Source organism: Erysipelatoclostridium sp. An15, from assembly GCF_002160675.1.
GTDB classification, from domain to species: Bacteria; Bacillota_I; Bacilli_A; order Erysipelotrichales; family Coprobacillaceae; genus Thomasclavelia; species Thomasclavelia merdavium.
In genome coordinates this window covers 1-57,671 of the sequence record NZ_NFLA01000012.1, presented here as the reverse complement: position 1 = coordinate 57,671, position 57,671 = coordinate 1, and the positions used below count along the sequence as shown (strand labels likewise).

The 57,671-nt window shown below is 30.0% G+C and carries 38 protein-coding genes (1 of these 38 running past the window's edge); 30 read left to right on the top strand and 8 right to left on the bottom strand.

Going from position 1 to position 57,671, the window contains the following annotated elements; all coding sequences use genetic code 11:
• The 12 genes from dapD to recO all read left to right on the top strand — a co-directional run.
• On the top strand, window positions 1-622 hold the 3' portion of the coding sequence (gene dapD, locus B5E92_RS05835) for a 2,3,4,5-tetrahydropyridine-2,6-dicarboxylate N-acetyltransferase (RefSeq protein ID WP_087300117.1). Its footprint begins 83 nt before the window's first position; 622 of the gene's 705 nt are visible here — the last part of the coding sequence; its start codon lies beyond the left edge, outside the window; its stop codon occupies window positions 620-622.
• 9 nt (window positions 623-631) lie between these two features.
• Complete coding sequence (locus tag B5E92_RS05830; RefSeq protein WP_087300115.1) at window positions 632-1,762, top strand: M20 family metallopeptidase; 1,131 nt, start codon at window positions 632-634, stop codon at window positions 1,760-1,762.
• Window positions 1,763-1,764: 2 nt separating this feature from the next.
• The gene (locus tag B5E92_RS05825) at window positions 1,765-2,952 is read left to right on the top strand and encodes an aspartate aminotransferase family protein (protein ID WP_087300113.1); all 1,188 of its coding nucleotides are present in this window, start codon (window positions 1,765-1,767) and stop codon (window positions 2,950-2,952) included.
• 196 nt (window positions 2,953-3,148) lie between these two features.
• Window positions 3,149-4,330, top strand: a complete 1,182-nt coding sequence (locus B5E92_RS05820) for a BTAD domain-containing putative transcriptional regulator (protein ID WP_087300111.1) — start codon at window positions 3,149-3,151, stop codon at window positions 4,328-4,330.
• Window positions 4,331-4,343: 13 nt separating this feature from the next.
• A complete protein-coding gene (locus B5E92_RS05815) occupies window positions 4,344-16,748 on the top strand; it encodes a SpaA isopeptide-forming pilin-related protein (RefSeq protein WP_087300109.1) in 12,405 nt (4,134 codons plus the stop codon).
• Between the two features lie 128 nt (window positions 16,749-16,876).
• Window positions 16,877-18,760 carry a hypothetical protein gene (locus B5E92_RS05810; RefSeq protein WP_087300107.1) on the top strand — a complete coding sequence of 628 codons (1,884 nt, stop codon included), beginning with the start codon at window positions 16,877-16,879 and terminating at the stop codon, window positions 18,758-18,760.
• A 149-nt stretch (window positions 18,761-18,909) separates the two neighbouring features.
• The gene (locus tag B5E92_RS05805; protein ID WP_158095197.1) at window positions 18,910-20,079 is read left to right on the top strand and encodes a BTAD domain-containing putative transcriptional regulator; all 1,170 of its coding nucleotides are present in this window, start codon (window positions 18,910-18,912) and stop codon (window positions 20,077-20,079) included.
• Window positions 20,080-20,136: 57 nt separating this feature from the next.
• On the top strand, window positions 20,137-22,176 hold the full coding sequence (locus B5E92_RS05800) for a cysteine peptidase family C39 domain-containing protein (protein ID WP_087300103.1): 2,040 nt from the start codon (window positions 20,137-20,139) through the stop codon (window positions 22,174-22,176).
• Window positions 22,177-22,234: 58 nt separating this feature from the next.
• Window positions 22,235-22,708 (top strand): rRNA maturation RNase YbeY, encoded by a 474-nt coding sequence (gene ybeY, locus B5E92_RS05795; protein WP_087300101.1) that lies wholly within the window; start codon window positions 22,235-22,237, stop codon window positions 22,706-22,708.
• On the top strand, window positions 22,698-23,114 hold the full coding sequence (gene cdd, locus B5E92_RS05790; RefSeq protein ID WP_087300099.1) for a cytidine deaminase: 417 nt from the start codon (window positions 22,698-22,700) through the stop codon (window positions 23,112-23,114). Before ybeY ends, cdd begins: the two co-directional genes overlap by 11 nt.
• Window positions 23,093-23,983 (top strand): GTPase Era, encoded by an 891-nt coding sequence (gene era, locus B5E92_RS05785; RefSeq protein ID WP_087300097.1) that lies wholly within the window; start codon window positions 23,093-23,095, stop codon window positions 23,981-23,983. The genes cdd and era overlap by 22 nt, the downstream gene beginning before the upstream one ends.
• Window positions 23,973-24,719 (top strand): DNA repair protein RecO, encoded by a 747-nt coding sequence (recO, locus tag B5E92_RS05780; RefSeq protein WP_087300095.1) that lies wholly within the window; start codon window positions 23,973-23,975, stop codon window positions 24,717-24,719. Before era ends, recO begins: the two co-directional genes overlap by 11 nt.
• A 55-nt stretch (window positions 24,720-24,774) precedes the next feature.
• Here the strand turns inward: recO and B5E92_RS05775 are convergent, their stop codons facing one another.
• Both B5E92_RS05775 and B5E92_RS05770 read right to left on the bottom strand, forming a co-directional pair.
• On the bottom strand, window positions 24,775-25,335 hold the full coding sequence (locus B5E92_RS05775) for a flavin reductase family protein (RefSeq protein ID WP_087300092.1): 561 nt from the start codon (window positions 25,333-25,335) through the stop codon (window positions 24,775-24,777).
• 107 nt (window positions 25,336-25,442) lie between these two features.
• Window positions 25,443-26,384: a magnesium transporter CorA family protein gene (locus B5E92_RS05770; protein WP_087300090.1), complete on the bottom strand. Its 942-nt coding sequence runs from the start codon at window positions 26,382-26,384 to the stop codon at window positions 25,443-25,445.
• 298 nt (window positions 26,385-26,682) lie between these two features.
• On the opposite strand from B5E92_RS05770, the gene B5E92_RS05765 reads away from it, so the two are divergent.
• The 3 genes from B5E92_RS05765 (at window position 26,683) to B5E92_RS05755 (ending at window position 30,377) form a co-directional block, all read left to right on the top strand.
• Entirely contained in the window at window positions 26,683-28,557 is a 1,875-nt protein-coding gene (locus tag B5E92_RS05765; protein ID WP_087300088.1) for a fructose-specific PTS transporter subunit EIIC, read from the top strand.
• Window positions 28,557-29,327 carry a Cof-type HAD-IIB family hydrolase gene (locus B5E92_RS05760; RefSeq protein WP_087300086.1) on the top strand — a complete coding sequence of 257 codons (771 nt, stop codon included), beginning with the start codon at window positions 28,557-28,559 and terminating at the stop codon, window positions 29,325-29,327. Before B5E92_RS05765 ends, B5E92_RS05760 begins: the two co-directional genes overlap by 1 nt.
• A gap of 261 nt (window positions 29,328-29,588) precedes the next feature.
• On the top strand, window positions 29,589-30,377 hold the full coding sequence (locus B5E92_RS05755) for a histidinol-phosphatase HisJ family protein (protein WP_087300085.1): 789 nt from the start codon (window positions 29,589-29,591) through the stop codon (window positions 30,375-30,377).
• A 30-nt stretch (window positions 30,378-30,407) separates the two neighbouring features.
• Here the strand turns inward: B5E92_RS05755 and B5E92_RS05750 are convergent, their stop codons facing one another.
• Window positions 30,408-30,896 carry a LysR family transcriptional regulator substrate-binding protein gene (locus tag B5E92_RS05750; protein WP_239406412.1) on the bottom strand — a complete coding sequence of 163 codons (489 nt, stop codon included), beginning with the start codon at window positions 30,894-30,896 and terminating at the stop codon, window positions 30,408-30,410.
• A 22-nt stretch (window positions 30,897-30,918) separates the two neighbouring features.
• Between B5E92_RS05750 and B5E92_RS05745 the strand changes: the two genes are divergently transcribed.
• Both B5E92_RS05745 and B5E92_RS05740 read left to right on the top strand, forming a co-directional pair.
• Window positions 30,919-31,848: a UbiD family decarboxylase gene (locus B5E92_RS05745; RefSeq protein WP_087300081.1), complete on the top strand. Its 930-nt coding sequence runs from the start codon at window positions 30,919-30,921 to the stop codon at window positions 31,846-31,848.
• Window positions 31,849-31,920: 72 nt separating this feature from the next.
• Window positions 31,921-32,418 (top strand): UbiX family flavin prenyltransferase, encoded by a 498-nt coding sequence (locus tag B5E92_RS05740; RefSeq protein WP_158095196.1) that lies wholly within the window; start codon window positions 31,921-31,923, stop codon window positions 32,416-32,418.
• Between the two features lie 22 nt (window positions 32,419-32,440).
• On the opposite strand, the gene B5E92_RS05735 is transcribed toward B5E92_RS05740, so the two are convergent.
• Window positions 32,441-34,126 (bottom strand): VanW family protein, encoded by a 1,686-nt coding sequence (locus B5E92_RS05735; RefSeq protein WP_239406411.1) that lies wholly within the window; start codon window positions 34,124-34,126, stop codon window positions 32,441-32,443.
• 202 nt (window positions 34,127-34,328) lie between these two features.
• Here B5E92_RS05735 and serC point away from each other — a divergent pair, with 202 nt between their 5' ends.
• The 7 genes from serC (at window position 34,329) to B5E92_RS05700 (ending at window position 50,268) form a co-directional block, all read left to right on the top strand.
• Window positions 34,329-35,414: a 3-phosphoserine/phosphohydroxythreonine transaminase gene (gene serC, locus B5E92_RS05730; protein ID WP_087300077.1), complete on the top strand. Its 1,086-nt coding sequence runs from the start codon at window positions 34,329-34,331 to the stop codon at window positions 35,412-35,414.
• A 12-nt stretch (window positions 35,415-35,426) separates the two neighbouring features.
• The gene (locus B5E92_RS05725; RefSeq protein WP_087300075.1) at window positions 35,427-36,590 is read left to right on the top strand and encodes a phosphoglycerate dehydrogenase; all 1,164 of its coding nucleotides are present in this window, start codon (window positions 35,427-35,429) and stop codon (window positions 36,588-36,590) included.
• Window positions 36,591-36,888: 298 nt separating this feature from the next.
• Window positions 36,889-38,856 (top strand): family 16 glycosylhydrolase, encoded by a 1,968-nt coding sequence (locus B5E92_RS05720; RefSeq protein ID WP_087300139.1) that lies wholly within the window; start codon window positions 36,889-36,891, stop codon window positions 38,854-38,856.
• 27 nt (window positions 38,857-38,883) lie between these two features.
• Window positions 38,884-43,542 carry an alpha-L-fucosidase gene (locus B5E92_RS05715; protein WP_087300073.1) on the top strand — a complete coding sequence of 1,553 codons (4,659 nt, stop codon included), beginning with the start codon at window positions 38,884-38,886 and terminating at the stop codon, window positions 43,540-43,542.
• A gap of 267 nt (window positions 43,543-43,809) precedes the next feature.
• The gene (locus tag B5E92_RS05710) at window positions 43,810-44,652 is read left to right on the top strand and encodes an AraC family transcriptional regulator (protein WP_204245242.1); all 843 of its coding nucleotides are present in this window, start codon (window positions 43,810-43,812) and stop codon (window positions 44,650-44,652) included.
• 94 nt (window positions 44,653-44,746) lie between these two features.
• On the top strand, window positions 44,747-48,649 hold the full coding sequence (locus tag B5E92_RS15800) for a prolyl oligopeptidase family serine peptidase (protein ID WP_087300071.1): 3,903 nt from the start codon (window positions 44,747-44,749) through the stop codon (window positions 48,647-48,649).
• A 203-nt stretch (window positions 48,650-48,852) separates the two neighbouring features.
• Window positions 48,853-50,268, top strand: coding sequence for a polysaccharide deacetylase (locus tag B5E92_RS05700; protein ID WP_239406410.1), 1,416 nt, complete (start codon window positions 48,853-48,855; stop codon window positions 50,266-50,268).
• 71 nt (window positions 50,269-50,339) lie between these two features.
• Here the strand turns inward: B5E92_RS05700 and B5E92_RS05695 are convergent, their stop codons facing one another.
• Both B5E92_RS05695 and B5E92_RS05690 read right to left on the bottom strand, forming a co-directional pair.
• Entirely contained in the window at window positions 50,340-51,119 is a 780-nt protein-coding gene (locus tag B5E92_RS05695) for a polysaccharide deacetylase family protein (protein ID WP_087300069.1), read from the bottom strand.
• 111 nt (window positions 51,120-51,230) lie between these two features.
• The gene (locus B5E92_RS05690) at window positions 51,231-51,533 is read right to left on the bottom strand and encodes a hypothetical protein (protein ID WP_204215261.1); all 303 of its coding nucleotides are present in this window, start codon (window positions 51,531-51,533) and stop codon (window positions 51,231-51,233) included.
• Window positions 51,534-51,676: 143 nt separating this feature from the next.
• Here B5E92_RS05690 and B5E92_RS05685 point away from each other — a divergent pair, with 143 nt between their 5' ends.
• The gene (locus B5E92_RS05685; RefSeq protein WP_239406409.1) at window positions 51,677-52,159 is read left to right on the top strand and encodes an NUDIX domain-containing protein; all 483 of its coding nucleotides are present in this window, start codon (window positions 51,677-51,679) and stop codon (window positions 52,157-52,159) included.
• 9 nt (window positions 52,160-52,168) lie between these two features.
• Here the strand turns inward: B5E92_RS05685 and B5E92_RS05680 are convergent, their stop codons facing one another.
• Window positions 52,169-52,693 carry a biotin transporter BioY gene (locus B5E92_RS05680; protein ID WP_087300067.1) on the bottom strand — a complete coding sequence of 175 codons (525 nt, stop codon included), beginning with the start codon at window positions 52,691-52,693 and terminating at the stop codon, window positions 52,169-52,171.
• A 103-nt stretch (window positions 52,694-52,796) separates the two neighbouring features.
• Here B5E92_RS05680 and B5E92_RS05675 point away from each other — a divergent pair, with 103 nt between their 5' ends.
• The 4 genes from B5E92_RS05675 (at window position 52,797) to B5E92_RS05660 (ending at window position 56,132) form a co-directional block, all read left to right on the top strand.
• The gene (locus B5E92_RS05675; protein WP_158095195.1) at window positions 52,797-53,594 is read left to right on the top strand and encodes a MurR/RpiR family transcriptional regulator; all 798 of its coding nucleotides are present in this window, start codon (window positions 52,797-52,799) and stop codon (window positions 53,592-53,594) included.
• Window positions 53,595-53,706: 112 nt separating this feature from the next.
• Window positions 53,707-54,117, top strand: a complete 411-nt coding sequence (locus B5E92_RS05670) for a heme-binding protein (protein WP_158095194.1) — start codon at window positions 53,707-53,709, stop codon at window positions 54,115-54,117.
• A gap of 10 nt (window positions 54,118-54,127) precedes the next feature.
• The gene (locus B5E92_RS05665) at window positions 54,128-55,108 is read left to right on the top strand and encodes a Gfo/Idh/MocA family protein (RefSeq protein WP_087300061.1); all 981 of its coding nucleotides are present in this window, start codon (window positions 54,128-54,130) and stop codon (window positions 55,106-55,108) included.
• Window positions 55,098-56,132: a Gfo/Idh/MocA family oxidoreductase gene (locus tag B5E92_RS05660; RefSeq protein ID WP_087300133.1), complete on the top strand. Its 1,035-nt coding sequence runs from the start codon at window positions 55,098-55,100 to the stop codon at window positions 56,130-56,132. The genes B5E92_RS05665 and B5E92_RS05660 overlap by 11 nt, the downstream gene beginning before the upstream one ends.
• A 20-nt stretch (window positions 56,133-56,152) precedes the next feature.
• Here B5E92_RS05660 and B5E92_RS05655 read toward each other — a convergent pair whose 3' ends face one another.
• The gene (locus B5E92_RS05655) at window positions 56,153-57,436 is read right to left on the bottom strand and encodes a patatin-like phospholipase family protein (protein WP_087300059.1); all 1,284 of its coding nucleotides are present in this window, start codon (window positions 57,434-57,436) and stop codon (window positions 56,153-56,155) included.
• A 125-nt stretch (window positions 57,437-57,561) separates the two neighbouring features.
• Here B5E92_RS05655 and B5E92_RS15975 point away from each other — a divergent pair.
• Window positions 57,562-57,671 (top strand): Rid family hydrolase (locus B5E92_RS15975; protein ID WP_343215442.1); only part of this gene is annotated, 110 nt, incomplete at its 3' end.

Below are 57,671 nucleotides of genomic sequence, written 5' to 3'. Positions count from 1 at the left end.
AGATTTACCAGCTACAACTGAATTTAAAATTTTTGGAACACCAGAAAGCAGAGTTTGCATTGGTGATTTAGATGCAATTAAAAAATATATTGAGGAAAATAAAGCTAATATTACTGATTCTTATTTAGAACAAGATCGTCGTAATAGTGCTATTCCTTTATTAGATATGACTAATATTAATGCCCGAATTGAACCAGGATGTTTCATTCGTGAACATGTAACTATTGGTGACAATGCCGTAATTATGATGGGTGCAGTTATTAATATCGGAGCTAAAATTGGTGAAGGAACAATGATTGATATGGGTGCTGTTTTAGGTGGTCGTGTTGAAGTTGGAAAACGCTGCCACGTTGGTGCTGGAACAGTTTTAGCCGGTGTTATTGAACCACCTAGTGCTACACCAGTTATTTTAGAAGATGATGTTTTAATTGGGGCTAATGCTGTTGTTTTAGAAGGAGTTCGTATTGGTAAAGGTGCTGTTGTTGGTGCCGGATCAATTGTTACTGAAGATGTTCCAGCTGGAGCAGTAGTTGTTGGTAATCCAGCTCGAATTGTTAAAGAACAAAAAGATGAAAAAACAGAAAGCAAAACTCAATTAATGGATGATTTAAGAAAAATTTAGGTGATAACAGTGGATCTTTTAAAACAGATTACTAAATGGCGCCGTGATTTACATCAAATTCCTGAATTAGGTTTAGAGGAATTTAAGACGTCACAATATGTAAAAAAAGAATTAGAAAAAATGGGTTACCAGCCAATTTCAGTGTTAGAAACAGGAATTCTAGTTTATCTTGATTGCCATCAAGATAAAACAATTGCTTTTCGTAGCGATATGGATGCTTTAAAAATTACAGAACAGACTAATTGTGAGTTTGCATCTAAGCATCAAGGATATATGCATGCTTGTGGTCATGATGGTCATATGGCAGCATTATTAGGGTTTGCTAAAAAATTATCGCAAGTACCGGCTGATTTTGCTTATAATATCTTATTGATTTTTCAACCAGCAGAAGAAGCACCAGGTGGGGCTAATTTAATCTGCCAGGCTGGAATATTGAAACAGTATAATGTCAAAGCTATCTTTGGTTTACACTTAATGCCAACTATTGAAGCTGGTAAAATTGCTTGTCGTCCTGGTCCTTTAATGGCTCAAAACGGTGAGCTTGATGTAACCGTTACTGGAAAAAGCGCTCATGCTGGATTATATCACTTAGGTGTTGATTCGATTTTGATTGCTAGTCAATTAATTTGTCAGTATCAAAATATTTTAACCCGAGTAATAGCTCCAGTTGAAAGCTGTGTTATTAATATCGGTGAAATAAAGGGTGGTACTGTTAGAAATATTGTTGCTGATCAAACGGTATTTAAAGGTACAGTTAGAACATATAGTGAAACAGTCTTTAAAAAAATTACAGATACAATGCAGGCAATCAACCATGGGATGGAAGAAGCTTATGGCTGCAAAATTGATTTTAGTTGTCCGCCAATGTATCCACCAGTTCTAAATGATTATGATTTATATGCTCAGTTTGTTAAATTGACTGGTGATAATTATGAAGAGTTAAAAGAACCATTAATGTTAGCTGAAGATTTTGCTTTTTATCAACGGGAGATACCAGGTATATTTTTCTATGTTGGAACTAAAACAGAACGCTATAATAGTGGTTTGCATACAGAAACTTTTAATTTTGATGAAGAAGTTCTTTTACAGGCAGTTGAGTTATATTATCAAATTGCCTGCAAGATAAAATTGGGGGAATAAAAATGAATTATTATGATAGAGCAAATAATGCTTTTATGAATGCTTATGGTCGTTATGATGTTACTTTCGATCATGGTCAAGGGGTATATTTATATGACACTAATGGAAAAGAATATTTAGATTTTTATTCTGGAATTGGTGTTAATTCATTAGGACATAATCATCCTGTCTATTGTGAAGCTTTAACAAAACAAGTACATCGTTTAATGCATATTTCTAATTATTTTAATAGTGTTGAAACAATTGAAGCTGCTGAAGCTGTTGTTAAAGCAACAAAATTAAATCAGGTATTCTTTACAAATAGTGGGACTGAAGCAACTGAAGGAGCTTTAAAATTAGCGAGAAAGTATTACTATGAAAAACATGGTAAAGCGGATAGTGAAATTATTAGTTTAAAACATTCATTCCATGGTCGTTCTACTGGTTCAGTAACATTAACAGGTAATCCAAATTATCAAACTGCATTTGGACCATTGATTGCTGGGGTTAAATATGGTGAAATTAATGATTTAGAATCAGTAAAAAAATTAATTACGCCAAGAACTGCTGCTATCATTGTTGAACCGGTTCAAGGTGAAGGTGGTGTTTATGTTTGTACTAAAGAATTCTTAACTGGAATCAGAGAATTATGTGATGAACATGACATTGTTATGATCTTAGATGAAGTTCAATGTGGTATGGGTAGAACGGGAACGATCATGACTTATTTCCAATATGATTTATTACCAGATATTGTTTGTTTAGCTAAAGGAATTGGAGCAGGTTTTCCAATGGGAGCTTTTGTAGCTAACAAAAAAGTTGGTTCTGCAATGAAACCAGGTGATCATGGTTCTACATATGGTGGTAATCCAATGGCTGGACAAGCATGTCGTACTGTTTTTAAAATTATTGAAGAAGAAAAACTATTAGATCATGTTCAAGAAATTAGTAAATATCTACATGAACAATTAGACAAATTAGTTGCTAAGTATGATTTTATTAAAGAAAAACGTGGTTTAGGTTTAATGATCGGTTTAGAATTTGATCATCCAGTAAAACCTTATATTCAAAAAATGCTTGATAAAGGGTTGATCATGGTTACTGCAGGAACTAATGTAATTAGAATGCTGCCACCATTTATTATCAATAAAGATGATGTTGATAAAATGATCAATATTTTAACTGAAACAATTGATGAAATTAACGCTTAATGGGCATCCTGAAAAGGATGCTTTTTTGTTTGTTCAATACTTTAAAAGATATATAAAAAAAATGAATATTGATGCCTTTAGTTATAAAGTGGTTATTTTTAATTGATTTAATGGGCATAATAAAAAAAACGCCCAGGCAATTAAATTATCCACTTTATTTTTTATTATATAATTAATTATAACTGGAGGGAACATCATGGTTAGTAAGGATATTTTGCAGGTGAAAACTTTGGGAAAATTATCAATTACTGATGGACGTGTGGCTTTTCCACAAGAAAAAAGACGGAGCATTCAGGTGGAACTGTTAATCATTTACCTGATATTAAACCGTAATTATACAATAAATAATCAGCAGTTAATTGATTTTTTATGGCCTGAGGGTAATTCTGATAAACCGGAGGGGGCTTTACGAAACCTGGTCTATCGAGCTAGAAAAGAATTTAAAAAACTGTTTAATGGTATGGATGTAATTAAATCTAAGGGACATAGCTATTTTTGGAATCAAGATGTTTGTTGTATCGTAGATTATGAAGATGTTATCTTAATTTCTAATCAGATTATTAAAGAGAGTGATGTGTTTCATAAATATAATTTATGCATAGAGATGCTTAATCGTTATCAAGGAGAATTTTTACCAGATTTTAATTATAATGACTGGATCATTCAAAGTAATAATTCATTAGAAAGAAATTGTTTAGAAAGTTTGTTAGCGACTTTAAAGCAGCTGACAGAAAATAATATCTACGAAGAAATAATCAGGATTTGTGATCATCCTAATTGTCAAAAAATAATGGATACAAGAATATACGAATATAAGTTATATGCTTATTACAAAACTAAAAAGATTGATCAGGCAATTCAGTTTTATCGACAAACCGTTGACTATTACTATAGTAAGTTTGGTGTTGAAGTATCTACTAAATTTAAAGAAATATATAAGATGATCATTGATTCATCTTCAGTTTCTCAAGTAAATGTCGATCAGCTAGAAAAAACTTTAGTTGTTGATAATAGTAGTGAACAAACATTTTATTGCGATTTTGATATTTTTAAAAATATTTATCAAATAAATGTTCGTTTTGCAAGAAGAACAATGAAAGCTAGAGTACTAGCGTTGTTAACGATTGTTGATCAAAGTAATAGCTTAAGTGAAAAAGAATTAATTCAAGAAGCTGATATTTTAAAAAAAGTAATTGCCAATAATTTACGTAAAAATGATGTCTTTTCTAAATTTAATATGACCCAATATTCGCTTATTTTAGCAGTTCCTAATGTTGAAGGAGCCCAGGTGGCAATTGATCGAATTATTAATCGCTTTAATGAAAAGAAAAAACATCATGAGATTTTTTTAAATTGTGAATTGAAAAAAATAAGGTAGGGAGGAGTTTATGATGGATAAATTTAAAAGATTGTTTAATAAAGCTAAATGGCTAAAAAAAGCCGGCATTTTAACTTTAGTATTGACAATGCTACTTACATTGTTCAACAATGGTGTCTTAATTAAAGCAGATGATAATGTAAATGCCAATATTAATTTTACATCACAGATTGTTGAACAAATAAATGGTTCCTATGTTTCAATCAGTGATGTTCAATCTGGAAAATCATTTTTTTTAGCGATTGGTTATACAATTTCAGCTAGTGGAGAAACTTCAAGATACACTAATTGTACGTTATCGATAACGTTACCATCCTATGTATCTTTTAGTGGTCAAACAAGCGATATTCAAGGAACTGCTTTTGATGAAATAAATTATAATATTAATTTTGAAGGAACGCCTTATGAAGAGCGAACCTTAACGATTACAGCTGATGAACTAGTTCCTGGACAGACTGGAACATTATATCTGCAAATGAGTTTTGATAATTTAAAAACTCCTGATGGTAGTGTAGCTAATTTCACCGGAATGACATTAACAGGTTCAGTTGTAGCTGGCGATTCTAGTCCTAATTTTAATGAAATATTAGTACCTGAAGCAACAGTTATCGCTACTGCTAGTCAGGATTGGACTGTAAGTAAAGATGTCGCTAAACAAAACAATAATGATTATTCGATTGAAACAATCAATGGTAAAAAATACTATAGTGTTGATTATCGGATAACTGCAGCACCAGGAAAGAATATTAGCGATATTGGTAATAATTATGGCCGTTTAAATTGTACTTTCGTCGATGAACAAGGAAATAAAGCTGACGGTTTTATGCTGGTAGATACACTACCAGTGGCTCCAGTAGCTAATGGGGGAGCTTATAATATTGAAGTATATGCCGGTACAACAAAATCATCTGAAAATATGCTTCAAGAAGGTGAAGATTATGAATTAGTATTAAATGGTGATGGTTCTGTTAAAGCCATTAGGATCAAATATGTAAGTACGTATAGTGATATTAAAAATGACTATACAACTGCTTATGTCCCTGATGATGCTCATGTTTTAACAACTTATACAATTAATGCTAATTATGATTATAATGCTTATCGAGTATTACCAGTTGACGAAGATAAAATACCTTATCTATTGGATAATAAAGCAGAAATTAAATATTTGCCAGTAGGTGAAAGTACTTATAAAACAACTAATGATAATGCTTCAGTTAATGTTGGCTGGATTGATGAAAATGCCCCAGTTACAAATTTAACGATTACTAAGTATTTGACAGTTAAAGGTGGTACTAGTCTTGGTTTAGATGAAAAATTTGTTTTTGACCAGGATAAACAGGATCTATATTATCGTTATAGTGATTCTAAAATTGAATTTGGTTTATATAGCGATCAAGAATGTACTATTCCGGCTGTTGATTTTAATGGAAATACTGTTGGTAATAGTGTTGCTTTAAATAAAGATGGTCAGGTTATTTTTGAAAATATGACCGAAGGAATTTATTATTTAAAAGAAACTACTGGTGATTTACCAATTACTAGTAAAGAAGTATCTAAAATAGAAATAAAAAATGAAAATAATCAGGCTGTTGTTTATTTTGAAGGTGAAAAAGTAAATGATGGTAAAATTGAAGTCAATAATGAAAATAGTGATAACGGCTATGGTTATGTAGCTTTCAATAAAGTTGGAACAAGTGCTACAAGTAGTACTTCAGGACCATTAGAAGGGGTAAAATTTAAATTAACTAATAAAAATGATACAAATAAAGTTTATGAAACTTATTCTAATGAAGATGGGTTAGTATTATTTGAAGGAATTCCAGCTGGTGAATATTTAGTAGAAGAAGATTTTACAAGTGGTGAATATGATCAGCCAGCAACAATAAAGTGGGATGTTAGTGTTAAAGCAAATCAGGTTAATTATCCTGATGGTATGACTAGAGATGATCAAGGAATGCCATATGTTGTAAATAGTTCTTCTAAAGGAAAGTTAATTATTTACAAAGTTGATCAAAATGATAATTCTAAAAAATTATCAGGTGCTATCTTTAATGTTTATGGACCATTTGCAAGTGAAAAAGAAGCTAATGAAGCCATAAGTAATAATAGTCTAGGTCAAAGTTTTTCATTAGAGGGTAATAGTGAATCTAATGCTTTAGAAAAAGGTTATTATGTTTATAAAGAAGTCAGTGCTCCTGAAGGTTATAAACTAGATAATAATTTTTATACAGTTCAAGTTAAAACCCAGACTTTGAATAAAGTAACAATGGAAAATGAACAATTAGGAAAACTAAGACTTCTAAAAAAAGGTGCACTAGTAAATGAAAACGTAAATCTAGAAATTAATTTAGCTGGGGCAAAATTTCATATTTATACTAATAAAAATACAAGTGATGATTCTCTTGTAAAAGATGAAAATGGCAATCCAGTTGTTATTGAATCAATCGAAACAATTAATAGTGAATACAATTCAAATGAAATCAGTTTACCAGCTGGAACATATTATTTAAAAGAATTTGCGGTTCCTGATGGTTATCAATTAAAACAAGAAGTGACTGAAGTTGAAGTATTAGCTGGTAAAACAACAACTCAAAAAATTATCAATCAAACTGATCGGTTTGGATATTTACAAGTACAAAAAGTAGATTCTAAAACTAATCAGCCTATTAGTGGGGTTTCTTTTGATTTATACAATAGTAATAATGAATTAATTGAAACAATTACAACTAATGCTTTAGGTGTTGGTCAAAGTAGTTTTCTAGTAGCAGGAAGCTATTATTTAGTTGAAAAAGATGGTTCAAGTTTAAAAGATTATGTCGTTAAAACTGAACACATTGATTTTACTTTACAAAATAATCAGGTAACTGATCTCATAGTTGCTAATGATCACTATGTTAATTATCAATTACAAAAAGTTTCATCATTAAATGAACAAACAAAATTAAATGGGGCTATATTTACTTTATATGATAGTGATGGAACAACAGTCTTGAAAGAAAATATTACTAGTGATGAAAATGGATATATCACGTTTGTACAATTACAACCAGGTAAAACATATTATTATCAAGAAACTAAAGCACCTGATGGTTATACTTTAAATAGTGAAAAAGTTAAATTTGTTGCACCTGATGTTAATCGAACTGATGATAATTATAGTTTTGATGGTGGTAAGATAACGAATGTCCCTCAAGGACAATTTACAATTACTAAAACACAATTTGAACTTGATAGTTCTTCACCGACACCGGCAAGTAGAAATTTTGCATATTTTCCAGTTTTAACTACTGATGTTGAAGCAGATAGTAACGTAGCAAAAGCAAATGGGACTTATAATACATTAACAACTAATGAAACAACTGGAATGGCTACTTCAAAAAAACTTGATGCTGGAAAATACTGGGTAGTAGAATTAGATATCGGTTTACAGTGGGAAGTTGAAGGTGGTAATAATAAACAAATCACCGTTGAAGCTGGTAGACTTGCAACAAGTGTTGGAAATAATACTAATATTGATTTTGTCAATAAATTAACTATGGGTAAAGTGGCCATTAAGAAAGTAAGCTCTATCGATAAAAATATAGCTGTTAAAGCAACATTTAATGTGTATAAAAAAGTATTAGATAATAATCATGATTATCAAAATGATCAAGTTATTACAACTCTTACATCAAGTAGTGATGGTAAAGAAGTAGTAAGTGAATATTTACAACCAGGAGATTATGTATTAGTCGAAACTAGCGTAACTGGTGATTATGTTTTAGATAGTACTTATCATGACTTTACAATTACAGCTGGTAAAACTAATCGCGATTTTGTAAATGATCCACTAACCAATGTTCCTCAAAGTACTATTGGTATTAAAAAGATTGCAACATGGAAAGACAGTGCTAATGGTGATATTATTGAACCGTTAGCTGGAATTAAGTTTAATATTTATAAAGCAATTGAAGTAAATAAAGACTTTGAAGGAGCCATAAAACAAGGTGATAAATATTATTATAAAGATGGTTTACCAGTTACAAGTATCGTTAGTGGTGAAGATGTTGTTTATTCTTCTAAATTAGAGCCGGGTTATTACTATGTTGAAGAAGAATTAACGGACTCACAAAAACAGGATTATCAAACAGATGTACCACAGGTTGTCCATTTACAAGCTGGTAAAACTGAAAAATTGACATTTAATAATACACCATTAAAAGGTAAGATCAAAGTTACTAAAGTTAGTAATGTTGATAATAAAACTAGATTAAATGGGGCAGATTTTGACATCTATTATGTTGTTGATGAAGGTACGCCAGGAGCAACTTTAGTAAAAGCATTTGATGGCAAAGATTATCGGGACTGTTATGTAGTTGATAGTGGTTTATCTTCAAACATTGTTTCTGGAAGTGCTATTGTTTATGATGAAAAAGGTAATGGCAGTCAAGAAGAAGGAATTGGTTTTTCACAATTTATTGAAGATGGAAAAGAAGTTGTCCTACAAGAAATAAAAGCACCACAATACTATGGCATGGTTCATGAATGGTATTATGTTGGAAAAATTGAAAAACAAAAAATTAGTGATATTACAATTACTAATTATCCATTAACATATCCTGTAGGGGATAAATATGATGGTGCTGATAAACGAATTGATGGGGCAGTAATTGGATTATTTAGCAGCAATAAAGGCGCAGTTAAATTTAACCAATTATCTACTGATGACCAGAATCAAGTCATTAATGATAAAAATGAGTGGACCAAATATGATTTATTACAAACAGCTATAAGTACTAAAGAAAGAGGTTTCCAATTTATCGATATTGATGCCACTCAAACATATTATGTCTTAGAGTTAAAAGCACCGGAAAACTATAATCGTGATGATACTATTTATAAAGCAACAGTTGAATTAAGTGGGGATGCTTATATTTTAAAAGATGAAAATGGTCAAAAATTAAGTATTCGTAATTATCATTTTCAACAAATCTGGGTCAAAAAAGTATTAGACTTTGCAGGTGAAAAAACAAATTTAGATGGTATTAACTTTAATGTTTATCCCGCAAATATAGTTGATAAAGATACCGATGGAGCAATAGAAGTTTATGATAAAACTGATGATGTCTATAGATATGTAACATTAGGTAATAAAGTAGATACTTATACAACTGGAACTATCTCTCAAGGTAAAGATAACGGTACTTTTATTACAACAACTTTACCAGCAGGATTATATGTTATTGAAGAAGTTACTGATGATTTACCAGAGGGAATTACTGCTCCAAAAGTTATTAGATATGCTGTTCATTTAGAGACAGATAAAAATAATAAGGATTTATATAGTGATAATGTTAATTCTACAAATAACATTGTTAATACGACTACTTATGGAAAATTAGCTTTAAATAAAGTAGCTAGTGATAATAGTAATGATTACATTAAAGCGACATTTAATATTTACCAAAAAGATCAGGATAATGATTATAGCGATAATCAGGTAGTTACAACCATTACAACAACAGGAACTAAAGATCCAATCTTATCAGATTTTTTAAAACCTGGTGATTATGTTTTAGTAGAAACAAGTGTTGAAGATGGTTATGTATTAAATAGTGAACCAATTGAATTTAAAATTGATTCTAATAAAGTAACTGGATTAATTAAAAGTTATGATAGCATTGACGATGCTAAAAAAGATCCGTTAATTGTTAAAAATGTTCCTAAAGGAAATATTAATGGATTAGTTAAAAAAGGAACTTATTTAAAAGATGGTCAAAAGGTTGTTGAAACTTTAAAAGATGTTAATTTTGAAGTATATCATTATCAAATTGAAAACGGAACTTTAAAATTAGATAATCCAATAGCTACAGCTAAATCTAATAGTAATGGTGAATTAGTCTTTTATCAAAATGGTACTAATGTTTCTAATAAAAAATGGTTAGAAGCTGGAACTTATGTATTGAAAGAGACAACTGTTGGTTTAGATAATGAAAATAATGGTTTTGTATCTAATAGTTATTTAGGTAAGTTTGAAATTGAAGCTGGTAAAACAACTAATGATGTTATTGAAATTGATCAAAATGGAAAGGAAACTGGTAGTAAAACAGCAATAATTTCTAATGATTCAGTTTATGGTCAAATTTTAATTACTAAAGTGGATCATTATGTTCGAGATCAAAAATTAGCTGGTGTTTCTTTTGATGTTTTTGATAGCAGTGGTAAAAAAGTAGATACGATAACTACTAATAAAGATGGTAATGCTTTAACAAAACTATTACCAGAAGGAAAGTACACAGTTAAAGAAGTAAATAGTCTTTATGGATATTTTATAAATGATACTGAATATATTTATGAAGTTAAAGGCTTAAAGGTTACATCAAAGGATAGTAATGGCAGTGAAGTTATTACCAATACTATGGCTCAAAGTATTCAAGTAGATAAAGTTGATAGTGTTACTGGTAAGAAAATTACTAATTTAAATGGGGCTGTCTTTAGTCTTTGGGATAGTGTGGTCAATGGTAATAAATTAGCACAAATAACTTGTGATAGTAATAGTCAGGAAATTATTTTTACTGGATTGTTACCAAATACTAAATATTATCTTCAAGAAGATAATGCTCCTGATGGTTATATTGTTACTAATAGTAACAGAATTGAAATAACGACAACTAATAATGGTGAAAAAGGTAATCCAGTTAAAGTGGTTTATGAATTAGAAAATGAGCCATTAGGAAGTTTAAAAATTGAAAAAGTATCAAAATGGACGATTTATGATAGTAATAATACTCAAAATTATCCATTAGCTAATGCAGAGTTTACATTGTATCAAGATGTAAATAATGATAGTGCAATTGATGGTAATGATATTTTAATTGGTGTAAAAACTAGTGATGAAAAAGGAATAGTAACATTTGAAGGATTAAAAGCTGGTAAGTATTTGTTCTATGAAAGCAAGGTACCAGATGATTTTAAAGGTGATAGTAAAGTCTATGAAGTTACTATTGAAAAAGGAAAAGAAAATAGTGTTTATACTGGTAAACAGGCAATTGTAAATACTGCTAATAAAGGAAGATTTAGTTTTACTAAGACTGCTCCTGATAAAACTCCACTTGTAGGGGCAACCTTCCAATTACAAAAAGAAGAAAATGGTTCTTATAATAATTATTTACCAGAATTTACAGTAACTAATGTAAATGGTGAATTTTTATCAGATATATTAGATCCTGGTAATTATCGATTGGTAGAAACTAAAGCACCACAGAACTTTGAAATAATGACACCTATTGATTTTGTAATTGAAGCTGGCGAAGTTACATTTGTAACTAGTGCAGGTAAAGATAGTGTTGTAAATCAGGCTTTGGGAACAATTAGTGTTACAAAATATGATGATCATAGTTTATATATTGGTGATGAAAATGCTGTTTTAGCTGGAGTCGAATTTGGTTTATACAGTGTAGATGGTAAGTTGATTGCAAGCAAATTAACAGATAGCAATGGAAAAATTACTTGGCAGGATGTAGCTGCTGGTGATTATTATGTTCAGGAAATAACACCTTTACCTGGTTATAAGCTTGATACAACTAAATATAATGTAACTGTTAAAGCTAACCAAAGTGAAGTTATTGATTATTTAGTAGAAGGTACTGATGGTAAAAAAGGAACTATTATTAATACTTCAACAATGGGAAGATTAGTCATTAAAAAAGTTGATGATGATACTAATAAAGGTCTTGAAGGGGCTGTATTTAAGATTAGTAAAGTTAATGATGGTACTTTTGTGCCAATTGAATTAACTACTAATAAACAAGGTATAGCTGTAAGTGACTTATTACCAGCTAGTAAAGATGGTAGTGAGTATTTGATTACTGAAATTAAAGCTCCTGATGGTTACAGTCTTGATGAAAAATATCATCAAATTGAAAAGACTGTTAAAGTATATCCAATTCAAGATGAAGAATTAATCAATTCTAAAGATAATACAGAAAATATTAATCTGGTAACTTTTAAAAATTATGCTAAGACAAATATTATGGATATTAATCCTAAAATTGAAAAATACATCATTGATAATCAACAATTAATAAGTGATAAAAGTGTAGATACCCCTTTACTAGATAGCAGTGATCAAGAAAGCTTTGCGATAAGAAATTTTGCTCAAGGTGAAAATGATGTACCTGTTTCAACGGTTGAAGTTGAAGATAGTAAGATGTCTTTATATTATGTTGATGAAAATAATGATTATGTGGTAACCAATCCTAATGATCCTTATACGATTGATTCAGTGACGATTTATCATGCAAACGATAAGGATGAAAATAATATTAAAGCTCAAGTTTATTATATGATGGCTGATTCATCAAAGTGGCAAACTAATGATAGTTTAATTGTTAATGTTCCAGGAAAAGATCAAAGTATTAAAATACCATTGGATAATGTAAAAGCTACTAAAGTTAAAGTGGTATATTTTGTTGAAAATGGTTTGATTAGTGAAGGATTTACTAGTGATGGTATTGATCTAGATGTTACTATTAATAAACGTCAATCTGATGCAACCGCTAATGAAATTCGTCGCGTTTCAAATCAGGCAAAAGTTATCTATAACTATACTTATAAAGACGAAAGTGGTATCAGTCAAAATGGTATCGTTGAAAAAGCTAGTGATTTAGTTAATGTTTATTATCCGTTAAATGAAACTGGTTTACCACAAGTTTCTTTAGGAATAGTTGCTGGTCAAGAAAATAAAATATATCAGCCAGGTGATTCTATTGAAAGTACGATCACGGTAGTTAATAAAAGTGATAGTAGTGATGATGATCCTGATAAAACAATTATTCAGCCAATTATTAGTTTTGATTTACCACTAGCAATGACATTAAACACTGACACTTATCCAATTGATGATTTTAGTGGTGAAATGACTAATTTCCAAGTAGTTGTTTATAATAGTGAAGATGCTAGTGATGGAATGGTTTTAACTCCGGAACAATATAGTGTTGTTTATAGCGTAGTTGAAGCACGTATTTTCCAAAATGGTCAATTAGAAGGTACTGGTAAAGAAACAAGAAAAGTAACTATTTTATTAGATGATGAATTTGAATTTAAACCTGGTATGAAAATAACTGTTAAATATACCGGAACAACATCGATTAATGATACAAGCACGTCATTATATGCTCCAGCTTATTTTACAAGTGGAAAAATAACTGCTTTATCAATAGAAAATCCTTATGGGAATGCTTTTACTGTTGAAAGCAGTACCGGAAGTAATTATAACGCTTTAGTTAACGATAAAACATTAGACACAATTACTGGTCGTGATGAAATTGATAATACTGGAGAAGGTTTAAAATATCCAAATAGTGTCGGTATCATTACTATTAATGAAACTAACTATTTATCAATTCATAAACAAGTTAAAGGAATTTATAACGATGAATATTTAAATTACAACCAAATTGCTTCTACTGCACCTGGTGAAGATTTAGATTATCAGATCACTTTTAAAAACGGTGGTGACGATGAACACTCAGATCGAGCAATAAGTAAAGCAAGAGTAGTAGATATTTTACCATTTAATGGTGATTCACTAGTAAACCGTACTGATGACAATTATACAGCTCGTTCAACAACTTTAGAAAAAGCACCATTATTAAATTACGTTGATGTCTTAAATGAAAATGTTCAATACACTTTATATTATTGTGTTGGTGATGATATTGATAGTAAATTTGATGAATGGAAAGAAGAAGCTAGAACTAAATATAGCGCTAAAGAAGAATTACCAATTGTTTATAATAACAAATGGTCTGATAGTGATTGGAGCAGTGGTAGTCATCAATGGATAAAAGCTAGTGAGTATCATGGTGATTTGAGTTTAGTTAGTGCTTTTGCAATTGAATTTGATTTTTCACAAGATTTATTAGAACCGGGTGAAACAATTACTATTCATGTCAAAATGACTGCTCCTGAATATGGAACTGATCAAATCGATGAAATAAGCAATAAATTAATGGCTAATTCAGCTTTGATAGCTGTTTTAAGAAACGGTAGTGAAGAAGTCTTATCAACTGATATTACTGAAAACCGTGAAGTAAAAGCTCAATTATCGTTACCAAAAGGTACGATTGGTGATTTTGCCTGGTATGATATTAATCGTAATGGACTTCAAGATCAAAGTGATGTTCCAGTTCAAGGTTTAAAAGTAACTTTACACAAATATGTAACAACATATGATAAAGATGGTAAGTTACAACGTCAGGAAATCTTTGATGATGATAACTTTACGACAATTACTGATAGTTCTGGTCGTTATGAGTTTACAAATCAAGATTGTAATGTTTTAAAGAGTGGCAAAACCGATAATACATCAACTGATCCAAATGATTATGTTGGTGATCGTTATTTTGAATATCGAGTAGAGTTTGCGATTCCAGAAGACGAATCATCTTATACCTATGTACCAACATTGCCATATGTAAAAGATCAAAATGGTAATTTACAACCAGAAATAGATTCTAATATTGGTGCTGATAGTACTAAAGATAATTATTGTTTCACTGAATATTTTGCTCTTAATGCAACTAAATTAGGTGATGCCAGTCTAGCTGGTGATACTGATTTAAGTTTAGATGCTGGTTTTGTTGCCAATGGTTCATTAGGTGATTATGTCTGGTTTGATGCTAATAAAAATGGTATCCAGGATCCAGATGAAAGTGGTGTTGCTGGTGTAACAGTTAGATTATATCAAGCTAATGAAAATGGTGAGATTATTAATAGTCAAGCATTAAAAACAACAAAAACCGATCATTTAGGTTATTATCTATTTGAAGATCTAACAGCTGGTTATTATATTATTGAATTTGATATTGACGGTGTTGTTCCATCATATGGAAGTGGTTATTTAGATCGTTATTATTTTACTGGCAATAATCTTAGTGATGATGAAAACTTTGATTCTAATCCGATAATTACGATTGATAATCAAGATACGCTGGTCGCTAAAACAGGATTAATTGAATTAGAATATCATGATAGTGATATGTCTATTGATGCTGGATTAACAGTATATAGTGCTATTTCAGGTAGTGTTTTTGAAGACCGGGATTACTCAGATACTAAAAATTATCTTAATGAAAATGGAGATCCAGTAGACCAGATATTAAAAGAAGGAACAATTGTTCAATTATATCAAGTAGATGAAGAATTTGATATTATCAATGAATTACCGCTTGAAAATCAATTGATTAGTGAAGTAGTTGTTGGTAGTGATGGTAAATATCATTTTGAACAATTAGATGCTGGTTACTATGTTGTAAAATTTATCTTCCCTAACGGTTATAGTTTAGTATCTGGTGATGTAGGTACTAATGATACGATTGATAGTGATGTCGTAAATCAAATTGTAACTGAAAATAATCAGGTTAGTGGTTATAGCGATGTTATTCAAGTAGGATTAAATGAACATGTTACAAATATTGACGGTGGTACTAGATTATATAGTTCATTAGGTGATTATATCTTTATGGATAATAATGCTAATGGTATTCAAGATCAAGGTGATACCCCAGTTTCTAAAATAAATGTCTACTTGTTTAGACGTGAAAACGAAAATGCTCAATGGCAATATTATCGTCAAAGCGTTAGTGATGAAAATGGTTTATACTTATTTGAAAATTTGGAAAGTTCAACCTATACAGGCATCCAGTATCGAGTAATTTTCGATTTAGGAATTACAACTAAAGTAACTATTCCATATGCTAGTGATGATCAAGGTGAAGATTCTAACGCATTAAGTCAATATATTCCTGGCTTTGGTTATCCTAGTGATCCAATTGATTTAAAATATAACACGATTGATTTATCATGGGATGCTGGTATCGTTCAATCAACTGGTGCTATTGGAGATTATGTTTTCTATGATAGTAATGTCAATGGCATCCAGGATGAAGAAAATACGGGAATTAGTAATATTAAAGTAGTTTTAGAAGCTAATAATGATGATATTACTAATGAAAATGATTGGCAGGAAGTAGCTACAACTTATACTAATAGCCAAGGATATTATATCTTTAATAACTTAAAAGAAGGTTATTATCGAGTAAAATTTGAAGTATTGGATAACTATAATGTAACATTATCAACTCAAGGTGAAGATAGTGCTATAGATAGTGATGGAATTTATGCAAATGATGATATCTGGTATTATACTCGTTCATTCTATCTTGATCAGGATGGTTATGATATGACATGGGACTTAGGTGTCTATGATCCAGATGTTACTACTACAACTATTACTCAGTATAATGGCAGTCAGCCTACTGGTGATAATATTAACCTTTCAAAATATTTTGTTTTAGCTCTAGGATCAATAGCGGCGTTAGTAACAACCTATTTTGGTAGAAATAAGAAAAAAAGAATAGTTGAAAGTAAGTAATTTTAAGAGGCGAGTAAAAACATCGCCTCTTTTAAAAATTTTTTAATTACCATGTATTAAAACGTGTTATATGTGATAATAATGTGACGAGTTTGTGATATGATGGTATAAACAAGGAGGAATGGTTGATGAAAAGAAAAGTATTTAGATTATTACTTATTTTAGCTTTGATAGTTGTACCAATAGCTGGTATTACGATTGATGTTGATGCCGCTTCGGATTTAACACTAGGAACATTGATTTCTGATAGTCCTAATGACCGTTTATTTACTGTTAAAAACAATAGTGGTAATAGTGTGCGATATGTCTATCAAACAAGTACGCAAAATAATGTGGTTGAAAAGACTATTGCAGCCTATGATAGTGATACAATTAGAGTAGCGGCTAATAGTAGTGGGCAAGCAACTTTGACAGTAAAACAAATTGATGATCCTAATGCTGTTTCGCAAATAATTAATAGTTTAAATCAATATTATGTCACTATTAATTTTGTTGATTCAAATGGAATGAAAATTGCTGATTCAAGACAAGCTGTTGCTACATATAATAGCGGATGCAGTTATACTGCTTCATCATCGCTTAGTTATAACGGTGATGTTTATGATCTTACCAGTAATAACTATGTAGCAATCCCTTATGGAAATACCTCATATACTTTTACGTATTCAAAAAGAGCCCAACCTAATTTTACTAGTAAAGTTATTTTAGTGGATCAGGATGGTACTACTCATAAAACAATTGAGTATACTGTAAATGAGGATACAGGTGGTTCGGTTACAGTTCCAGAAACTTTTGTTTCAACAATTAATGGTAGAACATATAAAATAATGAGTGGTTATAGTACTAAAATTACGCAAAGTTATAGTCAGGGCGTAATGCAAACTGTAGTCCGTTATCAAGTTCAAGAAGATGAAACAAGTAAGCCATACAATATTTTTATTCAATACATTGATAAAGAAACTAATAATGTATTATTGACAAAAACATTATTAGTACAAAAAAATAAAACAGTTGAACATAATCCATCTTCTTCTTTTATGAAAAATGGTTTGCAGTATCAATTGGTTGATGGAAATAAAATTACTCATAGCTTTGGAGATAGTCAAAGAAATTATCAAGTATATTATAAGCAGTTAGTAAGTGATGAAACAACACCACAGCCACTTCAAGTAAATTACGTTGATTTAGCGACTGGCAATATTTTAGAGATTCATGAATACACAGTTGATCCAGGTAAAAATAAAACAATAACATTAGATAGCAGTTTTGATTATGATGGAACTACTTATATTTTAAATAGCGCACAACAAGATTATGTTGAAGGTAACAAAATTACTCATAAATTCGGGCATAATATAACAGAATATAATGTTTATTATACCGAAAAAGGGGTAGAAATTAATAGCTATGAAGTTTCTATTACCTATATGGATGTTTCACATACCAATGTTGGTGAAAAAACTTTATATACTACTAAAGTAACAGCTAATGTAAATGAAGCTTTATCAATTGATGTTGAACAACAGTTCCAGGCTAATGGAACAACATATGTGTTGCTTCCAGGACAGGAAAGTCATTATGATCATGATTTTTATTCGACAAGAAGAAATTATGTCATGGTATATCGTGATATTAATGATACTAATAATGATATTGTTTTAAATCCAATTGTCGCTAATAATACAAGTGAGATGGCAGTTACTTTACAAGGAACCAATGCTAATGGTACAGCGATTACAATTGAAGGGACAACAGGTAATCCAATTATGAATAATCCTGATGGTAGTATTACTACAGTTGATCCTGATGGAAACATTGTGCCATATCAAGAAGAAGAAACAGAAATAATTGAAGAAGAACAAACACCTTTAGTTAATGGTAAAGAAAATCAGGTAAATAATAGTAATGAGACTCTTTTTATAGCTGGTGGCATTGTATTAGTTATTATAATTGCCGGGCTTATTTATGGAATAAAAACTAAAAAGTTAATAAAATTTAAAAATCATTCCTAATCTTAAAAACAAAACAGTTCTTAGTGAACTGTTTTTGTTATTTAATTGTGATTTTTAATCGAAAAATGCTTTTAAATAGTTAATAAGATTTGTTAAATGAGGTATAATAAAGTAGGTTGTTAACAAGAAGAAAAATAATGGGAGAACATATGAAACTAATAGTAAAATTTTTAAATACTTATACAATTATAACTGAAGATAATCGCTGCCTTAGTTTCAACAAAATTAATTCATCAAAATTAGCGGTATTACTGGCTTATATTATATATCATCATCGTCATAAATTAAGTTCTTTAGATTTACAAGAATTGATGTTTGTAAATAATAGTTCAACTAATCCGGCTAATGCTTTAAAAGCTTTGATTTTTCGATTAAGGGGACTATTAAATAAAAATCTTGGTGAGTATGATTATATATTATCATCACAAGGAACATATTATTGGAATCCGGAAATTGAATTAGTATTTGATGTTGATAATTTTATTAATTATTATCGTTTAGGGCGTAATGAACTTAATGATGATAAGAAAGTTAAACTTTATCAAAAAGCGTTGTTGCTTTATGATGGAGATTTTTTAAAGATGATAAATAATAATGATAAATTATTAAGTATTCGGCATTATTTAAATTCTCATTTTTTAAATGTAACTACATTTTTAATCGATTATTATTTAAAAATGAATGAATATAGTGTTGTTGAAGAAATTTGTTTAAAAGTAATAGCTACCAATCCAAGTGATGATAATGTAAATTGTGCTTTAGTTTATGCTTTGGTTAAACAAGGGAAATTGGTTTTGGCTAAAAAGCGTTATTATAAAATAAAAGATAGTTTGAGTAGTACGGCGTTAAGAAAAATTAGTCATTATTTAAATATGGATCAATATAATAATTATGAAATTGATTTTGATGTTATTTATTCAGATTTAAAAGAAAATCATGTTAATGGAGCTTTTGTGTGTGATTATGATTTGTTTAAAAATATCTATCAATTGTCATTAAGAAGTTCTTTGCGTAGCGGTTCTAAAAAATCAATGGTTTTATTAACGCTCCATCCAAAAGACTATATTACTAAAAATCCAGAGATTAATAATCTAGTATTAGAAGAAACATCTAATACTTTGCAACAGATTTTAATTAAAAGTTTTCGGCTTGGAGATGTAGTATGTCGTTATAGTATAAAACAATATTTATTGATTCTTGATTGTAATTATCAAGGGGCTAAAAAAGCTATTATGCGTGTTAAAAAGAAATTTTATCTGCAAGAAAAATATGAACGTGTTGTAATTGAAGAAGCTATTCAGGAATTAAAAGAAAATTAAAATTGAAAAAGTAATTTAGCCTTCTACAGATGTAAATAAAAGTAGGAGGTTTTTTATATGTTACGATATCCAATATTTAAACAAGATAATGAATACAGTTGTGGTGCTTACTGTATCAAGATGATTTTAAAATATTATCATCTTGATATTTCAATTAAAGAAATTAAACAGCTAAGCAAAATCACTAGTGCTGGCATTAGTGTTTATGGAATGGTTAAATGTTTAGCTGCTTATCATATTGATGCTAAGGCTTATCAGTGTGATTATGATACTTTAATTAAAGAGGCTAAGCTTCCTTGTATTATCCATGTACTTAATGATGAGATGACCCACTATTGTGTTTTATATAAAGTAAGTAAAAAGTATGTTTTATTAGGGGATCCGGCTAAAGGACTGGTAAAATTAAATCATGACCAGTTAAAAGCAATCTTTACTGGAATATGTATCTGTAATGAACATGTAGGACGTTATGCTAAAAAAGAAAATAAAGAAGTTAATTTTAAAGAATTTATATTATTACATCTTAAAGATAATTATCAGTTTGTTTTAAAATTAGTTAGTCGCAGTATGCTTATTTCGATTTGCAGTATTTTAAGTTCGAGTTATTTTCAAAGTTTAATTGATCAAATTGAAATGATGGATTATTGGTATATAGTATGTTTTACATTATTTTTTGCGTTAGTTAGCTTAATTAAAATAGTTGTTGATTATAGTCGGAAAAAATTAGAAATTGATATTCAACGTTATTTAAATCAAATTTATGTTAATAAAACAGTAATTAACATGCTTAATTTACCATTAAATTATTTTCAAAATAGCCAGGATGGTATCTTGATGAGCAAGGTCCAGAATCTGTTTCAATTTAGTGAGTTTTTTATTCATTTATATAGCGCTATGTTTATAGATTTGATTTTACTCATTGGTTTGTTTATCGCTTTAACGATTTATTCGGTTTCTATTGCTTTAATAACATCATGTTTTTTTATTGTTATTGCATTTTTGTTGTTTAGATATTTAAAACAGATTAATTCGATGAATAAAAAGATTATCTCTAGTCAGGAAATGATGAATCAGGGGCATTTGGAATATTTACGAAATATTTATAATAGTCATCAGTTTTTTGTAAAGAGTTTTGCCCGTAATAAAATTAATTTTTTATTTGAAGATTATAATTATTTTTTGTATCGTCGTAATAATGCTTTAAATCGTATTAATGGAATTAGTGAATTATTAATTGGTATGCTATTATATAGTGTCGTTTTAATAGCGTGTTTTTATTATAAACAAGCGAGGTTGAGTGTTGGTGAAATTGTTTTTTTCTATTTGTTAATATCATATATGATTGAACCATTATTTAATATAATTAGTTTTGTTTTAGAAAAGGATGAAGTGTTGATTTTATTTGAACGTTATCGAGAACTGTTACCAGAGAAAAAGACAAAGAAGATGTATTTTAAAGGGCCAATAAAACAGATTAAATTTGATCATATTAGTTATAGTTATGGATACAGTAAACCAATTATTGAACATTTAGATTTAACAATTACAAAATCTATCTGGTTAAAAGGGGATACAGGAGCTGGTAAATCAACGTTATTGAAATTGTTGATGAATTATGATCAGTTATTAAAAGGAAAAATATTAATTAATGGAATTGATTTACAAAAAATTGATGTTAATAGCTTGTATCAAAAGATGATATATTTAGATAAAGAGCCGATTTTTTATCGAGAATCGTTACGTTTTAATCTTTTATTAAATCGTCATAATGAAAAGATGATGAATTTTTTATTAAAAGAGTTTAAGATGGAAGAATTTATAAATAAGTTAGATATGATCATTAGTGATGATGGTCATCCATTATCATCTGGTCAGGCTCAAATTATGATGTTGATTCGTTCGTTATTGAAAAGACCACAGGTTTTAATTCTTGATGAAGCTTTATGCAATGTCGATGAAACGCGGTTAATGTTAATTATGGACTATTTAAAACGTTTAGCTGGAAAATTAATTGTAATAATTGTTGCCCATCAAACAAAATTGATGAATGAATTATTTGACTGTGTTATAATTGAACATGGAAAAATAAGAAAATAGTGCCGTTAGTTATAATTTAGAAAGGAGGAAATCGAGTAGGATACTCGGTAATTTTAAAATGGAAATAGATTTTGCGTTAATAAATGAAGTAGCTGATTTTAAAGAGGATTATAATGAAATATATCAAGAAATAATTAAAGAAACAGCTAAACAATTAGAAATTGAAAGTGATTTAGAATTATCATGTATATTTGTTGATGATAATAAGATTCATGAAATTAATAAACAATATCGTAATATTGATCGATCAACAGATGTTATCAGCTTTGCTCTTGAAGATAGTGAACAATTTTATGTTGAAGGGATGCCAAGAAGTTTAGGTGATATTTTTATAAGTGTTGATCATGCTAAGATGCAAGCTAAAGAATATGGTCATAGTATGAAAAGAGAAATGTGCTTTTTATTTACTCATGGATTGTTGCATTTATTAGGATTTGATCATATGAATCCTGAAGATGAAGCAAAAATGATTAAAAAACAAAAAGATATTTTAAATGCTTTAAAGATTGAAAGGGATAATTATGGAAATTAAAGAAATTATTGCTAAAGCTTTTAAAGCAACTGATAATTCTTATAGTCCCTATTCTAATTTTAAGGTTGGAGCATGTATTGAGATGAAAGATAATAATTATTTTTTAGGGACTAATATTGAAAATGCTGCTTATGGTTCAAGTATGTGTGCTGAACGTAATGCGATTTATAGTGCTTATTGTAATGGTTATAATAAAGAAGATATTAAACAAATAGCAATTGTATCATTTGGTAATAAATTAGTTTCACCATGTGGTAGCTGTCGCCAGGTAATGGTTGAATTATTGGCTAAAGATTGTCGCGTTATTTTAGCTAATCAAAACGAATATCAAATAACAACAGTAGAAGAATTAATGCCACTAGCATTTAAAGGAGATAGTTTAGAATGTTCAAATCAGGATTTGTAAGTATTGTTGGTCGTCCTAATGTCGGGAAATCAACGTTACTAAATAGTATATTAAAAACAAAATTAGCAATTATGTCAGATGTTGCGCAAACAACAAGAAATACTATTCAAGGTATTTATACTGATGATCAGGCTCAGATTATTTTTATGGATACGCCTGGAATCCATCGCCCTCAAGATCGTCTAGGTAATTTTATGAATACAACAGCGCTTAATAGTATTTATGGGGTTGATATTGTCTTATTTTTAGCTCCAGCAAATGAGATTATTGGTAAGGGTGACCAATTTATCATTAATCGCTTAAAAGAGGCTGATGGACCAGTATTTTTGGTTTTAAGCAAGATTGATACAGTAAGTAAAGAAGCTTTAGCTAAGAAGTTACAAAAGTGGCAGGAGTTATTTGAATTTAAGGAAATAATTCCAATCAGTGCTTTAAATAATGATAATGTTGATCTTTTAGTGGAAACTATAAAAAAATATTTACCTGAAGGTAATATGTATTATCCTAAAGAACATATTACTGATCATCCAGAGCGATTTGTTATGGCTGAATTCATTCGTGAAAAGATTTTATATTTTACTCGAGAAGAAGTTCCTCATAGTGTGGCTATTGTAATTGAAAGAATGATTGAAGATGAAGATGGCGTAGAAGTAATGGCGACTATTGTTTGTGATCGTAATAGTCAAAAGGGAATTATTGTTGGTAAACAGGGTTCAATGATCAAAAAAATTAGAACTAATGCCCAACGAGAAATGAAACGCTTTTTACAAGTACCAGTTCATTTAGAATTATTCGTTAAAGTAGAACGAAATTGGCGTAATAAACAAAAATATTTAAAGGAATTCGGTTATAACGAAGATGACTATTAAAAACGAAGAAGCTTTTAAGGGGCTTGTTTTAAAAAACAAGCCCTATAAAGAAAATGATATGTTAGTTTGGATTTATAGTCGTGAATATGGCAAATTAACCTTGCTTGCAAAAGGAGTAAAAAAGATGACTAGTAAAAATGCTCCTTCTTGTCAAAGCATTACTTTATCGGAATTTACTTTAATTCCTAAAACTGGATTATCTAGATTGATCAAAGGTAGTGCAGTTGACTATTTTCGTCATATTAAAGAAGATATTGAATTAGAAGCCTATGCAACTTATTGTTTAGAATTTGTCGATAAATACACAAAAGAAAATGATCCTGATGCTAGTATCTATGATGCCTCATTATTGGCGTTAAAATATTTAAATGATGGCTATGAACCAAAATTAGTTTATTTATTGTTTAATGCTTTTATTTTAAATGTTACAGGTTCATCGTTGGAAGTTGATCAATGTGTAAGTTGTGGTCGTCAAGATCTAATCGCTGGTATTTCAATTTTAAATGGGGGATTTGTCTGTCAAAACTGTCTTGGTAAGTATGATCGTCGTTTGGATGTAGAAGTATTAAAAGGGTTTCGTTATATTAATAAGATTCCGTTGGAAAAAATTGATTTATTACATTTATCAACACCAGTTATCAATAAACTAGTGGAAATTATGGAAGCTTTTGTTGATGAATATACTGGAATCAATTTTAAAAGTCGAAAGTTTATTAAACAATTAAAAATGTTATAAAACCCCGTTAGTCAAAAATAACTTACGGGGCTTGTTTTTAGCGAACACTTAAAAATTATTTAATTTTATTACCATCTTTAAAAGCATTACCTACTTTTGCTCCAAGTTTAAGATAAGCATTGTTGACTGGATCAAAAGTAATTGGTTCTAATTTTTCAGGATCAATTTTTCCTTGATCATCTAAAACTTTTTCATCAACGCTAACATTGACGATTTCACCTAACAATAATTCTGATTCTTTATCATAACTAATTAATTTACATTCTAAAGTCATTGCTAGTTCATCAATGATTGGCGCATCAACAAATTCACTTTTAGTAGTATGCCAATTAGCTTTTTCTAATTTATCAGGAACATTATTTCCTGATACTATTCCTACATAATCAGCAGCAACTACATTATTAGCATCAGCCATACTAACAGTAAATGCTTTTTTATGAAGGATGTTTTTAACTGTTTTATGACTACTAGCTAAATATAAAGCGATTTTTTTATAATCAGCAATACTTCCCCAGGCAGCATTCATTGCATCAGGATTATTGTTTTTGTCATATGAAGCAATGATTAATACTGGACAAGGATATAAAAATGGTTTTGCACCAAAGTTTTTTCTCATCAATAATTCCTCCTAATTCTATTTGACTATTTATAGTCTAACCCTAAAGTTAACTTTAATGTCAAGTATATCTAATAATTTTAATAAAAAAAGGTCGAAATTTCGACCTAATGAAACATATCTTTTTTAATAAAGATGATTGTAGCAATTACACAAGCAATTATAGCTAATAAAGTTGGGAACCACCATACTGGTACTGGTAAGCCAGTAACATTCATACCATAAAAACTAAAAATGATATTTGGGATGGACATAACAATTGTAATTACTGTCAATATCTTCATTACAATATTTAAGTTATTAGAAATAACAGAAGCAAAAGCGTCCATTGTACCTGATAAAATATTAGAATAAATATTACACATTTCAATAGCCTGATGAATTTCAATCATTACGTCATCTAATAATTCTTGATCTTCATCATATAATTTAATTGGTTTACCACGCATAATTTTATTCAAAGTAATTTCATCAGTTTTTAAAGAAGTTGAAAAGTAAACTAACGATTTTTCTAAACCTAACATCTGAATTAATTCTTTGTTTTGCATTGATTTATGCAGACGATGTTCAGTTCTTGAAGATAAACGATCAATTTGTCGTAAATAAATCAAATAACGTTGTGAGATTCTAAGTAATAATAATAATAAAAATCTTGTTTTTAAATTAGTATCAATTCCTCTAACTTTTCCTTTAGCCATATCATCAATATTGTAGTTTTCATACAATGAAATTGTAACAATATATCCTTTCATAATAACGATCCCTAATGGCAAAGTAGTATACTGTAATGTATCGAAACCATCAGCTTTGTCTTCAGCACTTGGATAATCGACGATAACTAATGTTTGATTATTATCTTCATCATAGTCTAAGTGAGAACTTTCTTCTTCATCTAATGATGATTTTACAAATTCAGGAACGATACCCATTTCTTCAATCAAGAAATTTTTTTCTTCTTCAGTAGGACTAACAGCATTGATCCAGCAACCATATTCTGGCTGATCGATTTTTACGGTTTTGTTTTCAAAAGTTTTGTAGAATTCTAACATAGTAACCTCCTTATTACAGGAGGTCATAATATGCCTCCTGCATTTTATTTATATTCAATTGTTGCATTTTTTCGAACGACTCGGGCTCGGGAGACATAATAACACCTTCTTTCGGTGAGTAATTATAACATAGATTGTTGAATTTTTCCTACTATTTGATGTAATAATATTGGAAAATTTTTAAATTTTTTAGTTAATAGCTATTTTAATAATAATTTGACGTAATTAAAGCTTAAGTATATACTATTGATGTTTGCAATATATAAAATAACTAATAATAAATAGTGAGGATAAATACATGAATATTACAGATTTATTGACTATAACTAGTATTGATTTAGATGCTAAAGTTTCATCAAAAGAAGAAGCAATCGATCATTTAGTCGATTTAATGATGACAACTGGTAAAATAAATAATCGCGAGTTATATCGAAAAGATATTTTTTCTCGTGAAAGTCAAGGATCAACAGGAGTAGGAGAGGGAATTGCAATTCCCCATGCTCAAAGTGAAGCCGTTGATGATTTTGCATTAGCAGCGATGGTTGTTAAAGATGGTGTTGATTTTGATGCTCTTGATAATCAAAAAGCAAAATTATTCTTTATGATTGCTGCAAGCAATGATGGTGGTAATGATCATTTAAAAGCATTAGCACGATTATCAAAGATGCTGATGGATCAAGATTTTAAAGAAAGTTTGATTATGGCATCTGATACTGCTGTTTTTTTAGATTTAATCGCTAAAAAAGAAAAGACATTAGATAAACCTGATTTAGAAAATAATGGTACTTATGATGTTTTAGCGGTGACTGCATGTCCAACAGGAATTGCTCATACGTACATGGCAGCAAAAAGTTTAGAAGAAAAAGCCCAGGAACTTGGTATAAAAATAAAAGTAGAAACTAATGGAGCTTCTGGTATTGATAATCCATTGACTCATCAAGAAATTGCTGTGGCAAAATGTATTATAGTTGCTGTTGATAAACAGGTAGAAATGAGTCGATTTGATGGTAAACCGGTAATTATTACCCGCGTGGCTGATGGTATTAATAAACCAGAGGAACTGTTATTAAAAGCTACTAATGAAAATGTAGAAATTTATCATGACGGTGATGATTCAAAACGATTTAAACAATCACGTTTAAGAATTTTATATATGCAACTATGTGAGGCTCTTAATCGAATATTACCAATCTTAATTGGAGCTGGAGCTTTACTTTCAATACCTATTTTTATTCAGGAATATAATTTATTTAATATTAATACTATTTATGATAACCTTTTATTAACAAATAGTTATTTAGCGGGTCATTTAATTCAAACAATTGTACCGATAATTTTTGCTGGCTATATCGGTCAAGCAGTCGCTAAACAGCCAGGATTCGCTGTTTCTTTAGCTGGTGGAATTGGTATGATGATAACTGGCTTATATTATGATGGTGCTAATGGCGCTGGTTTACTTGGTGGTATTATTGCTGGTTTTTTAGGTGGTTATATTGTATTAGGATTACAAAAACTGTGGCAAAAGTTACCTGAAAGCTATCAGGGCTTATCAACAACTGTAATATATCCGATTTTTGGAGTTATTATTGCATTTATAATATCTTTAGTTATTAGTCCTTATATTGGGGCATTAAATCAAATTATTGCCGTATCACTTGATAGTATGAATTTAGTTGGAAAACTAATTGCAGGAATTATTTTAGGTGCTATGATGGCAGTTGATATGGGTGGTCCAATTAATAAAATTGCCTATATATTTGCAATTAGTCAAATATTAGAAGGTAACTATTCATTGATGGCTGCGGTGATGGCTGCAGGGATGGTACCGCCATTAGTTATTGCTTTAGCGACAACGTTTTTTAAAAATAAATTTACTGAAAATCAACATAAATTAGGTAGAAGTAATTATTTAAAAGGATTAATGTTTATTTCGGAAGGGACACTTCCTTTTGTAAAAGAAGATCGTCGTTTAGTAACGGCTGTTTGTATGATTGCCTCAGCTTTAACTGGTGCTTTTTCGATGGTTTATAATTGTGGAATCAGTTTACCTCATGGTGGTATTTTTGTTTTACCATTAGTTATTCATCCATTAAGATATGTGGTAGCAATACTAATTGGTAGTCTTTGTGGGGCAATGATTTATGGTATATTTAAAGAAAAGGATGATATGTGATGAAATATATATTTTTTGATATTGATGGAACTTTGACTGATAATAAAACACATCAGATTGTTCCTAGTGCTCAAAAGGCATTAGAAAAATTACAGGCAAATGGTAATTTTGTTGCTATTGCTACTGGTCGGGCCTATTATAAAGCTAAAAGTTTTATGGAAGAAGTAAGGTTAACTAATATGGTATGTAATGGTGGTAATGGTATTGTTTTAAATAATCGTTTGATTAAAAATGCACCATTAGATCGAAGTAAAGCCTTAATGATAATTAATGAAGCAGAAAGATTAGGCTATGGAATATTAGTTGCTCCATTTGATAGTATTGATGTTTATAGTAAAAATACTTTATTTTTAAAACAGGCTGGTTATCGAAAAGAACCTACTCGTTATACAATTGATAATCAATTAGATTATCGTGATTTAGAAAATATTTATAAATTATATATTTCAATTCCTGAAGAAAAGGAATCTGAATTAACATTAAAAGATACTTTAGGTCACTTACGGTTTGAATCAGAATATTTAATGTTTCAACCAGATGATAAGAAAAAAGGAATTATTGATTTAATGACTTTGATTGATGGTAATATTGATGATGTAGTTGTTTTTGGTGATGATTATAATGATTTAGATATGTTTGATGAACGTTTTTATCGAATTGCCATGGGAAATGCTTGTGATGCTTTAAAAGCTAAAGCGGACTATATTACTGATCGTAATACTAATGATGGTATTTATAATGCTTGTCGTGTTCATGGCTGGATAAAATAATTTAAATTTTAATGGGAGTTCACATTTAATTCATACACCAGTGTTAGGATAATAATGTCGAAAGACAAACCATAATATGTAAAATATATTAATCCCCTCATATATGTTTTACAACCCAATGATGGATGATTCCCTCTCCCAAAAAAAACAACATCCATCATTAAAAAGGAGTCTCCCCTGGCTCCTTTTTTTCATGTTATAATATTACTGTACATTTTAAAAATAGTGACATATAATCATAAAAAAGAAAGGGGGATGACTATGATAGATGGTCATATGCATTTAGAATACGGGGATTTAAGTAAAGAATATGTTTTAGAGTTTGTTGAGGCGGCAGTAAAAAAGGGGTTAAGTAAAATTCAAATTTTAGATCATACACATCGTTTTAAAGAGTTTGAACCAATATATTTAGAATTAAAAGAAATACCACAACAAAAAAAGTGGTTAGAAAATAAAAAAATGAAATTTAAAGATAGTTTAGATGATTATGATCGTTTGATTAAAGAAGTAAAAGCATTGGATTTACCAATTGAAGTTACCTTTGGTTTAGAAGTATGTTATGTACCTAAATATGAAGAATATATTCGTAAAGTTTTAAGTGAACATGATTATGATTTTGTCGTTGGAGCGATTCATTCAATTAATGGTAAATTATATGATATGAATTTTTCCAAAGAAATTTTATGGGATAAATATGATGTAAATGATATTTATCGTGATTATTATGATTTGGTGTTTAAATTAGTTAAGTCTGATTTGTTTACGCAATTAGCTCATCCAGATACGATTAAAATGTTTAATTATTATCCTGATTATGATTTGGTACCAACTTATCATAAACTAGCTAAGTTATTAAATGAACATCATGTTAAAGCTGAAAATAATACTGGTTGTTATTATCGCTATCATCATAAAGATATTGGTCTTAGTGATGAGCTGTTAAATATTTTTAAAGAACATGGGGTAAAAATGATTACGGCAAGTGATGCTCATCAGCCAAGTCATGTTGGAATGAATATTGTAGATATTTATGAAAAGACAATGAAATAAAAAATGGTGATTTTTGATAATCACCATTTTTTATTTCATTAAACTATTGATTAATTCTTGATGCGACTTTTTATATAATAAAACAATATTACTAAAAACCGGTTGTTTTAATGATTTATAAATTAAATTAGGATGATTAAAAACTAATAAACTTTTTTTCATTAATAAGCTAATTCCTTGATTAGATTGCAATGACCCAATTAATGATTCTATGCGAGCATTCATCATTATTTTTGGTTGAAAATGATATTTTAAACATAGTTCATTAAATAGCTGATAAATATAAGTATGTTTTGGCATGCATAAGAAACTTTCATTTTGAAGATCATTAAAATCAATTTCTTTATTATTAGCTAAATGATGATTTTTAGACATTACTACTACTAATTCGTCGTGAGCAATTACTTTACTGCAATAGTTTTTATAATCAATAGAGTTTTCTCTAACGATCGCTAAATCGCAATTTTTTGGGTTGATTTCATCTCGAATCTGAAATTCTTCACATTCATTAATAACCAATTGATATTTATCTTGTAATTGATTGATTAATGGGGTTAGACATCTTGATGCATTTAGGAAAAAGGCAGAAGCCGATAATCAGCCACTCCCAATTTCTATTTCAATAGGAGTTGATCCGGCGATTGAAATAGCGTCTTGTTTTGAATCACCAACAACGCCACTTGGTTATAATGAATTGCAAATTGCTGGCGGGTTAAGAGATCAAGCCGTAGAACTAGTAAAATGTAAAACAGTAGATGAATATTGTATTGCAAATGCTGAATATGTTATTGAAGGTGAACTGTTACCTCGACTAAGAGTTCGTGAAGATTTAAATTCTAACACGGGAAAAGCGATGCCGGAGTTTCCGGGGTGCACGGGATCAGCTAATCCGAGTTTACCGATAATAAAAGTTAAAGCAATTACTCATCGAAAAAATCCGATTATGCAAACTGTGATTGGACCAAGTGAAGAACATGTTTCTTTGGCAGGAATTCCAACTGAAGCAAGTATCTTAAGGATGATTGAACAGGCAATGCCAGGTAAGGTTTTGAATGTATATTGTCCTAGTTTTGGTGGTGGTAAGTTTGTAGCTATTATACAGTTTAAAAAAGAATTACCTTCTGATGAAGGACGCCAACGTCAGGCAGCATTACTAGCATTTAGTGCCTTTAGTGAGTTAAAACATGTTTACATAGTTGATGAAGATGTTGATATTTTTGATATCAATGATGTTATGTGGGCAATGACAACTAGATTTCAAGGTGATGTTGATGTTATTACAATTCCAGGAGTACGAACTCATCCCTTAGATCCTTCTAATGATCCTGATTACTCTAGTTCGATATATGATCATGGGATTGCCTGTAAGACGATTTTTGATGGCACTGTACCATATCATTTAAAAGATTGTTTCAAGCGTGCTGATTTTATGGATGTTGATCTTAGTAAGTGGCAGGTGGAAAAATATTAATGAAAAGAATTGTTGTTGCTATAACAGGTTATCGCTAGTGGAATCCCACTAGCGATAACCTGTTTAGAAGAATTGCGTAAAACTGATTGTGAAATACATTTGATAATATCTAAAAGTGCTAAACTAACTTTACAGTTAGAAACGAATTATCAAATAGAAGATATATATTCTTTAGTGGATGTGGTTCATGAAAACGAGGCTATTGGTGATAATATTGCTAGTGGAACATATTTAGTATCAGGGGTAATTGTGATTCCGTGTAGTATGAAAACTCTAGGTGGAATTAGAAATGGTTATAGTGATAATCTGATTAATCGAGTTGTTGATGTTAATATTAAGGAACAACGTAAAGTTATTCTGGTAACTCGTGAAGCGCCTTTATCATCAATTCATTTAGATAATTTAGCATATTTAGCACGAATTCCTAATCTTTTTATTATTCCACCAGTATTAACATATTATCAGCATCCTAAAACAATTAAAGATATGGAAATACATATAGTAGGTAAGATATTAGAAAAATTTGATATTGATATTTCTGATTATAAACGGTGGGATTATAAAAAATAACAGGCAGTAATTTTACTGCCTGTTATTGAGCTGGTGTTTGTGGCTGGGTTGGCTGATTACCTTCGGTTGTGTTGTTATCAGCCGGTGGTGTAGCTGGAGTGGCTGGATCGCTAGCGGGTGCTGTAGGGGTTGCTGGTGCTTTCATAGTACCGCGTAAAATTATTTCCTCGTGACCTTTATAAACACTATAAGCTTCTTTTTTAGAAGAAATTAAATTACCGTTAGCATCGTAAACATTTCGCCATGATTGAGCTTTACTACCGTTAGTTCCTTTTTGTTTAACAGCTGTTTGTCCTTCTAATAATGTTGGATCATCTTCGTATTTAGTGGTATATGGTGTTGAAGATAGTTGTTTACTAGTAATTTTTACATAAGTATTATCAACATTAGTACCATATATTTGAGCGGTTATTTTGTTATTGGCATAAGACATTACTATTTTAATAGGGTATTCTTTATCATTTTTGAATTTAAAATCCGGACCACCCCATGAAACAGTTGCATCACGACCAATTGGGACATAACCAGAAACATAAGTATGATTAGTTCGTTCAGTTACTTCTAAGTTAGATAATAATACAGCGTTATATAAAGTTGAAGAAGTTTGACAAATTCCACCACCTACTTCTTGAACGGTTTCACCGTTTAAATAAGCTGCTGCTTCGCCAAAACCATTTTCTTTTGTTCTTTTTCCGACAGTATTATTGTATGAAAATTCTTCACCTGGCAATAATATGATATTGTTGCATTTTTCACCAGATAAACGAACATTCTTTTTTCTAACCGCAGTACCACTAACATTAGTAGTATAGCTGCCTAGGACATCTTTAAATAAGTTTTGTTCAAGTGTTTCTTTACTAATTTTAGGTTGAATAATTTTTGCATCAACACTAAATTGTTTTCCTTCTGGAGTTTGATTGTAAAGTTTAGTAGCTTTTTTTAAATCAAATGAAGCACCTACTTGACCATCTACAATAGCATAGTTGTTATTTTTGTCCAATGTTGCATTACTTGCACGATTAGCTAATTCTTTATGAAGAGTTTCCATTTCTTTGTCTTTTGTTAAATCGTGATCAACCGGTTTGTATTCGATTTTATTTTTAAAATCATAATCATTTAACGCATCTTTGATTGTTTTGATTACTGATTTTAATTCAGCTGTTTTCCCTGATTTACCTTTGGTAAATACTACTTCATTATCTTTTATTTCATATTCTGTTTTTGTTGCAGTGTTATAAGTTAGAATATTACTATTAGAAATTTGGTTTGATAAAATATCGTCATTAGTAATTTCAACTCCGATAGTATGGTCATGATTAAAAAGATAATTATAACCTCTAGTAAAGAAATTATCGGATTGCTTAGCGATCTTTTCTACTTTATTACTAATATCAAATTGTAAATTATCTTGCAGATTAATTTGATATTCTTGTTTATCGATTGTTAAAGTAAGATTTGGATTTTTAATATCTTTATTAAATTGGTCTTGTAAAGCAGTGGTTGCTTCCTGACTAGTCATTTTCCCAACATCAATATTATTGATAGTGGTATTGCTAATGAAATCATTACCACTTGCAATAAAACATAGTCCAATATAAATTATGAAAATTAAAACAATTATTCCTGCAGTTAAAATGAATGCACGTTTATTCATTTTTAATTTAGGCATCTTTAATTTAGACATATTTATCATACTTTCACCCCACATTTTTTTATCCCCTCTATCATATACTAGAACTAGTCATAATTCAATTTATTTTCGGTCGAATGGGAAAAAATAAGTTTTCTTAAGAAATTATTAATTAAAACAAAAAAATGTGTTGTTGTATACAATTATTCAATTTTTTACTTTACAAATCATATTGTATACAATATAATGAGGTTTAAATACAAGAAAGGAAGGTATGAATATGACTGAAAAAAGAGTGTTTAATTTTTCTGCAGGTCCTTCAATGTTACCTGTGCCGGTATTAGAAAAAGCGGCTAAACAAATGTTGAACTATGAAAACAGCGGAATGAGCGTAATGGAGATGAGTCATAGATCCTCTTCCTATTTGGATATCTTTAATAAGACTAAAGACTTATTAAAAAAAGTAATGAATATTCCAGATGGTTATGAAATTGTGTTTATACAAGGGGGAGCAACACAACAGTTTTCAATGGTACCATTAAACTTATTAAAAAATGGTAAAGCTGATTATATTATCACTGGTTCATTTAGTAAAAAGGCAGCTACAGAAGCTAAAAAATATGGGGAAATTAATATTGCCTATGATGGAAGTGATAATGATTTTAAACATATTCCAACACAAGATGAATTAAAATTGGATCCTGAGGCATCATATGTTCATTTATGTGCTAATAACACTATTTATGGTACAGAATGGAAATATGTTCCTGAAACTAATGGGGTACCAATTATTGCTGATATGTCATCAAATATTTTATCAAAACCAATTGATGTATCTAAGTATGGCATGATTTATGCTGGGGCTCAAAAAAATATGGGGATTGCTGGTCTTGGTGTAGCTATTATTAAAAAAGATTTATTGCAAAAAGTTAGTGCAACAACACCAGTATTATTAGATTATACTTTGATGATTGAAAATGATTCAATGTATAATACACCACCAGCTTATGCAATTTATGTTTTAGGCTTAGTTCTAGAATGGATTGATGAAATGGGTGGTTTAGAAGTGATGGAAAAAAGAAATATTGAAAAAGCTAAACTACTTTATGATTATCTTGATAGCAGTGATTTTTATAAAGCTCATAGTGATAAGGATAATCGTTCATTAATGAATGTTACTTTTACAACTCCATCTAAAGAATTAGATGCTAAGTTTGTAAAAGAAAGCATCGAAGCAGGAATGACTAATTTAAAAGGACACCGCTCTGTTGGGGGAATTAGAGCTTCTATTTACAATGCGATGCCATTAGAAGGGGTAGAAAAATTAGTTGCTTTCATGAAAGAATTTGAAGCAGCAAATAAATAGGGGTGATTAATTATGTACGATATAAAATTATTAAATAAGATTTCTCAAGTTGGATTAGATGAGTTTGATACAAACTATTCATATGGAGAAGATGTCGAAAATGAAGATGCAATTTTAGTTAGATCAGCGTCTTTACATGATTATGATTTTAATTCAAATCTAAAAGCGATTGCTCGTGCTGGTGCTGGGGTGAATAATATTCCAATTGAAAAATGCAGTGAAAATGGAATAGTTGTTTTTAATACACCTGGGGCTAATGCTAATGCGGTTAAAGAATTAGTAATTTGTAGTTTGTTTCTAGCTTCTAGAAAGATCGTTGAAAGTATTAAATGGGTAGAGGGATTAAAAGATGATCTAGATGTAGCTAAAACAGCTGAAAAAGGTAAAAGTAATTTTGTTGGACCAGAAATTGAAGGAAAAACATTGGGGATTATTGGTTTAGGTGCAATTGGGGTTAATGTTGCTAATGCTGCAATTAAATTAAATATGAAAGTAAAAGGATATGATCCATATATTCGAGTTGATGCTGCCTGGGCTTTATCAAAACATGCTCGTCAAGCAGCAAGTTTAGAAGAAATTTATAAAGAATGTGATTATATTTCAATTCATGTTCCTAGTACTAAAGAAACTCGTGGCTTTTTAAATAAAGAAGCTTTTGCGATGATGAAAGATGGCGTAAAATTATTGAATTTTGCTCGTGGTGATTTAGTTAATAACGAAGATTTACTAGAAGCAGTAGCTAGTGGTAAAGTTGGAAAATATATTAGTGATTTTGCCTCACCAGAGTTACTTGGAAAAGATAATATTATTATCTTGCCACATCTTGGAGCTAGTACACCGGAATCTGAAGATAATTGTGCTAAAATGGCGGTATCAGAAATTAGAGAATATTTAGAAAATGGAAATATTGTAAATTCTGTTAATTTTCCAGGGGTAAAACAAGCTCGTGAATCTAAAACGAGAATTTGTGTAATCAATAAAAATGTACCAAATATTTTAGCGAGAATTTCTAATTTATTCGCAGATCATAATTTGAATATTGAAAATATGGTCAATCGTTCACGTGGAGAATATGCTTATACATTAATTGATACTGATGATGAAGTTCGTCAGGATATTATTGATCGAATTGAAGCAGCTAAAGGTGTAATTAATGTTCGTGTTATTGTAGACTAATATAAATGGTTTTATTAAAAGATACTAAAAAAAGCACACTTTGAAAAAAGTGTGCTTTTTATCATAAATAAATTAATAAAATTTACTAAATAATTATATGTGATAATAGTTATTTTTATTAAAATATAAATATTTTCAGTAATTTTTGTTGGTTTAAATTATGATTATTAATATATTTTACTAATTTTTATATTAAAATTTAGTAAAATATATTGTGGTGCATTTTACCAGGTGCTATAATGATAGTGCATATTTATGTTACGGGAATAGAATGCAAATAAATGAAAGGATTGGAAAAATGAAGAAGAAAGGATTGAAAATTTTATTGGCTTCATTATTGGCAGTTCCATTAATTGCAGGATTAAATAATTCTGATAAGGTTGAAGCTAATAATGTTGCCCATGAACACGACCTGATTAAATTAGAACGTCCAGGTAGTGGTGGTGAAGCGGTAACTGGTGGTGATTTTTCAAGCAGCAGTGCCTGGCAATGGAAAAATGCTGACATTCAAGCTGTAGATGGAAAAAACACAGGGCATTTAAAAGCTGGTGTTAATGATGCATCTTTTGGTCAGGTGTTATCGTTGAAAAGGGATACTGATTATACAGTTACTTACAAAGCTAAATTATCAGAAAATGGTAATGGGGTAAACTGTGATATTCGAATTCCTAATGCTGGGATTTTAGATGGTACTTGGCAAGGTATTTCTGGAAGCGAATGGAAAGAATATACTTTTAAATTCAATTCTGGTGACCATGAAAGTTTAAGAATCGAATTTGTTAAATGGGGCGATGCTAGTGATATTGTTGCTAGTGAAGCTTGGATCAGTGATGTAAGTGTAACTGACGGTGGTGAAGGTGTTGAAGATGATACAACATACGACTTTATTTGGGCTGATGATTTTAATGAAGGTAAACTAAATGAAGATAATTGGGATTATGAGTTAGGATGTATTCGTGGTATTGAACAACAACACTATGTTAAAAGCGAAGAAAATGTTTATATTGATACTGATGAAACAGCAACTGATGGTAAATTAGTTTTAAAAGCTACTGATCGTGCTAAAGAAGATCAATATGATAATCCTCGCGATAACAGTCGACGAGTAATTTACAATTCTGGAAGTGTTCGTACTCATGGTAAACAAGAATTTTTATATGGAAGAATTGAAATGAAAGCAAAATTGCCTAAAGGACAAGGTGTATTCCCGGCATTTTGGACATTAGGTGCAGATTTTTCTTTAGATGGTGATATTGCAGCTGACCAGGGATATGGCTGGCCACGCTGTGGAGAGGTTGATATCATGGAATTAACTGGTGACAGCGTTGATGGCAGCTATAATAACCGTACAGTATATCAGACATTGCATTATGGTACTGATGATAATGATAGTGGTAAATATGCTGGAAATGGAACAGCAGCTAGTTTAAATTCTGGAAACTTTAATGATGAATACCATGTATTTGGAATTAACTGGTCAAAAGGAAAAATTGAATGGTATGTTGATAATCAAATTGTTAGAACTGTTGATTATAGTGATGATCAAGCAGCCGTAAATGCTTTGGATAAACCACAATACATTCAATTCAATTTAGCTATGGGTGGAGCTTGGCCTGGTCCAGTTGGAACTGATTTGGCAGGAACTACTTATGATATTGACTATGTTTATTATGCTCGAAGCCCACAACAACAAGCAGATGCTGAAGCTTATTATGCAAATGTGCCAGAAATAAATGGTGCTAGTGATATTACAATGCAAAAAGGAACAACAGTGAATTTATTAGAAAATGTAACAACTGATGCTGATCATTATTTAGATTTTTCAATTAATGATGCACCAATGTTTGTAAATAACGGTGGAAAAACTGAAGTTTCTTTAGTTTGTAAAGGTAAAGATGATTTAGAAAGCTTAAAAAACTTACCAGCTGGTACATATGATTTACATATTACGGCAATTCCTAAATCAGCTAAACCGGATCCAAAAGATCCAAATCAATTAGACCGAACACAAGCTTACGTTTTAAATCGTAAAACGGTTAAATTGATAATAGTTGAAAGTGATAAGAACATTTTACAAGAAAAAATAGCTGAAGCAGAAGCATTATTGCTTAAAACAGATGTTTATACTGAAAAAACGCTTGATTATTTAAATAAAAGTGTTAACTGGGCTAAAGAAATAAATGATGATGTTAGTGCAAATCAAGAATATATTGATAGTGCAATTGCGTTATTAGATGATAGTATGGCTCGTTTAAAAGAAAAGTAGAAATAAAATTAAGAAAGGGAAAAGAGTATGAAGAATAAAAAAATGATGCGGAAAATCGCAGCTGCAGCAATGGCTGGTGCTTTGGTTCTTCCAGCAACAGTATCTTCAAGCAAGGCTCAAACATTAGATGGCTGGGTTGATGATAGTCAGCTAAATAATAGTGAAGTTGCTGCTCCTGAAGCATATGGGCCAACACCAGATGCTTTGCAATATGAATATCAAAAACAAGAACTAGCTGCATTTTGTCATTTTGGTCCTAATACATTCAATGAAATTGAATGGGGTGAAAACTATGGAAATACACCTCCAGCTGAAATTTTTACATTAGGTCCAAATGATGATTTTGATGCTGAAACTTTAGTGGAAACATTAAAAAATGCCGGATTTAAACGCTTAATTGTTACAGCAAAACATCATGATGGTTTCTGTATCTGGGCTAGTGAATATACTAAATATGATGTTGCTAGTACTAATTATAAAAATGGTGAAGGTGACATCTTAGCTGAAATTTCTAAAGCATGTAGTGATTATGATATGGATATGGGACTTTACTTATCACCATGGGATATTCATGATCAAAGCTATGGTTATTTTGATAAAGATGGTAATGCTTTAGTTGGATCTGATGGACAGCCATTAAATGGAATGAGCTGGGAAGAAGTAGAAGAAAAAGATGTTTATGATTACAATGAATATTATCGTAATCAACTAGAAGAAATATTAGGTAACGATAAATATGGTAATAAGGGTGAATTCGTAGAAATCTGGATGGATGGAGCTAAAGGTTCAGGTTATAAAACACAAAATTATAATTTTGATGACTGGTTTGCAACTATCCAAAAATACGAAGGAAAAGAAGCGGGTAGAGAAGCTGATTGTTTGTTGTTTGGTTCTGGTGCTAAAACAACAGTTAGATGGATTGGAAATGAGTTAGGATTTGCTCCAGATACTAACTGGGCTCAAGCAAAACTTATTTACAAAGATGGAAAAGCAACTGATATTGATACTGGTTGGGATGAAAGCACTGGTTATGCAGCTGGATATCCTGATGGAGATGTTTGGACAGTTCCTGAATGTGATGCCAGAATTACTTCTGGATGGTTCTGGGGAAATACTAAAAAGACTCCAAAATCAATGGAAGAACTTTCAGAAATGTATTTTAGATCAGTTGGTCATAATGGAACATTGTTATTAAATGTACCACCAAATGACGAAGGAAAATTAGATAAAGCGATTCAAGAAAGAATTGTTGAATTTGGTAATGCCGTAAAAAATACTTTTAAAACTAATAAAGCAGAAGATAAAGCTGCTTATGCTGATACTGTATTAGGTAATTCTAAAGCTTATTCAGCTTCAAATGTTTTAGATGGTGATCAAGATACATACTGGACTCCAGAAGCTGGAAATAGTATGGGAAGTGTTTTAATTGATTTAGGAGAAACAACTAATTTTGATGTTGTTTCAATTGAAGAAGCAATTCAATTAGGACAAAGAATTACTAATTATAAAGTTGAATATAGTAATGATTTACAAAGCTGGGAAACAATGGATGAAGGAACTACTGTTGGATCTAAACGATTAAGCAGAACTTCACCAGTTAAAGCTAGATATGTAAAAGTAACAGTATCTACAAATGAAGATACTTCACCATTAATTAGTGAAATCGGTGTTTATAAAGCAACAGGTGGATTAGAATTAAATTCATCTGTACCTGAAGGATTAACAGTAGTTGATAATACTGATAAAGACACTAGTGATGGATTTGGATTTACATATAATAATAGTTGGGTCCAAGAAAAAGGTAAAGATTTTATCAATGGTACAAGTATGTACGCAAATGAGGGTAGTGAATTAACATTAAATTTCCATGGTACAAAAGCTTACTTGATGGGAACATTAGATCCAAATCATGGTAAAGCAATGATTAGTGTTGATAATGGTCCAGAAGTTGAAATCGATACTAAAGCTAGTAAGCGTAGTGTTGGAAATGTTCTTTATGCATCAGATGATCTTGAAGATGGTGATCATACACTAACTTTAAGAGTAGTAAGTGATGCTATTGGAATTGAAGCGGCAGCAGTAATTGATAATCAAGGTAAAGGTATGTTCGAATTTGAACATAATGCTTATCGTGTTTTAGAAGCAGAAGATGAAAGTGCTACTTTAGAACATAAATTAACAGTTAAACGTGTTGGTGGAACTAACGGTGAAGCTGTTGTACAAGTTGAAAACAATCCAGGTACAGCAATGCAAGGTAACTATGATGCTAACTTAAGTGGTGGAACTTTAACATTTGCTCCTGGAGAAAATGAAAAACAAGTTAGTTTATATACAAAATATGATAGTCGTATTCAAGGTGATACATCATTTACAATGAATTTAGTTAACGCAACAAATGATGTAATCATTGGATTTAATAAAGTTGCAACAATCACAATTGAAGATCGTGATGTTAAAACTAAAGAACAATTAGCTGAGTTAATAGCTCAAGGTGAAATATTAAATACTCAAGAATACTTATATGTTTCTGGATGGGATGCTTTCCAAGATGCTTTCAAAGCAGCTAAAGAAACATTAGCAGATAGTGATGCTACTATTATTCAATATGGTAATGCTTATCGTAATTTAACTGTAGCAATTAATGGATTAGTAGTTCGTGATAATTATAGTGAAGAAGATCCATTTATTATGCCAGTTAAAAAAGATGAAACAAAAGTTCTTGAAGCTGAATTAGCTACATTAAAAAATACTGGTGAAAACGAAGAATATGTTTTAGCTGTTGAAGAACGTGATTGGGCAAGTAATAAAAAGATTATTAACTGCTTCAATGCCGGTGATCAAATTGAAGTACCATATAACGCTTCTAGAGCAGGTAAATATAAAGTAGTTTTAACATATCGCAGTGGTAGCGAAGAAAATAGTTTTGATGTTAGTGAAGTAGATGGAAAAATTAAAAACGTATCAGTTGTAGCTGGAAATGATGATGCAACTGTTACAAAAACAAAAGAATTTGAAATTGAAGTTGTTGAAGCTGGTGCTGGAACACTTGTTCTAACTGCTGGTACTAAAAATGGACCACAATTAGATAAATTAGATATTACAGCAAGTGATTTAAATTGGAAAGAATTTACAATTAAAGCAACTGCTGGAACTGGTGGTACAATTACTCCTTCAGGAGATAACGTTTATACAGAACTTTCTGATGTGACATATACAATAACACCAGATAATGGTTATGAAATTGAAGATGTAAAAGTAAATGGTGAATCTCAAGGAGCTATTACTTCTTATACATTTACTGAACTTTCAAAAGATAGTACTATTGAAGCAACATTCAAATTTAAATACTACAATGAAAGTACACCATTTGAATTCCCTGAAAAAATTGGTTCTGAAAATAAAGTTACTTTAGAAGCTGAAAAAACGGAATTAATTAATACTGGTGATGCAAATGAACAATGGAAATTAGGAATTGAATCTGGCACTTGGGCTAGTGGTGGTCAATTTGTCAATTGCTTAAATAGTGGCGATCAATTAGTTATCCATTATAATGCTCCTAATGCAGGAATTTATCAATTCACAGCTACATATCGTAGTGGTTCTGATACTAATAAATTAGTATGGTCTGGTGATAAAGTAATTAGTAGTGAAGTTGCAGCAGGTAACAGTGATGCTTCTGTTGTTAAAACTGTTGATTTCTTAGTTGAAATAACTGAAGCTGGTAAAGGTAAAATTGTATTTACTGCACCAAGTACTAATTCACCTCAATTAGATAAATTTGATATTGTTTATTTCAGTGATAAAGAATCTATGGCTAGAGCTGACTTAAAAGCTTTAATTGAAGATGCAAAAGCTATTTTAGAAAATGCATCTGATTATCAAACTGCAACAATTGAAAATTTAAAAACAGTATTAGCAAAAGTTGAAGAAGTTTATGAAAATGATGAAGCATCAGTTGAACAACTTGAGCAAGCAAAAGCTGATTTACAAACAGCAATTGATGGTTTATTAGAAGTTGTTGATAAAACTGAATTAGCTCAATATATTGCAAAAGTTCAAGAAATTGTTGATAATATTGATGATTATTCTAAATATAGTGTTTATGGATTAGAAGAAAACTTAGCTAAAGCTAAAGAAGTATATAATAATGAAAATGCAACTGAAAATGAAGTAGCAGCTATGGTTAGAACATTAAAATATGGTGTTGAAAACGCTCGTAAAAAAGCATTTATTGAAGATTTAGAAAAATTAGTTGCTCAAGCAAAAGCAATTGATTTAGAAGGATATACACCTGCAAGTGTTGATGTCTTTGAATTAGTATTATCTGATGCACAAACATTATTAGATTCAGATTTAAGTTTTGAAAATCAAGATAGTGTTGATAAAATGTATGATCGCTTATCTAAAGCAATTAATTTATTAACAAAAATTTCTGATTTAGAAGAAGATCCAGGTCAAACACCTGACAAACCAGGAGATAAACCAGGTTCTGGAGATTCTGGTGATAATAATAACAACGGATCTCAAAATCCTTCTAACGGAAATAATGATAGTAGTAATCCTGGAAATGGTAATGCAAGTAAAACAGGTGATGATATCAATATGGCACCATTTATGGTTTTAATGGCTTTAAGTTGTTTAGGTGCATGGGAAGTTTTAAAAAGAACAAAAGAAATTGATTATTAAGATTTATAATAAGACATTCCTTAAAAAATGATTCTATGATTAAAGAAGATGGAAGTGTTGCTATTATTTAGCTAACACTTCTGTTTTTGTTTTGCTCAGATGATTATCAAATTTAATGATTAGTATAAGATATGGAGAATTATATATATTATGTAAAATTATTCTCAATTTTATATAAAAATGTAAACTATATGTTATAATTTTAGCCATGAAATATGTTGCTTAAGATATTTTATATTAACAAATTTGATATAGGAGCATAAAACAATGACAGGAATATTTAAATATGAAAAAATAGAACATGATCATAATTTACCAACCAAATTATTAGATTTTTATTTTGAAGATTATCAAGGGGATTTTGTTGATAAGCATTGGCATCGTAGTATTGAGATACTTGTGCCATTATTTGGAAGTTTCAATCTATGGGTAGATGGAAGTGAAATATTATTAAAAGAGGGCCAATTATATATTGTCAATTCCCAAGTTATTCACATGATTATTCCTAATAATAAAGAAAGATATTATAAAGGATATGCTTTGCAAATTGATTATGATTTTATCAAGAAATGTTATTTAGAAATTGATGATATTTATTTTAAACAACCAAATAGTATTAATAACAGAATAATTTTAAATAAAGTTTTAGAAATTATTAAATATTATGATGATACTAATCAATATAATAGTGTTCGATTAATTAGTGTTGTTGAAATGTTAGTATTTTTATTGTTAGATAATTTGGCATGTAAGAAAAATGATAATTTGAAAATAAAGAATAATAAATATAAAAATAGAGTAATCGAGATATTAAAATATATTGAAGATAATTATACTGAGGATTTATCAGCAATAATGATAAGTAAAAAGTTTGATGTTTCTGAAGGGTATTTATATAAAATCTTCAAAGAAAATCTTAATATATCGCTAAAGCATTATATTAATCAAGTTAGATTAGATCATGCCAAAAATGATTTGATCAATAGTGATTATCCCATTATCGATATTGCAATAATGAGTGGATTTCCTAATGTGAAATCGTTTAATAATTGTTTTCGGGAAAAAATGGGAATTTCACCGAAAGAATATCGAAAAAAGATGAGAAAATGACGTTTTTTTGTCAATAAAAATACCATTTTGAAAGCGCTTAACGAGATATAATTTTTATATAACCAAGGATAAAAGAAAGGGAGGTAAAAACAAAATGGTTAAGAAAGCTAAAAAAACATTAAGCTTGTTAGTCAGCGCGATGATGGTTTTTGGGTTAACTATCACTCCTACATATGCAGCCGATGGTATAATAGCGACTGGAAACCAAAAGGCTTATGTAGTTGGCGATGACTGGGGTCCAGGTGTCAGCAAAACAATTATTACTCTTGACAAAACAGTTGACCCTGAATCAGTACAGCCAAGTGATTTTAGTGTATCGCAAGGGTTAAATGGTACTTATAGTGATAGAACAATTGAAAATGCTTATGTTTCTGATGCAAACGGAAATCAAGTAAGTGAAGCTTCTAATATTGTTACTATTGAAATGGCTATTAACCCTAATGAAGGTAATCCACTTGTTTGGAATGGTAATACTTGGCGTAACAATTGGGCTGAGCCTTATGAACTAAACGTAAGTTTAGTTGATGGAGCAACATTAACTGCCGGTGATGAAGTAATCACTTCATTAAATGTTGAACCAGTTATTGATGTTGCTGGAGATGACATGATTTGTCCTCAATTAGATGGTTTTGATATTGATGTATATACTTATGGTGATGCAACATTATCATATGCATTGTATACACCAGAAGCAGATGATCATAGCAATGCTCTAATTATCTGGAATCATGGTATTGGAGAAACTGGAACAGATGTTAAAATTGACTTATTAGGTAACAAAGTTACTGCGTTAGCAGATGATGAATTCCAAACTGCTATGGACGGTGCTTATATTTTAGTACCTCAAAGAAGTGGTGGTAGTGATGTTAATGAAGCAATTTATCAATTAGCTAATAAAGTGTTAGCTGAAAATAGTGATATTGATCCTGATAAAGTAATTGTTGGAGGATGTTCAGCAGGTGGAGCGACTACAATGCAATTATTATTTGCCCATCCAGAGTTTTATGCTGCAGCTTATCCAATCTGTCCTGCAACTTCAAGTGCGAGTGTTAGTGATGAAATGATTGAATCAATTAAAGATGTACCAATTTGGTTTATCCATGCTTTAAATGATACAACATGTGATCCACAAGCTAATAGTATTCCACTTGCGGATCGTTTGAAAAAAGCGGGAGCAGAAGTTCATGAAACATACTTTGATGATGTACATGATACTACAGGTCGATTCTTTGATGATGAAAATGGAGAGTTATCATTAGTTGATACTGGTAAACCTTATCAATATGATGGTCACTGGTCATGGACATATTTCTATAATAATTTATGCCAAGATGTAAATGGTACAAATTTATGGAACTGGATGGCAGTTCAAGATAATTCAAATGGTGTTGTTGGAACTCAAAAAGCCTATGTAGTCGGTGATGACTGGGGTGCTGGTGTTTCAAAGACAATTATTTCTTTCAATAAAACTATTGATGCTGATTCAGTAGACAAAGATGATTTTGAAGTTGTTCAAACATGCAATACTACTGTCAGTGATCGTACTGTTTTAGATGCTTATGTATCTAACGAAAATGGTGATAAAGTGACAACTGATTCTAATTATGTAACAGTTGAAATGTATATTTCACCTAATGAAGGTAGTCCTATTGTCTGGGATCAACCAAGTTTCAGCAATAGTTGGGCTAATCCTTATAAATTAGATGTTAATTTAATTGCTGGTGCTACTATAGCTAGTGGTGATGTTACAATTAGTACAATCTATGTTGAACCAACAATCGACGTTGCTGGTGATGGCAAGATTTGTCCACAAATTGAAGACTTTGAACAAGGTGAATTTGCATATGACAATGCAACTGTTCAATATGCATTATATTCACCAGAAGCTGATGATCATAGCAATGCTTTAGTTATTTGGAACCATGGTGGTGGAGAATTTGGATATGATGTAGAAATTCCATTATTAGCTAATAAAGTTACGGCTTTAGCGGATGATGAATTCCAGGATACTATGAATAATGCTTATATTTTAGCTCCACAAAGACAGCCTGGAACTGATAATGATAAAAATGCTGAAACTATTTATCAATTAGTTTTAAAATTATTAAGAGAAAATCCTGATATCGATCCTAATAAGGTGATCGTTGGTGGATGTTCTGCTGGTGGTTTGATGACAATGACAATGTTATTTGCTCATCCAGATTTATATGCCGGGGCATTTCCAATTTGTGCTGCATATAATCCAGAAGATGCAACTGACGAAATGATTGAATCAATTAAAGATGTGCCAATTTGGTTTATCCATGCTGAAAATGATGATACTGTCTCTGTAGACTATAGTAAAACATTTGAAAGTAGATTAGAAGCAGTTGGTGCTGAAGTTCATACTTCATATTTTGCCGATGTACATGATACTAGTGGTAGATTTGATGATGAAGATGGTAATCCTCATCAATATTCTGGTCATTGGTCATGGGTATACTTTGACAACAATGAATGTGTAGACGAAAATAATTTGAATTGCTGGCAATGGATCTCTCAACAAACTAAACTTGACAATAATGTAGCAAGTGGTAGTCAAACTGCTTATATTATTGGTGATGATTGGGGACCAGCTGTAAGTAAAACAATCGTAGAATTTGATAAAGTTATTGATTCTGCTTCATTGAATGCTAGTGATTTCTTAGTAACAGAAGAAAAACAAGCTACTGTTGACTGGGGAACTGGTGAAGTTGGTATTGCAAGTGCTCAACGTCAAGTAACTAAAGTCTATCCTTCTGATGCTAATGGTAATGCTGTTGATGGTGATTCTAAATATGTAACAATTGAAATGTATGTTGATCCAAATACAGGTTCACCATTTATATATAATGTAAATAGTGGATTTAATAGCTGGTGTGAAACTTATCGTTTGTTGATTAGATTAAATCCTGGTGAAGTAGTTACAAGTGGCGGTGAAGCTTTAACTTCAGTTGATGTCAAAGCTGATATCGATGTTGCTGGTGATGAAAAGATTGTTCCTCAGGTAGATGGAATCTTTGATCTTGATCAAAAATATACAGCTAGTGATGGAACATTATATAACTATGCAACTTATACACCTGAAAAAGATGATAAACAAAATGCTTTAGTTATCTGGTTACATGGTGCTGGTGAAGGTACAAATAATGGAAAAAATGATTCTTATATCGATTTACTTGGAAACGAAGTTACAGCATTTGCAAGTGAAGAATTCCAAAGTGAATTTGATGGAGCATATGTATTAGTACCTCAAGCTGCAACTATGTGGATGGATGGAGGTAACGGAGTTTACCAAAATGGTGATTTAGGTTCTATTTATACTGAAAGTTTAATGGAATTTATAAAAGACTATGTAGCTAATAATCCTGATGTTGATCCAAATAGAATTATCATTGGTGGATGTTCAAATGGTGGATACATGACTATGGAAATGATTTTAACATATCCAGATTATTTCGCAGCTGCATTCCCAATTTGTGAAGCATTCCAAGATCAATATATTACAGATGCTCAAATTGAAGCAATCAAAGATATGCCAATCTGGTTTACATATGCTAAAAACGATACAACAGTAAATCCAACATTATGTGCTGAACCAACAATCGAACGCTTATTAGCTGCCGGAGCTCAAAATATTCATGTATCAGCATTTGATGATGTACATGATACTACTGGAAGATTTGTTAATGCTGATGGTACACCATATCAATATAATGGGCACTGGTCATGGATTTACTTTGATAATAATGAATGTATCGATGGAGAATTAACTGCATGGCATTGGTTAGGACAACAAGTTAAGAGTGCAAGTAGTGTAGATACTCCAACTGAGGTAACTAAACCATCAACTGGTAGTGGTTCTACAACTACATCTACAGCAGTTAAAACTGGTGATGATTTATCATTATTAGGTTTAGGTGTCTTAATGGCATTGTCTGCAACAACTTACACAGTCGCTAGAAAAAGATATCATTAATAAATGAGCAACTCTATAATAACTTGAAGTAAGTTATTTACCATATCATGTAAAGGACAGGAGTGTAGCTATTATTTAGCTGACACTTCTGTTTTTGTTTTATAATATAAAAAGACAATAGATTTTAAAATTATATGGTATTTTATTGTCAAAAATGGGAAATTATCTTATACTAAGGGAGATGTTGAAAGGGAAAAATGATGATGAAAAAGATGACTTTAAGAGGGAAAATTACAATATTAACAATTGGACTAGTAATAGTTGTTGGAGTGATAGCTGGTTATTTTTTATTAAGAGATCCACTTGTTTTTAAAGAAAAAGAAGTGGAAGTGGAAATTAACGAAAACTTCGATGCTTTAAAAAATATTAAAGAAGTTCGTGATGGTGATATTAAAGATGTCAAAGTTGATGATTCTAATGTTAACTATGATAAATTAGGGGAGTATCAGCTGGTTTATCAATACCATGATGAAGAATACTCAATTACTATTAATGTTGTTGATACTACAAAACCAAAATTTGATATAGTTGATTTAGATCTTGATTTAGGGATGAAGATAGATCCAGCCAGTATGGTAACAAATATCAAAGATGCAACTAAAACTAAGGTGAAATTTAAAGAAGAATATGATTTTAGCCAGGAAGGGGTTATTGATGTAGTTGTTCAAGTAATTGATGAAGGTGGGAATATTACTGAAAAGAAAGGAAAAGTTAATCTTGTAAAAGATGACCAGGCACCTAAAATAAGTGAATTACCAGTAATTACAATTGTCAAGGGCAATACAATTGATTATAATCAGGGCGTTACTATTAGCGATAATCGTGATCCTAATCCAGTTTTAGATATTGACTCAAGTCAAGTCGATATAAATAAAGTAGGTACATATATTGCAGTTTATACAGTTAGTGACCGTTCAGGAAATAAAATAGAAAAAAAGCGTAAAATAAAAGTAGTTGAAAATACAACAATTGGACACAATGAACAAAATGGTGAAAAAATAGTTAATTTAACATTTGATGACGGTCCATCAGCTAATACGCAAAAAATCTTAGAGATTTTAGATCGTTATAATGTCAAAGCAACATTTTTCGTTACTGGAAATAATCAGGCATATAATCATTTAATTAAAGCGGCCCATGACAAAGGGCACACAATTGCTTTACATACATATTGTCATGATTATCCTAAAATATATGCTTCAACTAGTGCTTATTTTGATGACTTAACAAAAGTAGGAAATATGGTTAAAGATTTAATTGGACATGTTCCTAAATATGTTCGTTTTCCTGGTGGGGCTTCAAATACAGTTTCACGTAAATACTGTCCAGGAATAATGAGTGTTTTATCAAAAGAACTGATTGCTCGTGGTTATCAGTATTATGATTGGAATGTAGATTCAACAGATGCTTCTGGTAATAATGTACCAGTTAGTAAAATCGTAGCTAATGCAACAAATAGTAATGCTAATAACATTAATATTTTATTTCATGATACAGCAGCTAAGTCAACTACAGTTCAAGCGTTACCAGCGATAATTGAAAATTATTTATCAAGAGGTTATCGCTTTGAAGCAATTAATGATAGTTCATTTGTGCCACATCAAAAAGTAAATAATTAGTATTTTAAGGCTTAACTTTTACAAGTTAAGTCTTTTTGTAAATAAAAATATCTAAAGCTTAGCTTTAGATATTATTGACAGATCCATTTAAAGTAAATAAATGGCATATTAGCAAACATTGAATATCGTGGTAATAAATATTGATTATCTTTTCTTGTCATATTACGGTTTTGGTTGTAACCAAAAGCTAGCGATACATTTTGTTGTTTTAAAACACTAAAGGACTCTTCACTAGCAACACCGTAAGGAAAAGCAAAATATTTACTGCTGACAATATTTTTATTTTGATTAAAATCATCATTTATTTGTTCTTTTGATAATGTTTCAATCATTTTTAACGCTTTTTGACAATGATGAAAATTGTATGAATGCGAATAATATTGAACATTTTCATCATTGATTAAGTCTTCTTTTTTCAAATATTTAGGATTATCAATAGTTGTTTTATATCCGATAACAAAACAGGTTGCTTGAAAATTATATTTCTGTAAAACTTTTTTTACAATAGTATTGAAACTTTTATATCCATCGTCAAAAGTTAAAGCGACTGCTTTTTTAGGTAATTGATAACTGCCATTATAATAAGCTTCAATTTCTTGCATAGTTAATGTATGATAATTATTTTCATATAAATACTGCATTTGTTTTTCAAATTTACTAATGCTCATATGATAAATATCATGTTTATAGTTTTTCTCTTTATCTTCATCACTTACAATATCGTGGTAACCTAAAACAGGTAGACCATCAACATTTAAGTAATGGATTATTGCAATTTTTGCAGCCCAAATTAATCCAATTGCTAGATAAGCACACAGCAAAAAGCAAATAACTTTTTTTATTGTTTTCATTATACCCACCGACGACATTATAGCAATTATGCTACTATTTATCAAATTAATTTAGTTTATTTAAGGTTTATTAAGACAAAAAAATTAGGCGAATCAAATCACCTAATTTTTTTAACGACAGTGATGATTCATTTTTTTGCATCTGATTTCATTTAATTGATCAATAGCAGCAACAGCTTTATCTTTTAAAGTTTCTTCGATGGCTGCAATTGCTTGAAGACTATTAGTAACAGCTTCATTGACTTCTAATAATTCTTGTGAAGAATTAGCACAGCTTACAACTTTTTGTAATTTTTCGCCTTCAGCATTTAAAATATGAGCTAATCCAGCTTCTTGTAATGCAATAGATTGCAATATAGCTGTTAATGCGCAACCTTCATCAACTGGTGTACATTCAATGATTGGCATTCCCATTTTTATCACCTCCTATATTATAGGTTATGTAAGGTTTTTAAAGTTCTAAAGGCAAAATGGTAAAAACTAAAAAAGTATTTATAATTTTATAAGTTAACTAGTTATGTTAAAATGGAGACAATTTAGGAGGAAAGGGAAATGTATTGTCAAGTTTGTGGTCATCAGTTAATAAAAAAAAATGTGGTATTGATGGTGAAGTACCATATTGTCCTAATTGTAACGAGTTTAGGTTTGAACGTTTTAATAGTGCGATTTCTGCAATTGTTTTAAATCCTAGTAAAGATAAGATCTTGTTGATTCAACAATACGGACGAACTGATAATATTTTAATTGCTGGATATATCAATAAAGGTGAAAATGCTAAAGAAACATTAATTCGAGAAATAAAAGAAGAAACTGGATTAAATGTCAAAGAATATCTGTATAATGATAATTCATATTTTAAACCATCAGAAACATTGATTCATAATTATGTTGCTGTTGTTGATAGTGAAAATTATCAATTAACTAATGAAGTTGACCAGGCTAAGTGGTTTTTAATTAATGAAGCCGTTATGGCAATTAAGCCAGAATCGTTAGCTAAATCATTTTTATTAGAAGCGATTAATAAATTTAATTTAAAATAGCGAACTGTACTAGTTCGCTATTTTGCTGTTCAATCGATTTGCTAAAATAATGGAAATTATAATTTTTAAAGTGTCTCCTGGTAAAAATGGAATTACACACATTGTTAAAGCTGGAATTAAAGAGGTATTAGTTACATAAATAAACCATAACGTACCAATCAAATAACAAACAGCAGTTCCGATAATTAATGCTATTATTTTAAAAGATAGTTTTTCATTTCTTTTTACAATTAAAGCAATAACTAAAGCCATGATTGGAAAACTGAAAATATAACCACCACTAGGCCCTAGTAAGCTAGCTAATCCCCCGCTAAAACCACCAAAAACTGGTAAGCCAATAGCACCCATAAAAACATAAACCAGTGTACTGATAAAAGCTAATTTTGGTTTTAATAATAAGCTAACTAAATATACCCCTAAAGTCTGTAAAGTAATTGGTACTAAAGTAGGTAAGGCAATTTGAATTTGTGCCAGGATAGCAATTAAACAAGCAAACAAGGCACAATATAACATATTTTTAACTTTTGTATTCAAAATTTAATCCTCCTGGACGATTTTAGCAAACATTTTTATTCTAAACAAGAATTATTTATCTATTAAAAAAATTGTTTTATAATGGTATATAGCAGGTAATATGATGAGTTTATTAGAAAAATTAAAAGATAATCAATTGTTTACTAAAGCCCAATTACCCGTAGTAACATATATAAATGAACATAGTGAAGAAATTTCTAAAATTACAATTGGACAATTGGCCAAAAAGACCTATTCTTCAAATGCTACAATTATTAGAATTTGTCAAAAACTGGGTTATCCTGGGTTTCGAGAATTTAAATATCAGTTATTAAAAGAATTGGAATCAAATAAGTTTGTTAAACAGTCAGTAGATTTTACGAAACCTTTTTATTTATCAGAATCGGATTTTGAAATCATTAATAATTTATCATCATTATATAAAGAAACAATTGATATTATTAATGCTAATTTAGATTTAAAACAATTAGAGACAATTGTTCGAGTTATTTATCAGGCTAAAAGAGTTTTTATTTACTCAGTAGGTGATACTAGTTTAACAGTTAAAAATTTTATGAATAAGTTAATAAAAATAAATATCTATGCAATTTTAGCTACTGAATATCATGAAGAGTTATTTACTAGTAAAAATGTAACAAGTGATGATTGTGCTATTTTTGTTACATATCGAGGACAGAAAGATTTGTTTTTAAAATGTATGCAGGAAGTAAAAAAATCAGGCGCTAAAATTATTCTCATTACTGCAAATAGAGATAGTGTTTTAACAAGATTGTCCAATAATCAAATTATTTTACCAAATAAAGAGCATGATGATCGAATTGCAACTTTCTATTCTCAGCTTGCTTTTAACTATATTTTAACGGTTATTTATGCTTTGCTTCATAAAAAAGTTGAACTTTAAGTACAATTTTTTAAACAGAGTAATGATAAAAAACGGATTTTATTTCCTAAAGTAAGTCGTTTACTTTGCAAATAAAAATTACTATGCAACAATGGTTATGGCAGGTGATAAAATGAATGAAGAATTAATTACATTTTCAACTTTTAATCATAGCGATGCTTTAGATTTTGGCTTACGAGTAATTGAAATAGCTAAAAAAGAAAAATTAAAGCCATTGCGTATTCGCGTATCAATTGACGGAGATATTGTTTTTCAATATTTAATGGATGGAAAAACAAGTGATTTATGGTTAAATCGTAAGGAAAATACTGTATTAAAAACTAAACAATCATCAATGAATGTTTTTAATAATCAAGATTTTTATAAAAATATAGTTGATGATGAAAATTATGCTATTTGTGGTGGTGGTTATCCTTTGATTGTAGCTAATGAATTTAAAGGGGTATTTTGTATATCAGGATTAGAGCACTACGAAGATCATGCATTAATTGTTCGTGTTTTAAAAGAAATGAAAAATAAATAGGAGATTAATTATGAAGCTAGGAATATTAGGTACAGGAATGATCGTTAAAGATCTTTTAACAACATATGATTTATTGGGAATTGAATATACAGCAGTTCTAGCGACTAAAGCTACTGAAGATGAAGCAAGTGCTTTAGTTGATAAATATCATTTAGATAAATATTTTCTTGACTTTGATGAGCTTTTAAAAGATGATATTGATACAGTTTATGTAGCGCTTCCAAATCATCTTCATTATAGCTTCGCTAAAAAGGCTTTGGAACATGGTAAACATGTAATTGTTGAAAAACCAATTACTGCTAATGTTCAAGAATTAAAGGAATTAATAGAAATTGCTAAAGAAAAGCAATTATTTATTTTTGAAGCGATGAATATCCATTATTTACCAGCATATCAGGCTTTAAAACAATGTTTAACAAAAATTGGACAGCCTAAAATTGTTAGTTTAAATTATAGTCAGTATTCATCACGCTATAATGCTTTTAAAGCAGGTAATATTTTACCAGCATTTGACTTTCATAAAGCTGGAGGAGCTTTAATGGATTTAAATGTTTATAATATTCATGGTTTGACTGGTTTGTTTGGTGAGCCTAAGCGGGTTAATTATCTTGCCAATATTGAAAATAATATTGATACTAGTGGAATTTTAACGCTTGATTATGACAATTTTAAAGCTGTAAGTATTGGTGCTAAAGATTGTAAAGCACCAGTGATGTTAACTTTCCAAGGTGATGGTGGTGTGATTAAAATTGATACCCCAATCAACCAATTAACTAAATTTGAGTATATAAATAATAATAATGAAGTAGAAACTGTAGATTTAAATGAAGGTAAACATCGTTTGTATTATGAATTTAAAGAGTTTATTCGTATGATTGAACAGAATGATGTTACTAAAGCAGCAAAAATGATGGAAGTAAGCTTAACTGTAAGTAAAATAATGAATGAAGCAAGAAATCAAGAAGGGATCGTGTTTGATAATGACAGATAAGTTAGTAGTGGGATTTATTGGAAATGGTAAAAGTGCTAATCGTTATCATATTCCATTCATTTTAACAAGAAAAGATAAAATTGAAATTAAAAAAATTTATACAATAGACCAAAAGAAAGATAGCTGGGCTAAAATTCCAGGAGTAATTTATACTGAGGATTTAGATGATTTATTAAATGATCAAGATATTGATGTCATTGTAATTAGTACACCATCTAATGTTCATTATGAATATGCTAAGATTGTTTTAAATGCTGGAAAGAACTGTATTGTTGAAAAGCCATTTGCTAATACTTATGAAGAAGCTAAAGAAATTTTTGATTTAGCTAAGGAAAAAGGGTTAATGGTACAATGTTATCAAAACCGTCGCTTTGACAGTGATTTTTTAACTGTTCAAAAAGTAATTGAATCTGGTAAATTAGGGGATTTGTTAGAGTTAGAAATGCATTTTGATTATTATCGTCCTTATATACCAGAAAGTGTTCATGAATTTAGCAGCATTAATTCATATTTGTATGGTCATGGTTGCCATACTCTTGACCAGGTAATTAGTTATTTTGGAAAACCTGATCATGTTCATTACGATGTTCGTCAGTTATTAGGTTCTGGCAGAATGAATGATTACTTTGATTTGGATTTATATTATGGAACATTGAAGGTATCAGTAAAATCAAGTTATTTCCGTGTTAAAGAACGACCAAGTTTTGTAGTTTATGGTAAAAAAGGAATGTTTATTAAAGAAAAGAAAGATAAACAGGAAGAACATTTGAAATTATTCTATTTACCAGGTCCTGGTCATGAAGATTTTGGTGTTGATTTACCAAGTGAATATGGAACATTAATTTACTATGATGATCAAGGGAATTATCATGAAGAAAAGGTTCCATCAGTAAAAGGTGATTATGGTTATTATTATGATGCTTTATATGATACATTGAAAAATAATCAGGAAGTACTTGTAAAACCAGAACAAACATTATTACAAATTAAAATATTAGAAGATGGAATTAAAGGTCTAAAATAAAATGTCGCACTAGCGACATTTTATTTTGTTTCAATAGTAAAAAGAAATAGAGCAATTAAATATTCCTTTAAAAATATATTGCTAATTAAACCAGGTTCAATTGGTTCATTGATTTTTAGTGCATGATAAAAAGCACAAATAGCATCTTTACTGCTTAATGTTTTAATAGTTGCCAATAATTCTTTAATAGTAATATCTTTAAAACGATTTTTTAATAGTTTATAACGTTGTTGGTATTCTTTTTTAAAAACATCATTTATTTCTTTACATACTTGATCTAAATCGTATAAAAGATCATTTTGATAATTATATTCCGTCATTGCTAATTCTAATGATCGAATGAAATAATCTTTAATAGTTAATTGATTTAAATAGATGTCTTTTTTTAATAAATCGGTTAATGGTGTCGAAGAGCTATTAATTGTTTTAGTTACAATACTTTTATTGATTGAATCTTCGTAATTAAGAATTAATTGATATAATTTTTTGATAATATTTTTATTAGGATATGACTTTTTAAAATTATATAAATAGCCATCAATTTTTTTAAATGTTTTTAAAGTATCATAATAACCAAGTTTAATTCGCCAATCTAGAATGTTACGATTAAAATCTAAAAATCCTCCTAAATCATAACTTGGTCGAATAAACGTAATATTAGGTCGATTTGTAAAATGTAAATGTGTTGGCTCACGTTTTAATTCAATAGCAATTATTTTTTCAGCACCCATTTTTAAAGCTAAAGATATCGGTAAATTATCATAATATCCACCATCAAGATAGCCCTGATTATCAATATAATAAATAGGAAAAGCGGGAAAACAAGCAGCTGAAGCTAAAGCGTAATCAACTAGTGGTGTTGGCTGCATTTGTTTTTTAGTAATTTCTAATGGTGTAAGTTTAGGATATTTAACAGTAACAATACCATAATCAATATTACTTGAAAAAGCTTTAGGTTCATTGTACAAATTATAAACTAGATTTTTTAGTGGTGTAATATCAGCACCTTTTTCATTAATAAATGATTTAAAAAAAGGTTTGATTAAGTTGCTTTGTGAAAGCATTGATTCAATTGAAAAATCAAAATTTACCGGATTTGTAAAGATATCACTGATCTTCATTTGATCCCATAATTGATAAAGTGCCTGGTAGTCTTTTTGAACAACAAGTAAACCATTTAAAGCCCCGATTGATGTTCCAGTTACAATATCAAAATCATATTCTAATTCTTGTAAAGCTTTAATACAACCAGCCTGATAGGCCCCTTTAGCGCCCCCACCAGCTAAAACTAATGCCTTTTTCATTGGATACCACCTCTTAATAATTATACGAAGACTCATTTAAAAAATCCATCTTCTTTATTAAATGAGACAATTAATTTTAAAACTAACAAGAATTTGATATAATGAAAAACAAGGAGGAATAGAAAATGAAAAATGTAGTAAAAACAAATAAAGCTCCAGGAGCAATTGGACCATATAGTCAAGGAATTAATGTTGGTGATTTATATTTCTTTTCAGGACAAATCCCATTAAATCC

What these genes read in the sequence shown, in the direction of transcription:
- B5E92_RS05825 (WP_087300113.1), top strand. Translation starts at nt 1,765, where the DNA reads ATGAATTATTATGATAGAGCAAATAATGCTTTTATGAATGCTTATGGT.
- B5E92_RS05820 (WP_087300111.1), top strand. Translation starts at nt 3,149, where the DNA reads ATGGTTAGTAAGGATATTTTGCAGGTGAAAACTTTGGGAAAATTATCA.
- B5E92_RS05815 (WP_087300109.1), top strand. Translation starts at nt 4,344, where the DNA reads ATGGATAAATTTAAAAGATTGTTTAATAAAGCTAAATGGCTAAAAAAA.
- B5E92_RS05810 (WP_087300107.1), top strand. Translation starts at nt 16,877, where the DNA reads ATGAAAAGAAAAGTATTTAGATTATTACTTATTTTAGCTTTGATAGTT.
- B5E92_RS05805 (WP_158095197.1), top strand. Translation starts at nt 18,910, where the DNA reads ATGAAACTAATAGTAAAATTTTTAAATACTTATACAATTATAACTGAA.
- B5E92_RS05800 (WP_087300103.1), top strand. Translation starts at nt 20,137, where the DNA reads ATGTTACGATATCCAATATTTAAACAAGATAATGAATACAGTTGTGGT.
- ybeY (WP_087300101.1), top strand. Translation starts at nt 22,235, where the DNA reads ATGGAAATAGATTTTGCGTTAATAAATGAAGTAGCTGATTTTAAAGAG.
- cdd (WP_087300099.1), top strand. Translation starts at nt 22,698, where the DNA reads ATGGAAATTAAAGAAATTATTGCTAAAGCTTTTAAAGCAACTGATAAT.
- era (WP_087300097.1), top strand. Translation starts at nt 23,093, where the DNA reads ATGTTCAAATCAGGATTTGTAAGTATTGTTGGTCGTCCTAATGTCGGG.
- recO (WP_087300095.1), top strand. Translation starts at nt 23,973, where the DNA reads ATGACTATTAAAAACGAAGAAGCTTTTAAGGGGCTTGTTTTAAAAAAC.
- B5E92_RS05775 (WP_087300092.1), bottom strand. Translation starts at nt 25,335, where the DNA reads ATGAGAAAAAACTTTGGTGCAAAACCATTTTTATATCCTTGTCCAGTA.
- B5E92_RS05770 (WP_087300090.1), bottom strand. Translation starts at nt 26,384, where the DNA reads ATGTTAGAATTCTACAAAACTTTTGAAAACAAAACCGTAAAAATCGAT.
- B5E92_RS05765 (WP_087300088.1), top strand. Translation starts at nt 26,683, where the DNA reads ATGAATATTACAGATTTATTGACTATAACTAGTATTGATTTAGATGCT.
- B5E92_RS05760 (WP_087300086.1), top strand. Translation starts at nt 28,557, where the DNA reads ATGAAATATATATTTTTTGATATTGATGGAACTTTGACTGATAATAAA.
- B5E92_RS05755 (WP_087300085.1), top strand. Translation starts at nt 29,589, where the DNA reads ATGATAGATGGTCATATGCATTTAGAATACGGGGATTTAAGTAAAGAA.
- B5E92_RS05735 (WP_239406411.1), bottom strand. Translation starts at nt 34,126, where the DNA reads ATGTGGGGTGAAAGTATGATAAATATGTCTAAATTAAAGATGCCTAAA.
- serC (WP_087300077.1), top strand. Translation starts at nt 34,329, where the DNA reads ATGACTGAAAAAAGAGTGTTTAATTTTTCTGCAGGTCCTTCAATGTTA.
- B5E92_RS05725 (WP_087300075.1), top strand. Translation starts at nt 35,427, where the DNA reads ATGTACGATATAAAATTATTAAATAAGATTTCTCAAGTTGGATTAGAT.
- B5E92_RS05720 (WP_087300139.1), top strand. Translation starts at nt 36,889, where the DNA reads ATGAAGAAGAAAGGATTGAAAATTTTATTGGCTTCATTATTGGCAGTT.
- B5E92_RS05715 (WP_087300073.1), top strand. Translation starts at nt 38,884, where the DNA reads ATGAAGAATAAAAAAATGATGCGGAAAATCGCAGCTGCAGCAATGGCT.
- B5E92_RS05710 (WP_204245242.1), top strand. Translation starts at nt 43,810, where the DNA reads ATGACAGGAATATTTAAATATGAAAAAATAGAACATGATCATAATTTA.
- B5E92_RS15800 (WP_087300071.1), top strand. Translation starts at nt 44,747, where the DNA reads ATGGTTAAGAAAGCTAAAAAAACATTAAGCTTGTTAGTCAGCGCGATG.
- B5E92_RS05700 (WP_239406410.1), top strand. Translation starts at nt 48,853, where the DNA reads ATGAAAAAGATGACTTTAAGAGGGAAAATTACAATATTAACAATTGGA.
- B5E92_RS05695 (WP_087300069.1), bottom strand. Translation starts at nt 51,119, where the DNA reads ATGAAAACAATAAAAAAAGTTATTTGCTTTTTGCTGTGTGCTTATCTA.
- B5E92_RS05690 (WP_204215261.1), bottom strand. Translation starts at nt 51,533, where the DNA reads ATGGGAATGCCAATCATTGAATGTACACCAGTTGATGAAGGTTGCGCA.
- B5E92_RS05675 (WP_158095195.1), top strand. Translation starts at nt 52,797, where the DNA reads ATGAGTTTATTAGAAAAATTAAAAGATAATCAATTGTTTACTAAAGCC.
- B5E92_RS05670 (WP_158095194.1), top strand. Translation starts at nt 53,707, where the DNA reads ATGAATGAAGAATTAATTACATTTTCAACTTTTAATCATAGCGATGCT.
- B5E92_RS05665 (WP_087300061.1), top strand. Translation starts at nt 54,128, where the DNA reads ATGAAGCTAGGAATATTAGGTACAGGAATGATCGTTAAAGATCTTTTA.
- B5E92_RS05660 (WP_087300133.1), top strand. Translation starts at nt 55,098, where the DNA reads ATGACAGATAAGTTAGTAGTGGGATTTATTGGAAATGGTAAAAGTGCT.
- B5E92_RS05655 (WP_087300059.1), bottom strand. Translation starts at nt 57,436, where the DNA reads ATGAAAAAGGCATTAGTTTTAGCTGGTGGGGGCGCTAAAGGGGCCTAT.